Genomic DNA, 57,671 nt, shown 5'->3' with positions numbered 1-57,671 from the left:
CCGCTCCCGCGCAGTCAACTTGCCCTTCGCATGCACCCGCTCCACCGCCGCCTCACCCGAAGGATGCTCCGCACCCGCGAGACGTTTACGAAGATCGGCCAATTTACCCGCAGTGGTATGGATATCGGGTGTTTCGGCCGACCCGGGTGCAGTGGAATCCTGGACGCTGGTCATGGGGCAACACTTTAACTGCGAGTGTGATCTGCGACCCGACCCAGGGTGGTTCGCCGACGGGTTCCGTCTACGCCGAGCCCATATGCTGGTGCTCATGTGGACAAACCTCGATCGCCCGCCGCTCGACGTCCGCGCACTTCGGCGGGCACTGGTGGACGGGCCGCAGGCGTCGTGGTCCCGTCTGGACGTGGTGACCGAAACCGGTTCGACCAATGCGGATCTGGTGGCAGGGGCAGCGAACTGTGCCGACCGGACCGCGCTGATCGCCGAGCATCAGGACAACGGTCGTGGTCGGCACTCGAGATCGTTTTCCGGCGCGCCTCGGTCGCAGATCCTCTTGTCGATGCTGCTGAAGTTCCCGGGCATCGATCCAGCGGTGCTCGGATGGCTGCCGTTGATGACCGGGATCGCATTGGTCGATGCGTTACGGACCGTCGGCGAAGTCGATGCGCGACTGAAGTGGCCCAACGACGTCCTCATCGGAGGTAGGAAAGTCTCAGGGATCCTCGCTGAGGTGGCTGCGCACGGACCGTCGCCGACGGTGGTCATCGGGCTGGGGGTCAACGTGTCGATGACCGCGGACGAGTTGCCGGTGTCCACGGCCACGTCGCTCGCTCTGGAGAAGGCAGCGGTTCTCGATCGCGACACGTTGGTGCGCGCGATTCTGCGGGGGGTGGCAGCCGAAGTGGACTCGTGGCGTGACTCGAACTGGAGTACCGATGCGCTCGCGCACCGGTATCGGGATCGGTGCGGCACCATAGGGCAGCGCGTGCGAGTCGACCTTCCCGGCGGCGAGGAGAAGTTCGGCACTGCCGTCGACGTCGATGAGCACGGCAGAATGGTGATCGAGATGGAGCACCCCGATTCCGGTCGGCTGGCTGTGGCGGCGGGTGACGTCACTCATCTCCGACCCGTCTCGTGAGACCATCACACCTTCAGTCGGATGCCGTAGCGAGTAGTCAGGAGTGCACGTGGGGTATCCACAAGACGCGTTGGCCGACGAGGAAGAGCTACTGCTCCATCATCACCCGCACTGGAAGATGCTGATACTCCCGTCGATCACGTTCGTCCTCGTCACCGGCGTCGCCGGGGTAGCCCTCGGCGTAGCGAGTGCGCGGCTGCAATCCACCGCCGCTGACGTCGCCATGATCGCCGCAGCAGTGGTGTGGGCGGCGATCGTTGGGTGGCGCTGTCTGGTTCCGCTGATCAGTTGGAAGTGCACGCATTTCATCGTCACCGATCGGCGTGTGTTGATTCGCCAGGGCGTGCTGACCCACTCCGGCATAGATATTCCGATGAGTCGAATCAGCAACGTGCAGTTTCGCCACGGCCTGCTCGATCGGATGCTGGGCACCGGAACACTCATCATTGCCTCGGCGTCGGACGATCCACTCGAGTTCGACGACATTCCGCACGTCCAGCGTGTCCATTCCCTGCTCTACCAGCAGGTATTCGACTCGATGGAGTACCGCCGCGAGTCCGTGCACGGCCGAGAGGCTGCATTCGAGCCGATGTCCGACGATTCGCCCCCCGAGTCCAGACCCGGATGGCGCGCTGGAAAACGCAGGTAACACAGGCTGTTCTCATTTTGGAACCGTAGGGTGACCGATGTGACCGACGTGCTGCTTGCCGAAGACGACGAAGCTATCGCTGCGCCCCTGTCCCGCGCTCTCGGGCGTGAGGGGTACACGGTGACCGTCGAACAGACCGGCCCTGCCACCCTCCAACGCGCCTTGGATGGAAAATTCGATCTGCTGATCCTCGACCTGGGGCTCCCGGGTATGGACGGCCTAGAGGTGTGCCGGCAGGTGCGGGCCAACCGATCCGAGCTGGCCGTCCTCATGCTCACCGCGCGAACCGACGAAGTCGATTTCGTTGTCGGCCTCGATGCCGGCGCAGACGACTACGTCGGCAAGCCCTTCCGGCTCGCCGAGCTCATGGCCCGAGTACGTGCCCTGCTCCGCCGCCGCGGAGCGGGGGAGGACTCGCCGATCGAGGTCGGAGCCATTCGCCTCGAACCAGCAGCCCGCCGCGTCCTCGTCGGGGGCACCGAGATCTCGCTCGCGAACAAGGAATACGAGCTGCTGAAGGTCTTGCTCGATCATGCGGGCCAAGTGGTCTCCCGCGATGTGATTCTGCGCGAGGTATGGGGCGACGCCGAGCTGCGCGGATCGAAGACCCTCGACATGCACATGTCCTGGCTGCGTCGCAAGATCGGCGACGAGGGACCCGTTGCCGAGCGTCGTATCGCGACGGTGCGCGGCGTCGGATTCCGCATCAACAGCGACTAGTCGTCGATGCGGCGTCGAATTCTGGTCTCGATTCTCGCTGTCGTCGTCATGACGGCACTGTTGCTCGGTTTGCCTCTGATGTACACGGCGTGGTTGTGGGTCGAGGACTTCACCCGCAACGACCTGCAAGCCCGTCTCGACAGGATGGCGGCGGAGATCATCTCGCAGGAGGGGTCGGCGGGTCTGATCGAAGGCCAACTCGACATCGGTTCGCTTCGATTGGCCATCCCCCAGGGGGGACGGCTGGTGGTCATCTACCCGACCCCCGAGGATGCTGCGTCGCGGGCGGACATCGGCCAGGCGTTCGTGGATCGGCCGCTCGTGGAGTCGTTGTCGATGGGTACCTCGGGTTCACTGCGACTCGAAGTGCCGTCCGACGACATGCGGTCCCTTCAACGACAGGCGCTCGGAGCGGTGACTCTCGTGGTACTCGCCTCCGCGATGGCCGGCACGGTCGTCGCTGTTCTGACTGCCAAGCGCTTGGCCGATCCGCTGCAGGACGTGGCCCGGCGCGCCGCTCGACTTGCCGAGGGTGACTTTCGGCCGGACCCACGACGGCACGGGATCGCTGAGCTCGACCGGGTCTCGGAAGTACTCGATTCGGCCACTGTCGAGATCGCGGGCCGCCTGCAGCGTGAACACACGCTGGTCGCCGATGTCTCCCACCAGCTCCGCAGCCGCTTGACGGCGGTCCGGCTGCGGCTGGACGAAATTTCCACGCACCCGGATCCGGCGGTGGTGGACGAGGCAAACGAGGCGATGGACCAGGTCGACCGGTTGACCCTCGCCATCGACGAGCTCGTTCGGTCCTCCCGCAGTGACGGTGCAGCCGGCGCTCACGAAGTCTCGGTCATCGAGGAATTGACCGGCACCGTCGTCGAATGGCAGCGCAATTTCGAGGACGTAGGCCGCAGCCTGGAGCTCAAGGGCGACATGGACCTCAAGGCGTCGGTGACGGGATCACGCCTGCGGGAGGCGGTGTCGGTGTTGGTCGACAATTCCCTGGTGCACGGCGACGGAACCTGCACAGTCGCCGTCCGGGCGGTCTCGGCGGTCGAGAGCACCGATCGACGGCGGGAACGACTGGTCTGCGTGGAGGTATCCGACGAGGGGCCGGGAGTGAGCAACGAACTTGCGCCACACATCTTCGATCGCGGATTTTCCGGTGCCGGATCCACCGGTGTCGGGTTGGCACTGGCTCGGGCTCTGATCGAAGCGGACGGCGGCAGGCTGGAATTGCAACGTCGCCGACCTGCGCTGTTCTCGGTGTTCATACCGGCGTGGCGTGAACCCTCGCCCGCGATGCCGCGCCGTGAGCCGCGTTGAGAATGGTCAGGGCTGGTCGAGTGCGTCCGCAGCGGCGGTAGGGCCCTCGTTGCGCTCGGCGTCGATCTCGAGAATCGTGCGCGCGTTGTCCTCGGGAAATGCGAAACGCCTCAGCGCCCAGAACCGGAACGCCATCTGAAGAAGATTGCCGATGATGTAGTTCAGTACGAAGTCGATGATGACGACCATCGTCAGGGACTCGTTGGTGTCGCGGATGTCGAAGATGTTGTTCGCGATCCACAGGGGACCGGCTGCGATGAGCACGCCGATGCCGCTGATGCCGAAGAAGAGCAGGGCCTCGTGGTGTCTCTCGCGGCCGCCGCGGTGTTTGAAGGCCCATTCGCGATTGAGAAAGTAGCTCAGCAGCGTGGCAAGCACGCCCGAGATGATCTTCGCGATCACGGGCTTCTGCTCGAGCACCGTCAAGCTCAGCGAATAGAAGATGACGAGGTCGAACACCATCGTCGTGCCACCCACTATGGCGAACTTGATCAGCTCGCTGTGCCGAATCGCAAGATCCCTGATGGGCTTGGGTAAGCGTCGAAGCACGCTGTCGATCGTCGGCACAACGGTGAAGTCTACGAAACGTACGACCGATCCGACGAACCGACGCTCTGATCATCAGGGTTTCCACAGGTCCTCGCCGAGTCGGCCGTCTCGTGTGCGGCTGCCGGTTCGGACCGAAGGCGCACGACATGACACCATGGTGAGCCGTGACAGGTACCGAACCGCGCCCCACAGCTGCGCGCCCGTCGTCGACCGGAATGCCCGTGGTCACGATGATCGGCGGCGGTCAGCTCGCACGAATGACCCACCAATCCGCCATCGAGCTCGGGCAGACGCTCCGGGTCCTGGCCGCGGGCTCGGACGAGCCGGCTGCCCAGGTGAGCCCCGACGTCGTCTTAGGGCATCACGACGACCTCGAGGCGCTGCGCACCGCCGCGACCGGTTCCAACGCGCTCACGTTCGACCACGAGCACGTGCCGACCGAGCACCTGGAGACTCTGGTCGCCGAAGGTGTCAACGTGCAGCCGCCACCGAGCGCGTTGATCTTCGCGCAGGACAAACTGCGGATGCGTCGCAAGCTGGCGGAACTGGGCGCGCCCGGCCCCGCCTACGCGGAGGTCGCATGGGCGCAGGACGCCATCGCGTTCGGAGACGAGCACGGGTGGCCGGTGGTCCTCAAGGCCGTACGCGGCGGATACGACGGACGCGGTGTCTGGATGCCTGCAGATGCCGAAGAAGCAGAGGCGATCGTCACTGCTCAACTCGACCTGGGTGTACCGCTCATGGTGGAGGAGAAGGTCGCCATGCGCCGCGAATTGTCGGCCATGGTCGCACGATCGCCGTTCGGTCAGGGTGCTGCGTGGCCCGTCGTGCAGACCGTACAGCGCAACGGCCAGTGCGCCGTCGTGCTCGCACCTGCTCCCGACCTCGATGAGGACGTGGCCACTTTCGCGGGCCGGCTCGCACTCGACATCGCGGGGGCACTCGGCGTCGTAGGAGATCTGGCGGTCGAGCTGTTCGAGACCACCTCGGGCAAGCTGCTGGTGAACGAGCTGGCGATGAGGCCGCACAATTCCGGTCACTGGACCATGGACGGGTGCCGCACCTCGCAGTTCGAGCAACATCTGCGTGCGGTGTTGGACTATCCACTCGGAGACACCGACCCGCTTGCTCCGCTGACCGTGATGGCCAACATTCTGGGCGCGCCGGAGGCACCGGAAATGACGATGGACGAGCGGCTGCATCACCTGTTCGCCCGCATGCCCGATGCGAAGGTGCACCTGTACGGAAAAGGTGAGCGCAAGGACCGCAAGATCGGCCACGTGAACATCCTTGGCTCGTCGTCCGGTTCACTCGGCGATCCTGCCTACGTGGCCTCGGTGCGCGAGCGGGCCGAACGTGCAGCGCACTGGATGTCGCACGCCGAATGGACCGACGGATGGGATCCGCACGATGACTGACACCTCCACTATCGCTGAGCCCGGACCTGCCGTAGGCCTGATCATGGGCAGCGATTCCGATTGGCCCACGATGGAAGCGGCTGCAGAAGCGTTGGCGGAGTTCGGTATTCGGTTCGAGGTCGGCGTCGTCTCGGCACACCGAACCCCGCAGCGGATGCTGGACTATGCCCGCGAGGCCGCTGGTCGTGGCATCAAGGTGATCATCGCCGGTGCCGGGGGAGCGGCGCATCTGCCCGGCATGGTGGCGTCGGCGACGCCATTGCCGGTCATCGGTGTGCCGGTCCCACTGAAGTACCTCGACGGTATGGATTCGCTGCTTTCGATAGTTCAGATGCCCGCGGGCGTGCCCGTGGCTACGGTGTCCATCGGCGGTGCTCGCAACGCGGGGCTGCTCGCGGTCCGGATTCTGGGTGCGTCCGATCCCGCGCTGCAAGAACGAATGTCCGCGTTCCAGGCGTCACTCGAGGCCGTGGTGTTGGAAAAGGACAAAGCTCTGCGCACCACGTTGCTGGGGTGAGGACGGCTGTGTCTCGGCATGAGCAGATTCGGCGAGCCGGGCGGGGTCGGTGGCAGTCCATGCTCGTGACGCGGCTGGCTTTGTTCTACGCGCGTGTGTGGCGCGGAACAGCGCATTTCGACGACGAGTTCTCGATCTTCGTCTGTACCGGCCTGCGCGGCGGATTCGGGCGCGGCGGAACGACATTCGGTGGCGCTTACCTGACGAAGGGCAACACTGCTCGTCGGGTACTGCGGCACGAGGCCGTGCACGCGGATCAGTGGGCGCATTTCGGGTTGACGTTCCCGTTTCGATACCTCGCCGAGGAAACGCGGCACCGTGGGCCTGCGAACAAATACGAAATCCAGGCGGGTCTCGCCGACGGCGGCTATCGACCGCCCGGATGAGTGCTGCGCTCGTGCGGTGTGTGCCCGAAGTTCAGGTCAGGGTTGCGGTGACTTTCTCGGTCTCGACGCGCCGCTCGGACTTCTCCTCGTCCGCATTGGTCACCTGAACCAGCGAGGCACCTGCGGCGAGCACCGACAGCAGACCCTCGATCACCTCGTCGGGGGTGTTCCAGGATGCAGTCGACAGCACGCGATCGGCGGCTGTGAAGGAACGGGTGTCGGCGGCGGCGCGGGCGGCAGCGAGTACCTCGTCCACCGAACGACCGTCCAGTGCCGCTGTTCCGCTTCCGCCTCCCGAGACCCGGAACTGATCGCCGTGCACCCGCACCGAGGTGGCGTAATCGGTCATTCCGATCGGCAGGTCGGGGACAGCCTTACCGAACGCGTCGAGTGAGAAGGCCAACACCTCGTCGACATCCGGGGCCTCGTCGAGTCGATGTGCCGACACCATGGCCACGTCCGCGGAGTCGTCGACGCCCAAGACCACCTCGCCGCCGGCCCACCACGTCCCCAGCAGGACCGCGGCCGTCTGCCAGTGTGCGGGCAACAGCACACTGACTCTGCCGCCGACCTCGAACGCGAATTCGTCGCGTAACAGGTTGGCGGTCTTGGCGGCCCAATTCGCGAGCGTCACCGCAGACACCTCTACCCGCTCGCCTGTCGCATCGTCGTAGAACGTGATGCGCGGACCGGCCGGGTCGGCGGCAAGAATCGGGTCGAGCAGGGTCTGAGTCAGATTCGAGGCCACACCACGCACCCTAGATGACGACTCGGCGCGCCTGTTCACACGCTGCGTTTTCCGCGCTGTGAGCAGCGCCGACGAAGTCGACGACCATGTCGGTCGACGCCTCTGTCAGTTGACGCACATCGGGCCGGTGGAGCCCGCGTCGATCGGAGCCGCGGGCTCCTCGGGGATGGCTGTACCCGACTCGGGCGCAATGGTTTCGGCTGTTGCCGCCTGCCCGGATCCGGGGCCCGCGTAGTCGTCGGCCAGTACTACCCGAACGGTGTCCGACGCCAGCGCGTCGTCCGCAGTGATCTGCAGTCCGCCGAGCGCGGCCGAGACGGCGCGCGCGGCGTCACTGTCGACGTCGGCAGATTGGATGCGGCTCGCCGAGATGGACGAGCCCTCGTAGTTTCCGATGGTGCCGCCGACGTACCCCAACGCAGTCAGGGAACCGGCAACGCCGTTGGCGAGTCCTTCGATTCCGCTGTCGTTCGCGACGTCCACGGTCACCGTCGACGGATCTACCGCCGGGGCATCGGAGTTCTCGGCATTGGCCTCCGCCGAGTTGCCATCGCCGAGCAAACCCGCGACGTACTTCTTCACCGCGGCAGGATCGACCTGGACGATCGATTCGCCGTAGTCGGTCGTGGCGTTGATGTCGACGGCGGGGATGGTCTCGAACTTGACCTTGCCTCCGGCGAGATCTTGCAGTCGAGTAGCGAATTCCAGTATGTCCCAGTCGGAATCGAGCGTCACGGAACGCTGCACCGCCGTGCTGAGTTGCCCCAGTTTGCTGGGATTGCTCAGTGTCTTGGCGCTCAACACACTCCGAACGAGCGAGGCCATGAACACTTGCTGGCGCACGATGCGGTCCAGGTCTCCACGGGGAAGATCGTGCCGCTGTCGGACGAAGCTCAGAGCCTGTGAACCGGCCAGCTTCTGCTCACCGGCCGGGAAGTTCGCACCCGAGAGTGGTTCTTGCACAGGGTTGTTGAGGCACACTTCGACGCCGCCTACGGCATCGGTCAACAGTACGAAGCCGAGCAAACCGACCTCGGCGTAGTGATCGACGGTGATCCCGGTCAAATTGGCGACCGAATCGATCAGAGCCTCGCGCCCGGCCTCGGTGGCCTGCGACTCCGCGTCGGCGTCCGTGACACCCTGCTCCACCAACTCCAGCCGCTTGTTCTCCTTGGTCGCGCCGTACGCGGCGTTGATCTTCGACATCCCGATGCCCGGTACTTCCACGTACGAATCGCGTGGGATGGAAATAGCAGTGGCCGACGATCCGTCGTTCGGGACGCGAATCAACACGATCGTGTCGGTGTTCGACGCCACCTCTTCACCGGCGTTGAGAGATGCGAGTTCCTCGGGCGACAACGCGTTGCCGTGGGCGTCGGTTCGGCTGTCCGTACCGACCATCAGGATGTCGACTGCACCGTCTGCTGCACCGCCGAGACCGAGACCACCTGCGGTCGCGATGTTCGATCGCAGACTGTCGACACTGCGCCACGCGAAACCGGTCACGAGAAGGACGAGGATCGACAGGACTGCGACAGCCACGTGAGTCGCGGGCCAACGGCGACCGCCACCAGCGGCAGGAGCGCCGCGCTCGGATTCTGGTCGTCCGACGGAACCGCGGGGATCACGCTGCCTCGTCCGGTGCGATCTCCCGGTCGATTCGCCGCGGCTGCGTTCGCGGGACCGGCGTTGACCGCGCTGTTCTTCGTCGGGGTGTCGACGGGCTGAACGCGCATCGAGATCGTCGGGGCGGTACGCACCGCGTGCCTCGGAACCGTCGGATCGCCGGGGAGTGCGCCGCCGCGGCGGGGGAGTGCGCTCACCTCCGGGCGTGCCTGAATCTCGTGGCACCGTTCACGACCCTCTCTCGTTCCGACCGACCTCGGCAGTCGACTGCTTCGTTCTCCCCCCGCCTTTCGAAGGTTACTTGTCGGCAGTCGCTGCCTCGCCCAACCGAACCCGGCGTGCCACACTTGGCAACCGTGAATGCGATCGTGGTAACCGGTGCACACGGCCAGTTGGGCCGCCGAGTGGTGGCTCTCGCTGCAGAGCGAGGTAACGGCGCGGAGGTTCTCGCGTATTCGTCCGCCGACCTGGACATCACCGACCCCGATGCGGTCGCTGCCACGGTGAGTGCGGGAGCAACGGTGATCAACTGTGCTGCTTACACCGCGGTCGACGCTGCCGAGACCGACGAGGCCAGGGCCATGGCCGTCAATGCGGACGGCCCCCGAAATCTTGCGCGCGCCTGCGGGCGTGTCGGTGCTCGCTTGATCCACGTATCCACCGATTATGTGTTCGACGGCACAGCGAACGAACCGTACGAGGTCGACGCGAAGACCGCGCCGCAGTCGGCGTACGGACGCACCAAGCTCGCCGGCGAGCTCGCGGTGCGCGAGGAGTTGCCCGAGGCCGTCATCGTGCGGACCGCGTGGGTGTACGACAACACCGGTAGGAACTTCGTGACCACGATGCGACGGCTCGAAGGCGAGCGCGAGACCCTCTCGGTGGTGAACGATCAGATCGGTTCGCCCACGTTCGCCCTCGACCTGGCGTCGGGCCTGCTCGAGATCGAAGCCGACCCCACCGTGGTGGGACGGACCCTGCACTACACCAACGCTGGGCAGGCCAGCTGGTTCGACCTCGCTCGCGCGGTGTTCACACAGATCGGTGCCGATGCAGAGCGAGTGCAGCCCTGTTCGAGCGCCGAATACGTCGTTCCGGCTCCCCGGCCTGCCTACTCGGTCCTCTCGCCGACCGCCTGGGTCGACGCAGGCCTGACGCCGGCGCGCCCGTGGTCGGCCGCACTGACGGCAGCCTTGACGCAGTCGAGATGAGGCTTTCGCCCGTGCTCGGGCTACTCTTGCCCGCGTGAGTTCCGAGCTGGCCGTAGTGACGGTGACCTATTCGCCCGGCGAATACCTGGATCAATTTCTGACGTCTCTACGTGAGGCCACGACGCGCCCCTATCGGGTGATCATGGCCGACAACGGCTCGGTCGACGGCACCCCCGAGGCAGCCGAGGCAGCATTCGACGAGGCCGAGTTGCTGCGCACCGGCGCGAACATCGGTTACGGAGCAGCGGTCAATCGCGCGGTGGCCGCCGTGGACCCGGCCGTCGAATTCGTCGTCGTGGCCAACCCCGATGTGCGCTGGCATCCCGGTTCACTCGACGGATTGCTCGACGCAGCGGCTCGGTGGCCGCGAGCAGGTTCTCTCGGTCCTCTCATCCGCGAGCCCGACGGCTCTCGTTACCCGTCGGCTCGGTCGGTGCCCGATCTGACGTCGGGTGCGGGCCACGCGATACTGGGCAAGCTCTGGCCGAAGAACCCGTGGACTCAGCGGTATCGCCAGGAGAACGAGACGGTGACCGAGCGACCCGTGGGGTGGCTGTCGGGATCGTGCCTGTTGCTGCGGCGGTCGGCGTTCGATTCGATCGACGGATTCGACTCGCGCTACTTCATGTACATGGAGGACGTCGATCTCGGTGACCGGCTCGGCAGGGCGGGCTGGCACAACGTCTACGTTCCCGATGTCGAGGTAACCCACTCGAAAGGCCATGCAGCAGGGCGGCATCCGGAAGTGATGTTGCCCGCACATCACACCAGTGCGTACCGCTTCCAGGCCGACAGGCACGCGAAGACGTGGCAGGCTCCCTTACGATTGGCTCTGCGCGCCGGTCTCGGTCTTCGCTCGAAGATCGTTGTGACCTCGGCGCTTCGGGCCCGCGCAGTTGAAGGACGACTCACGGACGAGAGAACAGAGGCTGGACATGTCGGATAGTTCCCCATCGGTCGCCGCACGTACCGATGCAGTCATTCTGGTCGGCGGCAAGGGAACTCGGCTCAGGCCGCTGACGCTCTCGGCACCCAAGCCGATGCTCCCCACCGCCGGCCTACCGTTCCTGACCCATCTCTTGGCCCGCATCAAGGCCGCGGGTATCGAGCACGTCGTCCTCGGAACATCGTTCAAAGCCGAAGTGTTCGAGCAGCATTTCGGAGACGGATCCTCGCTCGGCATCGATCTCGAATACGTCTTCGAGACCGAGCCGCTCGGCACCGGCGGAGGCATCAGGAACGTCCTACCGCGACTGCGTGCCGAGAACGTCATGGTCTTCAACGGCGACGTGCTGGGCGGCACCGATCTGACGGCAGTTCTCGATACGCACCGAACCACCGACGCCGATGTCACGTTGCATCTGGTTCGTGTCGGCGACCCGCGCGCGTTCGGTTGTGTGCCCACCGACGAATCCGGCCGCGTGACAGCGTTTCTCGAGAAGACACAGGATCCGCCGACCGACCAGATCAACGCCGGTTGCTACGTTTTCAAGCGCGAGATCATCGAGTCCATCCCGGCCGGCCGGCCGGTGTCGGTGGAGCGAGAGGTGTTTCCTGCCTTGCTCGCCGAGGACAAGAAGGTCTACGGACACGTCGACAGCGCATATTGGCGTGACATGGGTACGCCGGAAGACTTCGTCAAGGGCTCGGCCGATCTGGTCCGCGGCATCGCGCCGTCGCCTGCGCTGCACGGAGATCGAGGTGAATCCTTGGTTCACCCGAGCGCAGGAGTGGCACCCGGCGCACTGTTGATCGGCGGAACCGTCGTCGGCCGGGGGGCCGAGATCGGTGCCGGAGCTCGCCTGGACGGTGCCGTCGTGTTCGACGGTGCGGTTGTCGAGGCGGGGGCCGTCGTCGAGCGGTCCATTCTGGGCTTCGGTTCCCGCATCGGACCTCGCGCCCTGGTGCGAGACGCGGTCATCGGCGACGGTGCGGACATCGGAGCACGTTGTGAGCTGCTCCGCGGCGCACGCGTATGGCCCGGCGTCAAGCTGCCCGACGGCGGAGTGCGCTTCTCCACCGACGTCTGACCCGACCTGCTCGTCGCTACCGGCGGCGTGCAGCGAGTGCGACGAGACGGTCGATCGTCTCGTGCTCGGCGGTGTCCGGCAGAGCGTCCACCGGCCACCATCGAAGATCCGTCGACTCCTCGCTGCGCACCGCTCGGGCACCGTCCGGGGCGCGCACCAGGAACCTCAGGTCGAGGTGCCGGGTCGCCTTACCCAGCGAGCACGTGATCGGGTGCGTGTGCGCCGAAAGCAGTGCCGGATCGATGGCCAGATCAGCGATCCCGGATTCCTCGGTGGCCTCACGCAGGGCCGCGTCGACCACAGTGTGGTCCGTCGGTTCGCAGTGGCCGCCCAGTTGAATCCACCGGCCGACCTTCGGATGAAGAGTCAGCAGCACGTGGCTTCCCGATTCGTTCAGCACCAGCGAGGACGCCGTGAAGTGGCCGGCCTCGTTGGCGCGCAGACATGCATCCGGGTTGCTGTGCAGAAACGCCAGCATCGTGTGCCGGAGCGATTCGTCGCTGGAATCGGACGGTGCCCATCGATCGAGCGATGCTCCGACCGAACTCCACAGAGTCGAATGAGGTGGCGTCGACTCCGACACGTCAGAGCTCCAACAGTGACGAGCCGGGCAGCACCGGATCCCGAACCGTCGACGGCTCGCTGGGGTGCCCGATTGCGATGGCTCCCATGGCTTTCCAATCTGCACGCAGTCCGAGTTCGGCGCGCACGGTATCGGCGGCGAAAATGGTCGAGCCGATCCAGCAGCTGCCCAGCTCCCGCACCGCGAGGGCGACGAGCAGACCTTGTACGGCGGCACCGACCGCCACGGTGAACATCGTGTCCTCCGCGGCTCGACGCCTCTCGTCGGGGTACGAGTGCGCGCCGTCCGGCACACAGAACGGCACGACGATTTCCGGTGCGTCGAACAGAATGTCACCGCGGCTCAGTCGCGCGGCGATCCGTTCCTCGCTGAGGCCGTCTTCGGTCAGGTCGGCGCGCCACTGCTCGCGCATGGTCTCGAGCAGCCGACGCCGCAGCGCCGGGGTTCTGACCCACACGAACCGGACCGGTCGAGTGTGGTGCGGGGCAGGGGCGGTGAGAGCGTCGGCAACCGAAGCCCGAATCAGCTCGGGATCGACCGGGTCGGAGGAGAACGAGCGCACCGACCGTCTCAGGAGCAGAGCCTCCCGACGGCCACGATCGAGTGCTTCGGCGGTTCCGAGCCAGAACAAGTCGTCTTCGCCGCCGCGCAGGAGGGCCGCCGCGGTGGAACCGTCGTCGACCGGTGCCAAGCCGCGTACGACGGCGATCGGGACACCGCCCAGCTTGCCCTTCACCAGATCGCCTGCGGCAGCGAGCTCGTCCGCGATCGCGACCTCGGTGACCACGAGCTCGTTGCCCTGACCGTCTTCGGCTCCGGCGTAGGCGTGCAGAACCGGAAGGCCGGCTGCGCCGATGGCGGCGTCGGTCTGCCCGATCCGCCAGGCGCGCCCCATGGTGTCGGTGACGACCACGGCCACCGTCACCCCCAGCAGTTCGCCGAGAGCTGCGCGCAGTGATGCGGCGCTGGCGTCGGGGTCCTCGGGCAGCAGTGCCAGTTCGCCACCGTCGACGTTGGAGCCGTCGATGCCCGACGCGGCCTGCACGATGCCCAGCCGGTTCTCGGTGATGAGGGTTCGGCCCTTGCGCGCAACGATGCGCACCGCTTCCTGCTCCACCAGCACCCTGCGGGCAGCGTCTCGCTCGTCGGCATCGTGCGGTGCCTGCACCAACCGGCCCTCGACCTTGGAGACGATCTTGCTGGTGACGATCAGGATGTCGCCGTCGCGCAACCACGGCGCTCGCTCGGCGATCGCCGAAGCCAGGTCGTCACCCGGCCTGAATTCCGGGAGCCCGGTGATCGGCAGCATTTCGATCGAACCGCCCGGTGCATGATCGCTCGGTACCGGAGACTTCGAGTCGGTCGCGCGTGGATCGGTCACAGGTCGAGTCCAGCCGCGAGCAGCGCTGTACGCGCCATCACCGCTGTGGTCTCGGGGTCGGTCATCAGCAACGGGACCGACTGCACGTCCACTCCGTCGACGACCGCGGCGTCGGTGGTGTGCACCAGCCACGCGTCGAGAATGCCGGTACCGCTTCGGCTTCCGTAGTGACGGCCTACCGCCTGTGCAGTGGTGTCGACACCGATGACGGACAGGCACTCGTCGGCCATGCCGCGCAACGGTTTACCGTCGACGACGGGGGAGAGGCCGACGACCTTGGCCTCGGTTGTCCTGAGGGCCCCGCGGATACCCGGCACCGCAAGGATCGCGCCGACGCTCACCACCGGGTTGGACGGCGCCAGGACGACCGCGTCGGCTTCGGTGATCGCTTCCACCACTCCCGGTGCCGGAGTTGCTTGTTCGGCACCGATGTTGGCGAAACTGTGGGTCGGAATCTGCGCGCGGTAGCGAACCCACCACTCCTGGAAGTGGATTGCGCGCTGCTGCTCACCGCTCGGATCGTCGGGATCGGTGACCACCACGTGGGTCTCCGAGCGATCGTCGGTGACAGGCAGCAGCCGGACGCCCGGTTGCCACCGGTTGCAGAGAGCTTCGGTGACTGCCGACAGCGGAAATCCGGTGCGCAACATCCGACTGCGGATGAGGTGTGTGGCGATGTCACGGTCACCGAGTCCGAACCAGTCGGGATCGGCACCGTAGGCCGCCAACTCGTCACGAGCGTTCCAGGTCTCGGCGATGCGGCCCCATCCTCGCTCGGTGTCGATTCCGTCACCCAGCGTGTACATGCACGTATCGAGATCCGGGCAGATGCGAAGGCCGTGCATCCACACGTCGTCGCCGACATTGACCACCGCAGTTATCTCGTGCTCGGGGTTGTCGCCGAACAAGGATTTGAGACCCTGAAGGAACCGTGCGCCACCGACGCCACCGACCAGAACAGTAACTTTCACAACGCACGAGCCTAGTGGGGTTGCGGCGGTGCGGGGCGAGCGCCCACCCGGTGCTGCGCCGTACGAGCGGACGGTGTGCGGGTGCGAGAACCGCCGCGACACGCACGGGACGGGCTCCGATTCGGGGAGACAGCCGATTTCGGGCATGGGATGGTATTGGATTTGCGCGATCGGCTTGACCGCGACACACCTGTGCGTGTCTAATCACAGGTATGTCATTCAGTGTTCGCAGCACGAGTTCGATTGCAGCGAACCTGGTTTCGAACACTCGTTCCCTTCCTGTTCGTCGTTGCGTGGACGTCGAGTAGAGGTCGAGAGTTGGACGGACGCTCGTGCGTTCGGGCGCGCCAGTTCGACCGAATACCTGCGCGGGGCAAGGTATTCGAGCACACGAAGACCGAAAGTATCTGCGCTAGCACAGGTGAGGAGGCGGAAGCGATGTATGACGAGCACGTGACACGTGATCAGCGGGGCGGACCCACTGCACACCTCAGCGCTGTCGACGACGCGCCGCAGACCGAGTCCGACAACGGGGCAGATTCGAGCGTCACGATCGACGCGGGTTCTGCGTACGTGACCCGAACGATCGAGACACAGTTCGAGACCGGCGGCGATACCGACAGCGATGTCGACTCCGACGCCGACCTGATGCCGTTCGTTGCCGAGTCGGTTCCGCCGGCCAAACCGTTCCTCAGTCTCGTCGCAGGATTCGACGAAATGTTCGAGGAGATCGAGGATCAGTGGCAGGAGCGCGCGCTGTGCGCCCAGACCGATCCCGAGGCCTTCTTCCCGGAGAAGGGTGGATCGACCCGCGAGGCCAAGCGAATCTGCCTCGGCTGCGAGGTCAAGGACGAATGCCTCGAGTACGCACTCGCCAACGACGAGCGGTTCGGTATCTGGGGCGGGCTGTCCGAGCGGGAACGGCGTCGACTCAAGCGCGGAATCGGCTGAGCGCTCCACCGACTCTCGGTTGCGCTCGGCCCATCACTCTCCGGGCCATCACCCGCCGGACCATCACTGCGCGGCGCTGTTCGGATCCACCTCGTCCGGGTCGATACCGAGATAGGTCGCTACCTGCTCCACCAGAACCTCGAACAACAGGTCTTCCAGATCTTCCGGGTGCTTTGCGCGACGCTCGAGCGGTCGTCGGAACAGCACCACCCTGGCGCGTGTCGTCTCACCGCGCTTGTCTATCCCGGCCGGCACCAATCGTGACAACGGCACGGGACCCTCTGCCACAACTTCGGGTGGCCATGTCACGGACTCCGGATCCAGTGCCCTGATCTTGGGCACGTCGTCGACAGCGATGTCCAGTTTCGAAAGCTTGTCGTGCCATCGATGATCGATTCGCGCGAACGCGTCGAGAACGTACCGGTCGAACTTCTCTGCGCGTGAGCGCCTGGCTGGGACGTCGTCGGGCAGAACCGGTCCGCGGATGCCGCGGCCGTGCCGTGCCACGGACCGAGAGGTGACTCTGCGCGCGGAGGAGAATCGAGGCATGGGGGGAGGTTATCGCGCTCGACCGGTGTGTCGGTCGTTCGGTCGGTTGCACCCACCGGATAGTCTGCACTCGTGAGATCACTGCGTGGCTGCTGCAGGCCTGGTTGCAACCGTTCTGCTGTTGCAACGCTCACATACGTCTACTCCGATTCCACCGCGGTCGTCGGGCCGCTGGCCACCGTGGACGAGCCACATTCGTGGGATCTGTGCGAGATCCACGCGTCGACGACCACCGCGCCGAAGGGCTGGGAGCTCGTACGGTACGAGGGTGGCTACTCGACGTCGACGCCTGACGAGGACGACCTGACAGCACTGGCAGAGGCAGTTCGTGAAGCGGGCCGCGGCGATCGCGTCCGCTCCGAGGACCGTGAGATGGATCGGTCCGCGTCTCGTTCTTCCGACGGTGAACGACGATCCGCCCCGGCCGTCCGAACGGGCAGGCGCGGTCACCTTCGAGTGCTTCCCGACCCCACGTCCTGAGCCGCCGCGCACAGCGGTGTGACGATCGACGTCCGACTGGCCGGTCCGACTGCCGTCTGGCAAGGTTTTCGAGCAGGACCGAAACGGTCTGTGCCCTTCTGCCGATACCGGTGCGGACGCACCGTCACACACGCTCGACGACGCCGATGTTCGGCGTCGCAAGAACGATCACCAGGAGAATCTTCGTGGCCCGAACCGCAGAGTCCGTCAACGCCGTCATCAAGGCCTACGACGTCCGTGGCGTCGTAGGTGAGCAGATCGACGAGGCGTTCGTGCGAGACGTCGGGGCCGCGTTCGCGCGTCTGGTTCGTGACGAGGCGGGGGCAGCGCGGTCGGTCGTGATCGGCCATGACATGCGTGATTCGTCGCCTGCGCTGTCTCGCGCCTTCGCCGACGGCGTCACCGCTCAGGGACTCGACGTGGTCCACATCGGCCTGGCGTCCACCGATCAGCTGTACTTCGCCTCGGGCCTGCTCGAATGCCCGGGGGCGATGTTCACCGCCAGCCACAACCCGGCGAAGTACAACGGGATCAAGCTCTGCCGGGCCGGCGCGAAGCCGGTGGGACAGGACACCGGTCTGGCAACCGTCAAGGCCGAATTGGTGAACGGGGTACCCGAGTTCGACGGCCCGGCCGGCACCGTGACGTCCCGCGACGTCCTCGACGAGTATGCACAGTTCTTGCGAGACCTGGTCGATCTGTCGGGAATCGGTTCCATGAAGATCGCCGTGGACGCAGGCAACGGAATGGGCGGGCACACCGTGCCTGCAGTGTTCGGACCGTTGCCGGTGACGATCGAGCCGTTGTTCTTCGAGCTCGACGGCAGCTTTCCCAACCACGAGGCCAATCCGCTCGATCCGGCGAATCTGGTGGATCTGCAGCGTTTCGTCGTCGAGACCGGCTCCGCTATCGGGCTCGCGTTCGACGGCGACGCCGATCGCTGCTTCGTCGTCGACGAGAAGGGCGACCCGGTTTCGCCCTCTGCCGTCACCTGTCTGGTGGCCGAGCGTGAACTGGCCAAGGAGCCCGGCGCGGTCATCATCCACAACCTCATCACCTCCCGTTCCGTTCCGGAGCTGGTCATCGAGCTCGGTGGCACGCCGGTGCGAACCCGCGTCGGCCATTCCTTCATCAAGCAGCAGATGGCCGACACCGGAGCCATCTTCGGCGGAGAACACTCTGCCCACTACTACTTCCGGGACTTCTGGGGTGCCGACTCCGGCATGCTCGCCGCGCTGCATGTCCTCGCCGCTTTCGGTGCACAGGACCGCCCACTGTCGGAGATGATGGCCGCCTACGAGACCTACAGTGCATCGGGCGAGATCAACTCGACCGTCGACGACGCGGCAACTCGTACCGAGGCCGTGCTCGCTGCGTTCGCCGATCGAACCTCGGGCATCGACCGACTCGACGGCGTGACAGTCGATCTCGCCGACGGTTCCTGGTTCAACCTGAGGGCCTCGAACACCGAACCGCTGCTCCGACTGAACGTGGAAGCGCGTACCGACGCAGATGTGGATGCACTTTCGACCGAGATATTGGGCATCGTTCGCGCCGGACTGGAATAGTGGTTACCGAGGGTTCATGAGTGGGTAAGCGTTCGTTTCCGGTCGGTGACGAAGGGGAGGTGTCGCAGCCATGACCACAGTGTCGTCTCTGGTCGATCTCGACGATGCCGACGCTCTCATCGCGGCCGATCGCGAGGGTGCGTTGCGTAGTGCTGCGCTGGCGGGCGCGCAGGTTCGCGCTGTCGCGGCGGCGGTGGACGAAGCGGTGCTGGTTCGGTTGGCCGATCTACGCCCCAGAAGCGTGGTGATCGTAACCGGTGACGGTCGCAGCAGTCGGGCGGCGTCACTTCTCGTCGCGGCGCTCGGTGACCGACTCGGCGTTCCGCTGGTCCGAAGTACCGGAACTCCGCCGTGGATCGGCCCACTCGATGTGGTGGTGGTGGCCGGCGACGACGCCGGAGATCCGCGCCTCGCCGAGTCGGTGGACGCCGCAGCGCGTCGCGGCGCGGAAGTGGTGGTGGTGGCACCCGAGGAAGGGCCGCTGCGTGCCGTCCGAGGGGCAAGAGTCATGTGGTTGCCGCCGCGAATTGCGGTCCGCGACCACAATGCATTGATGCGCTATCTCGCCGCATTCGTCGCCGTTCTCGGGGCGGTCGCCGGTGGATCGTGGAAGACGTTGCTGCCCAATCTGTCTCGTCTGGCCGACCTGCTCGATGCCGAGGCGGTTCGAAACAGCCCATCGAACGAGGTCTTCCACAACCCGGCCAAGGCTCTCGCCAGCGGAATGAACGGTCGGCGGGTGGTGCTGTCCGGCAGCAGCCCTGCAGCCGTCGAGGTGGCTCGGCACGGCAGTGAGGTACTGCTGCGTGTGGCGGGTGTGCTCGTCGGTGCCGGTGAACTCGGCGATGTCATCGCCGCGTCCGTCCGGGCATCGACGGTCGAATCTGCGGGTAGGGCACAGACATTCGATTCGTTCTTTCACGACGAGCAGCTCGACGGCCCACCACCCGCCCTGCCGATGCGCGTCATCGTCGTCGCATCCGACGTCGATCGCGCGATGACCGAACGACGACTTGCCGGTGTGGCCGAGTCGGAATTGTTGCTCGCCGAGTCGAGTGAGGCATTGTTCGGCGGCGCGAGGTCGGGATCCGAACTCGACATCACCGTCGCGTCAGCCGGTCCGGCTACACTTTCGGTGCTCGACACCATGTCCGTGTTGGCGACGCGGTTGGACACGACCGCCGCGTATCTGTTGTTGATGGGCGGTAGCTAGTGCAGCTCTTGCGTGGTGCGGTTCGGTCCTACGCATGGGGGTCGCGAACCGCTCTGGCCCGTATTCAGGGTCGCCCGGTTCCGTCCGATCATCCCGAGGCCGAGATCTGGCTCGGTGCTCACCCAGCCGATTCGGCGCACGTGGTGCACGAGGGCGGCAGCACCCCACTGCTCACCTTGATCGACGGGGATCCGGCGACGCAGCTGGGAGGCTCGGCTCGGCAGTACGAATCCAGGCTCCCTTACCTGCTGAAACTGCTTGCCGCAGAAGAGCCTTTGTCGTTGCAGGCCCACCCCAGCAGTGCACAGGCCCGTGAAGGCTTCGCACGCGAGAATGCGGCCGGCGTCCCCATCGATTCTCCGGTGCGCAATTATCGGGATCCGAATCACAAGCCGGAACTGATCGTGGCGCTCACCGAGTTCGAGGCACTGGCCGGCTTCCGGAGCCCTACGGAGACCGTGGAACTGCTCGACGCTTTGGCCGTCTCCGCGCTCGGTGGCTACCGCACATTGCTTGCCGCACAGCCCGATGCTTCCGGCCTGCGTACGGTGTTCACCTCGTGGATCACGCTTCCCGGGCAGTCGCTGGACGATATTCTTCCGGCCGTCGCCCAGGGCTGCATCGACTATCTTTCCGGTCCTGCGCGCACGGACGGTGGACGGTTCGCCGCCGAGGCCAGGACTCTGCTCGAACTCGGCGAGTCCTATCCCGGTGACGCCGGTGTGCTTGCAGCACTGCTGCTCAACAGGGTGACCTTGGCTCCCGGCCAGGGCCTGTACCTGGACGCGGGAAACCTGCACGCATACCTGCGTGGTACCGGAGTGGAGATCATGGCGAACTCCGACAACGTGTTACGTGGAGGACTGACTCCCAAGCACGTCGACGTCCCGGAACTGCTGCGCGTATTGGACTTCGAGCCGGCCGATATCACTCCCATCACTCCGGGCGAGGACGATCGGCCCACCTATCTGTACCTCACGCCTGCACCGGAATTCGCGCTGAGTCGGACGGCCGTGGCACCGGGGGAGACTGTCGAAATACGCGGATCCGGTCCCCGAATTCTGTTGTGTACCGACGGAACCGTCGTGGCGAGTACCGGCGGCCGAGAGTCCGGGCTGACGGTGCCGCAGGGCAGCTCGGCGTGGATACCGGCTGCGGATCGATCCGTCACTGTGACTGCCGATTCGGGCGTGGCCGAGGTGTTCGTGGCCTCCGTCGGCCGCCAGTAGATCCCTCCCGGCCGGTCGCATCTGTGCGGAAGTCTTTTCGAACTGCGGAAGTGCGCGACCGACGTACCCGAAGGCAATAGTCTGATGTCACAGTGAACTCTGCGACGGGTGTGATCCGTGGGCAGAGGCGAATACGCGCTACGGAGGCCCGATGAGCAGAGCAGACCGGCCGGCCAAGACCCCGCGCACGACGGGGTGGTTCCGGACCAAATCGATCGAGCAGTCGATCGAGGACACCGACGAGCCGGATACCAAACTCCGGAAAGAACTCGGGTCGTGGGACCTCACCGTGTTCGGCGTCGCCGTTGCCGTCGGTGCGGGCATCTTCACCCTGACCGCGCGAACCGCCGGAAACGTGGCGGGACCGGCCGTGTCGGTGGCGTTCGTGCTCGCAGCGATCGCCTGCGGCCTGGCGGCTCTGTGTTACGCGGAGTTCGCCTCGACGGTTCCCGTCGCCGGCAGCGCGTACACGTTCTCCTACGCCGCGTTCGGTGAGTTCATCGCCTGGATCATCGGCTGGGATCTGATCCTCGAGTTCGGCCTCGCGGCTGCCGTTGTGGCCAAGGCGTGGTCGCTGTACCTGGGAGACCTGCTCGGTACGGCCGCACCGGTACTCCAGATCGGTTCGCTGAACTTCGACTGGGGCGCACTCCTGATCGTGGTGGTGCTGACGGTACTGATCGCGTCGGGCACCAAGTTGTCCTCGCGGGTCTCGCTCGTTATCACCGCTATCAAGGTGATCGTCGTCTTGTTCGTCGTCGTGCTCGGTGCCTTCTACATCAAGGTCTCCAATTACGACCCGTACATTCCTCCGTCGCAGCCCGGCTCCACCGGGGAAGGCCTGCACCAGTCACTGTTCTCGTTCGTCACGGGTGCGGGAGGTAGCACCTTCGGCTGGTACGGACTTCTGGCCGCGGCGTCGCTGGTGTTCTTCGCGTTCATCGGCTTCGACGTGGTCGCGACGACGGCGGAAGAGACCAAGGAGCCGCAGAAGGCACTGCCGCGCGGCATCCTCGGGTCCCTCGCGATCGTGACCGTGCTCTATGTGGCCGTCACCCTGGTGCTGACCGGAATGGTGAAGTACACCGACTTGGCGGGTGACAGTTCCACGCTGGCAACGGCATTCGAGCTCAACGGTCTGACCTGGGCCAAGAACATCATTTCCTTCGGCGCGCTTGCCGGTCTCACCACAGTGGTGATGGTGTTGATGCTGGGCCAGACGCGAGTGCTCTTCGCGATGTCGAGAGACGGATTGGTGCCACGTGGATTGGCCCACACCGGAAAGAAGGGCACGCCGGTTCGGACGACGATTCTGGTGGGCGTCATCGTCGGACTTCTCGCGGCCTTCGTTCCGCTGGGCACGCTAGAGGAGATGGTGAACATCGGAACGCTGTTCGCATTCGTGCTCGTGTCGGCGGGTGTTCTGGTTCTGCGCAAGACTCGACCGGACCTCGAACGCGGCTTCCGAGTGCCGTGGGTTCCTCTGGTGCCGATCCTCGCCGTGCTCGCGTGCCTGTGGTTGATGCTGAACCTGTCGGTGGAGACGTGGCTGCGCTTCCTGGTCTGGATGGCCGCGGGTGTCGTGATCTACGTGCTCTACAGCAGGCGTCATTCGGTGATGGGACAGCGGGAAGCTGCGAAGGCGAATACGGAGAAGTAGCCGGCACACCGTCTTGGTAGCTCGTCCTACGATGCCCGGCCGGATTCGGTCGGCGTCACATCGAACCGCGAGAATGTTATACCCTCGAAAACAGACTTGGAGGACTCCTAAGGTTCGATGAGAGGGTGTTGACACAGTGAATGCGAACGGCCGAATCGCTTCCGCGAAGGATTCGGGTGTCGCTTTCGGGGGGCGGGATTCGAAGGCCGGCGGACGATCGGATCGCTGGCAGGACAGCAAACGATATTTGTGGATGCTGGGGCTGTTGGCCCCGGCATCGGCGCTGCTTCCGTCGCAGTTGGTCTATTGGACCGGCATGGCGGTCTTCTGGTGGAGCGGTGTTCTGGTGTTTTTCGTGATCATTCCGGTGATCGACCTGATCGCCGGTGAGGACGGGCACAACCCGGACGAGTCGACGAGCGAGAAACTGCAGAACGATCGCTACTACCGCTGGTGTACCTACCTTTTCCTTCCCATTCAGTTCGTCGGGCTGATCGTCGCGTGTTGGATGTGGGCGTACGGCGAGCTGACCGTGGTGGACAAGATCGGGCTCGCCGTGACGGTGGGCCTGGTGGCGGGCACCGGTATCAACGCCGCTCACGAGTTGGGTCATCGCATCGAGCAGCACGAGCGATGGCTGGCCAAGATCGCCCTCTCTCAGACGCTGTACGGGCACTTCTTCGTCGAACACAACCGCGGTCATCACGTTCGGGTGGCAACCCCGGACGATCCCGCAAGTGCGCGGCTCGGCGAGAGCGTGTGGACCTTCGTGCCGCGCAGTACTGTCCTGGGGCTCGTCTCCGCGTGGAGGCTCGAGGCGCAGCGTCTGCGGCGCAAGGGGCGCTCGGTCGCGAGCCCGACCAATGCGCTGCTGCACACCTGGCTGATGAGCGCAGGACTGTTCGGCGCGTTGATGGTCGTCTTCGGCCCGGCCATCGCGCCGTATCTTCTGCTACAGGCCGTCGTGGGATTCGTGCTGCTCGAGATGGTGAACTATGTGGAGCACTACGCACTGCTCCGCGAAACCAACGACCGTGGCAAATACGTTCGGTGCTCACCACGCCACAGCTGGAACAGCGACAGAATCTGCACGAACATTTTTCTCTATCACTTGCAACGACACAGTGACCACCACGCCAATCCCGGCAAGCGCTACCAGACCCTGCTCTCCTGCGACGAAGCTCCGCAGCTTCCGGCCGGATACGCGTCGATGGTGATACTCGCCGCAATCCCGCCGCTGTGGCGTCGAGTGATGGACCCGCGGGTACTCACGCACTACCAAGGCGATGTCACCCGTGCCAACATCCTTCCCCGCAAGCGCGCGCGCATTCTGGCGCGAGCCGGACGAAACGGATAGTGCAGACACGTCCCCCCGGGCAGTCGGTACTTCCACCGCGCGGACCCGATAGCCTGGTGGACAGACACTCAGTCAACAGGAGAGGCAAGATGACGACCTCAGTTACGTCAGGATCGGCACTCACCGTGGATCACCGCGGTGGAATCGACTTCAAGGTCGCAGACCTGTCGCTCGCAGAATTCGGCCGCAAAGAGATCAGGCTGGCCGAGCACGAGATGCCCGGTCTGATCGCGCTGCGTCGCGAATACGCGGACGTTCAGCCGCTCAAGGGAGCGCGGGTTTCGGGATCGCTGCACATGACGGTGCAGACCGCCGTCCTGATCGAGACCCTGGTGGCACTCGGGGCAGAGGTTCGCTGGGCGTCGTGCAACATCTTCTCCACGCAGGATCATGCGGCTGCGGCCGTGGTCGTCGGACCGTACGGAACCGTCGAGGATCCCAAGGGCGTCCCGGTGTTCGCCTGGAAGGGTGAAAGCCTCGAAGAGTACTGGTGGGCGGCCGAGCAGATGCTCACGTGGCCAGAACAGCCGGCCAACATGATCCTCGACGACGGTGGCGACGCCACGATGCTGGTACTGCGCGGAGCGCAGTTCGAGAAGGCGGGCGTGGTTCCGCCGACCGACGACGATCACGACTCGGACGAGTACAAGGTGTTCCTCGGTCTCCTCCGCCGTTCGCTCGAAGCGTCGAAGTCCAAGTGGACCGAGGTTGCCGCGTCCGTGCAAGGCGTGACGGAGGAGACCACCACCGGTGTGCTCCGGCTCTACCAGTTCGCGGCTGCAGGGGAACTCACGTTCCCTGCTATCAACGTCAACGACTCGGTGACCAAGAGCAAGTTCGACAACAAGTACGGCACCCGCCACTCGCTGATCGACGGCATCAACCGGGGCACCGACGTCCTCATCGGCGGCAAGGCCGTTCTGGTCTGTGGCTACGGCGACGTGGGCAAGGGCTGTGCCGAGGCGCTCAAGGGCCAGGGTGCACGTGTGACCGTCACCGAGGCCGACCCGATCAACGCGCTGCAGGCGCTCATGGACGGCTTCGACGTCCGCACGGTCGAAGAATTCATCGAGCAGGCCGACATCGTGATCACCTCGACGGGCAACCTGTCGATCATCACCTTCGAGCACATGCGCAAGATGAAGCACCAGGCAATCCTCGGCAACATCGGTCACTTCGACAACGAGATCGACATGGCCGGGCTGGAGAAGGCCCCCGATGTCACGCGCATCAACATCAAGCCGCAGGTCGACGAGTACCAGTTCAAGGACGGACATTCGATCATCGTGCTGTCCGAGGGCCGCTTGCTGAACCTCGGCAACGCGACGGGTCACCCGTCGTTCGTCATGAGCAACAGTTTCTCCAACCAGGTCATTGCACAGATCGAACTGTGGACCAAGCCGGACGAGTACGACAACGAGGTCTACCGCCTGCCCAAGCACCTGGACGAGAAGGTCGCGCGCATTCACGTCGAAGCACTCGGCGGCTCGATCACCAAGCTCACCAAGGAGCAGGCCGAGTACATCGGCGTCGACGTCGAGGGCCCGTACAAGCCCGAGCACTACCGCTACTGACCTACGGTGGGACGGCTTTTCGTCATCGAAGGAGTCGACGGTGCGGGCAAGAACACGCTCGCCCGTCGGCTCGTTTCGGCATGGGAACGTGACGGCCTCGACGTTGTGCGGGTCGGGTTCCCTCGTTACGACAGGTCGATTCACGCCGATCTCGCAGCCGAGGCCCTGCACGGCGAACACGGGGATACCTCGGGCAGCGTGCACGCGATGGCGCTCTTGTTCGCGCTGGACCGCAAGGACGCAGCAGGTGAGATCCGAGACCTGTTGTCTTGCAACGACATTGTATTGCTGGATAGGTATGTGGCTTCGAATGCCGCCTACACTGCTGCGCGGTTGGAACAGTCCGCAGACGGCGAGGCCGTCGAGTGGATCAGGGCACTCGAATTCGAGCGATTCGGTGTGCCGGTTCCGGACGTCCAGATGCTCCTCGACGTACCTGTGGCACTCGCCGCCGAGCGGGCAGCGGCGCGCGAGAGTGCGGACGCCGCCCGAACCCGGGATGCCTACGAGCGGGACGGCTCGCTGCAGAGCCGAACCTCGGCCGTGTACGGCGCTCTCGCGGCGTCGAGTTGGATGTCGCCGTGGCAGGTCGTCACCGCCGAGGTCGATCCTGATCGACTCGCCGCCGAGTTGGCCAATCAGCCATCAGGCGAGCTGAAAGTGACACCATAGGACCATGAAGCCTCGGATTCTGGTTGTGGACGACGATTCGGCTCTGGCGGAGATGCTCACCATCGTGCTGCGCGGTGAGGGGTTCGAGCCTTTCGTGGTCGGTGACGGCACCCAAGCGTTGGCGGCCGTGCGCGAGAACCGCCCGGATCTGGTGTTGCTGGACTTGATGCTTCCCGGCATGAACGGCATCGACGTCTGCCGCGTACTGCGGGCCGATTCGGGCGTTCCGATCGTGATGCTCACGGCCAAGACCGACACCGTCGACGTCGTGTTGGGCCTCGAGTCCGGCGCGGACGACTACATCATGAAGCCCTTCAAGCCCAAGGAACTGGTCGCGCGCGTTCGAGCGCGGCTGCGCAGAACCGAGGACGAACCCGCCGAATTGCTGTCCATCGCGGACATCGTGATCGACGTGCCCGCGCACAAGGTCAGCCGCGGCGAGGAACTGGTGTCGCTGACACCACTCGAATTCGATCTTCTGGTGGCGTTGGCGCGTAAGCCGCGTCAGGTGTTCACCCGAGAGGTGTTGCTCGAACAGGTGTGGGGTTACCGTCATGCGGCCGACACCAGACTGGTCAACGTGCACGTGCAGCGCCTGCGTGCCAAGGTCGAGAAGGACCCGGAGAACCCCGAGGTGGTGTTGACCGTGAGGGGGGTCGGCTACAAGGCCGGACCGCCGTGATCGGTTTCTCCCATTCTCGGCGGCGAATCAACGGCAAATTCTCCCCTCTGTTGCGGTGGTTTCGCTCGCTGAGTACGTCGCTGGGCCATGCCTGGCGACGGTCGTTGCAGCTCCGCGTCGTCGTGTCGACGTTGACGCTGTCCCTGGTGGTCATCCTCATCCTCGGCGTGGTGTTGACCTCTCAGATCACCGATCGGCTGCTCGAAGCCAAGTTGTCGGCGGCCACCGAGGAGCTCGACAGGTCGCGAACCACCGTCGAGGGCAACCTCGCCGGTGCCGATGATTCGAGCGGGCTCGCGACACGCCTCGAACGAGCGCGGGCAGCACTGACCAATCAGGACCTGGACGCGGCGTCGACCACCGGGTCGGCGGGATCGTTCGATCCGGTGTTGATCGTCGAGGGTGACGCGACCCGGGCAGAGGCGTCGGTCGGGCCGGTCGATCAGATCCCCAGCAGCCTGCGAGACTTCGTCAAGAAGGGCCTGATCAGTTCGCAGTACGCGACCGTCACCGACAGTGACGGCGGATATTCCGGATCGGCGCTCATCATGGGATCGCCGACCGGATCCGATATCTCGGCGCTACAGCTCTACCTGATCTTCCCATTGGCCAGCGAGGATCGAACACTTTCGCTCGTCCGCGGAACGTTGTTCGTCGGCGCAGTGGTACTTCTGGTCCTGCTCGCGGCGATCGCGATGCTGGTCGCGCGTCAGGTCGTCCTTCCCATTCGGTCCGCGTCGAGGATTGCGGTGCGCTTCGCCGACGGCAGGCTCAAGGAGCGAATGCCGGTTCGGGGTGAGGACGACATGGCCAGACTCGCGATGTCGTTCAACGAGATGGCCGAAAGTCTGTCCAAGCAGATCACCCAGCTCGAGGAATTCGGCAACTTGCAGCGCCGATTCACTTCCGACGTGAGCCACGAGTTGCGGACTCCACTCACCACCGTGCGCATGGCCGCGGATCTCATCCACGATGCCAGCGACGATCTGGAGCCCGCACTCAAGAGATCGTCGGAGCTGCTGGTCAACGAGCTCGATCGTTTCGAGACCTTGCTCGGCGACCTCCTCGAGATCAGTCGACACGACGCGGGTGTGGCCGAACTGGCTGCCGAACAGCTCGACCTGCGGATGTGCGCGCGCGCAGCGGTGTCCACCGTTCGGCACCTGGCGCGCGAGACCGGCACCGAAGTGATCGTCGACATGCCCGAGACCGCGGTCGTCGCCGAGGTGGACCCCCGGCGAGTGGAACGGATTCTGCGCAACCTACTGGCCAACGCACTCGATCACGGTGAAGGCAAGCCGGTGCTGCTGCGGCTGCGCTCGGACGCCGACGCGGCAGCCTTCGTGGTGCGCGACCAGGGAATCGGTCTGCGCCCCGGCGAAGAGAAGCTGGTGTTCAACCGGTTCTGGCGCTCGGATCCCTCTCGCGTCCGTCGCTCCGGCGGCACCGGACTCGGGCTGGCGATCAGCGTCGAGGACGCCCGACTGCACGACGGTAAGCTCGAAGCGTGGGGTGCAGTGGGAGAAGGCGCGTGCTTCCGGCTCACGTTGCCACTCGTGCGCGGGCACAAGGTGATCGGATCGCCGCTGCCCCTCAAACCCAGCACCAAGAAGTACGCGCAGGGGCAACCGATTCCGGCCATCACCGCACAGAAGACGTCGGCACCGGAGTCGGTGACGTGATTCGGTCGGCTCGTCGCGGTAGTCGGGTACTGGCGATCTGCGCACTTACGATCGCGCTGGTCGGTGGCTGCGCCAGCCTGCCCGAGTCCTCCAGCCCGCAGGCAATCGGAACCCTGACCGATGGTGCCGTGCCGACGAGTGCCCCGGCCCCCGAGCCCGGACGCGAGCCCGATCGCTTGCTGGACGATTTCTTCGAGGCCAGCGCCATCTCCGGCAACAGACATCAGGCCGCTCGGCAATTCCTCACCGAGGAGGCGTCGGGAACCTGGGACGACGGGGCGCGAACCGTCGTCGCAGACCGGATCGACACCCTGTCCGGACCACGTACCGCCGATGCCGCGCAGTTCACGATTCGTTCGACGACGGCCGGGATGCTGGCCTCGGGCGGGGAGTATCAGGCGGGTTCGGACACCTTCGACGTTGCGATCGACATGACGCGGGTGGACGGTCAATGGCGCATCTCCAAGCTTCCGCCCGGTGTCGTCATCGATCGGTCCGCATTTCTGAACACGTATCAGCAGCGATCGCTCTACTTCGTCGATCCTCTCGGCGGCGTGCTCGTGCCGGATGTGCGTTGGACGAGCGGATCGCAGGACCAGCTGGCCAATCAACTCGTGCAGCTGCTCATCGACGGTCCCAAGTCGGCTCTGTCGGCGGCAGTGAGCAACGAACTGTCCGACGACGTGAGCATTCGCGGTCCCATCACCAAGGCCGACGGTCAGACCTCTCAGGTGGGGGTGGGGCTCGGCGGCATCAAGATCGACTTCGGCGGCCTTCAGAACAAGAGTGACCGCGATCGCGAACTCCTTGCCGCTCAGGTGATCTGGACCCTGGCGTCGGCCGAGGTGGCCGGCCCGTACGTGCTGCTGGCCGACGGTCAACCGATCGATACGACCAAGCCCGACGGGTGGACGACCGCAGGCGTCGACTCCTTCGATCCACTCGGCGGCGCCGACGCCGGCATCGGGCTGCACGCCCTCGCGTCCGGCGGATTGCTCCGGGTCGACGAAGCCGAGACCACCCCCGCCCCCGGGTACTTCGGACAGGCCCGCAATCTGCGTTCGGTGGCGTTGTCGAACGACGGCACTCTGGTGGCAGGTGTCGCCGACACCGGGCGTCCTGCGCCTGCCCCGTCGAGCACGCTCATGGTGGGCAGCTACGACGGTGGCGCGTTCCCGGTGGCCGAAGGGCAGTCGATCACGCGGCCCACCTGGGGGGCGGACGACAATGCGGCATGGGCGGTCATCGACGGCACCAATGTCATCCGAGCCGCTCGTGATCCCTCCACCGGTCAGGTCTCGGTGATACCCGTCGACGCCACCGCCGTCACGACCCTGGGCACCCGAATCACCGAACTGCGATTGGCCCGCGACGGCGTACGAGCAGCGCTCATCGTCGACGGCGTCGTGTACGTGGCGACGGTGGTGCGTGATCCCACGGGCGTGTACTCGTTGACCTCGCCCCGCGCGGTGGCCATCGGACTCGGCAGTGACGCCACCAGTTTGGACTGGTCCACCGGAGACACCATCGTGATTGCGAGAGTCGCCACGGACACGCCGGTGGTGCAGGTGACGGTCGATGGATCCAGGATGGACGCCCTTCCCTCGCGCAACCTGACCACTCCGGTGCTGGCGGTCGACGCGTCGCCGGAAACGGAGTACGTGGCCGATGCGCGTGCGGTGTTCGCGCTCAACAACGCCGATCCGGTCGGCGACCGTTACTGGCGCGAGGTCACCGGCCTGGCAGGCGTGAAAGCAGTGCCGATTCTGCCCGGCTGATGTCGGCCGGTGGCGTGTCGGTGGGTGCGGGCAGACTCGGCGCTCATGCGAACACTCCTCGATCTGGTTCTCCCGCTCGAGTGCGCCGGTTGTGGGGTGCCGGGGGAGAACTGGTGCAGGGCGTGTGGCGAGGCGCTGTTCGTACCACCCACCCCCGTTCGTCCGCGTGTCGATCCCGGTGTGCCGTGTTGGGCTCTCGGCACGTACAGCGGACCGCGTCGCAGCGCCGTCATCGCCCTGAAGGAACGTGGTCGCCGTTCGGTGGCCCGGCCGCTCGGACGAGCATTGGCAGCGGCCGTCGGACATCTGCGCGAGGCGGGTGAGATCGATCCTCCAGAGCTGGGCTCGTTGATTCTGGTCAGCGCCCCCTCTCGGGCCCACGCGGCCCGGGCGCGCGGGGGTGATCCTGTTCTACGATGCGCTCGGATCGCCGCCGAGGAATTGGCACCGGAGCGAGTTCTCGTCCCCGAGTTGCTGCGCATGTCCGGTGGAGCCAGAGATTCGGTCGGGTTGTCGGCCGGACAACGTCAGCACAACGTGGCGGGTCGGATCGAGGCCGTCGGGGTGCGTCGGCCAGTGTTCGGCGGAGGTGCGTCGCAGCCCGCGGCCTTCACTGTTCTTTTGATCGACGACGTCGTTACCACCGGTGCCACACTGGCCGAATCAGCAAGAGTCTTAAGCGATTTCGGAGTACCCATCGCCGGTGCACTCGTGGTGGCGAGTGCCTGAGTACTCCTGAGGAAGACACGCCGACAACCAATTCGTGGTGAACGGTGGCACACCAGTCGATGACCGACTAACGTCGCGGACACGCACCCAATCGACAAGATGCGAGGTGATGCCCCGGACTCTGATGCCGGAAGGTTCCCCATTCGGCATGCACACTTGCCACGTCCAACAGTGGGCGTGGCCGATATCGGGAGGTACGCGTGACGACCCCTTCACAAGCCTCGGTTTTCTTCGACGAGAAGCCTTCGGAAGAACCCGCCAAGAGCAACGCGGATGTTGTGGTCAAGGGCCGCAACGTCGAGATACCGGATCATTTCCGGATATACGTCTCCGAAAAATTGGCTCGCCTCGAGCGCTTCGATCCCTCCATCTACTTGTTCGACGTCGAACTGCAGCACGAACGAAATCGCCGTCAGGCCAAAGCATGTCAACGCGTGGAGATCACCGCGAAGGGCAAGGGTCCGGTTGTTCGTGCCGAAGCGTGCGCCGACAGTTTCTATGCCGCTCTCGAAGCGGTGACGTCGAAACTCGAGAGCAGACTCAGGCGAACCAAGGACCGGCGCAAGGTCCACTACGGCGAGAAACGGCCCGTCTCCGTTGCCGAGGCCACCGCCGAACTCGCCGAGGACGACACGCTGGCACTCGACCCGGACACGAAGCTCGATTCCTTCGAGGACGATCAGAGCGGCCCGGGGCACATCGTGCGCACCAAGATTCACTCGGCCGCTCCCATGAGCGTCGACGATGCACTGTACGAAATGGAGCTCGTCGGTCACGATTTCTTCCTGTTCCACGACAGCGCCACCGACCGACCGTCGGTCGTGTATCGACGGCACGCCTTCGATTACGGCTTGATCAGACTTACCTGACCCACCCGTTCGCGGTGGCAGAGTTCGTTCGCCGTCCGTGAAATCCCATCACCGCTGCAGGCTCGATGCCGGAGGACTCGATCCCCACGTCGAGCCTGCAGTGCTGTGTCGATGCCGTGTCGGTGTTGTCCGGATGGCGAACCCGGGATGTCCGACGACCGACACTCGGTTTGCCGCGCCCACAGCGGCACCGCCTACCATGGACGCGTTCGGGTCACCCGCCGCGCAGATGCCGTGGTGATGTACCCGTGAGCTCGTACAGTGATGCAGTGTTGTTCGCAATGCAGTGTTGTTCGTGATGCAGTTGTTCGTGTCAGTACCCGTGAACCGAGGATCGAGGACGAGAAAGCCCGTGCCGTCGCTGTCGTTTTCCAAGCTGCTCCGTGTTGGTGAAGGTCGCATGGTCAAGCGGCTCAAGAACATCGCTGACCACGTCTCGACCCTGTCTCCCGACGTCGAGAGCCTTTCCGACGACGAACTGCGCGGCAAGACCGCGGAGTTCAGGGAGAGGTACTCCGCAGGGGAGAGCCTGGACCAGCTGTTGCCCGAGGCCTTCTCGGTTGCTCGTGAAGCGTCGTGGCGTGTTCTCTCGCAGAAGCACTTCGATGTTCAGGTCATGGGCGGTGCCGCTCTGCACTTCGGCAATATCGCCGAGATGAAGACCGGTGAGGGCAAGACACTGACCTGTGTTCTTCCCGCTTACCTCAACGCCATCTCGGGCGACGGTGTGCACGTGGTGACGGTCAACGACTATCTGGCCAAGCGTGACTCGGAGTGGATGGGCCGCGTTCACCGCTTCCTCGGTCTGTCGGTCGACGTGATCCTCTCCGGTATGACTCCGGTGGAACGCCGCGCCGCGTACGCCGCCGACATCACCTACGGCACCAACAACGAGTTCGGGTTCGACTACCTGCGCGACAACATGACGCACTCGCTCGACGACCTCGTGCAACGTGGGCACAACTTCGCCGTAGTCGACGAGGTCGACTCGATCCTCATCGACGAAGCTCGAACGCCGCTGATCATCTCGGGGCCGGCCGACGCGTCGAGCAAGTGGTACGGCGAGTTCGCCCGTATCGCGCCGATGTTGAAGGTGGACACCCACTACGAGGTCGATATTCGTAAGCGGACCATCGGCGTGCACGAGGCAGGCGTCGAATTGGTCGAGGATCAGCTCGGCATCGACAACCTGTACGAGGCCGCCAACTCGCCGCTGGTGAACTACCTGAACAACGCGATCAAGGCCAAGGAGCTCTACACCAAGGACAAGGATTACATCGTCCGCGACGGCGAGGTCATCATCGTCGACGAGTTCACCGGTCGCATCCTGGTGGGACGCCGCTACAACGAAGGTATGCACCAGGCGATCGAGGCCAAGGAAAAGGTGGAGATCAAGGCCGAGAACCAGACTCTGGCCACGATCACCCTGCAGAATTACTTCCGCCTCTACGACAAGCTCTCGGGCATGACCGGTACCGCCGAGACCGAGGCCGCAGAGCTGCATCAGATCTACGGTCTCGGCGTCATTCCGATTCCGACGAACCGTCCGATGGTCCGCGTGGACAACGGAGACCTGATCTACAAGACCGAAGAGGCCAAGTTCGACGCTGTCGTCGACGATGTGGTCGAGCGGCACGAGAAGGGTCAGCCGGTGCTCATCGGTACCACCAGCGTCGAGCGCTCGGAGTACCTGTCGAAGCAGTTCACCAAGCGGGGCGTGGCCCACAACGTGCTGAACGCGAAGTTCCACGAGCAGGAAGCAACCATCATCGCCGAGGCCGGTCGGCAGGGCGCGGTGACGGTGGCGACCAACATGGCAGGCCGCGGTACCGACGTCGTGCTCGGCGGTAACCCGGACATCCTCGCCGATCTGCAGCTGCGCAAGCAGGGTCTGGACCCGGTCGAGACCCCCGAGGAGTACGAGGCTGCCTGGGAGCCTGCTCTGGAGGAGGTCAAGGCGCAGGTCAAGGCCGACGCGGATACTGTGCGCGAGGCCGGTGGCCTGTACGTCCTCGGCACCGAGCGGCACGATTCGCGTCGCATCGACAACCAGCTCCGAGGCCGCTCCGGGCGTCAGGGTGACCCGGGAGAATCGCGTTTCTACCTCTCGCTCGGCGACGAGTTGATGCGTCGTTTCAACGGCGGCGCACTCGAGTCGATCATGACCCGGCTCAACCTGCCCGACGATGTGCCGATCGAAGCAAAGATGGTGTCCAAGGCCATCAAGAGTGCACAGACCCAGGTCGAGCAGCAGAACTTCGAGATCCGCAAGAACGTCCTCAAGTACGACGAGGTGATGAACCAGCAGCGCACCGTCATCTACGAGGAGCGGCGGCGCATCCTCGAGGGTGCCGACATGGAGGGTCAGGTCGAGGGGATGATCACCGACGTGATCACCGCCTATGTCGACGGTGCCACCGCCGAGGGATATGTGGAGGACTGGGATCTCGAGCAGCTGTGGACCGCGCTCAAGACCCTGTACCCGGTCGGCCTGGACCACAAAGTTCTGGCAGGGGAGAACGAGGACGGCGAGAAGGGCGACCTCAGCCGCGACGAACTACGTGAGGCGCTGCTCGAGGATGCACGGTCGGCTTACGCCAACCGTGAAGCCGAGATCGACGGTATCGCCGGCGAGAACGGGATGCGCGAACTCGAACGGCGCGTGTTGCTGTCCGTGCTCGACCGCAAGTGGCGTGAGCACCTCTACGAGATGGATTACCTCAAGGAGGGCATCGGCCTACGTGCGATGGCGCAGCGCGACCCGCTGGTCGAGTACCAGCGCGAGGGCTACGACATGTTCCAGGGCATGCTCGACGGACTGAAAGAGGAGTCGGTCGGCTTCCTGTTCAACCTGCAGGTCGAGGCGACGCCGGCTCCGACAGGGCCTGCGGCCTCGGCTGGTCTGGCCGTGGCTCCGGGACTGGCCTCTCCGGTGGGCTCCGGCCGCCCGGCACCGACTCCCGCCGCAGCACCCGCACCGACGGCTCCGGTACCCACGGCTCCGGCGCCTACTGCTCCAGCGCCCACCGCTCCTGCAGTGCCCTCGGCTCTGCGGGCGAAGGGGCTCGACGAGCAGGAAGAGCAGAGATTGACCTTCTCCGGTCCGGCCGAAGGTGGCGGCACCGATGTTCGCCGATCGGGTGCGGCGGCCGGCGGCAGTGATTCCGCCGCCGATGGCACTCGGCGGGAGCGTCGCGAAGCGGCGAGGGCGCAGAGCAAGGCCCCGAAAAAGGCAGCTCGCTCCAAGCGCAAGAAGTAGGGGATCAGGGTCGCCTCACCGCGAGGCGACCCTCACCCCACTCGCAACGACGTGACGGTCCACCCGGGACGGCGTGGATCGACTGCCAGTTCGATCCGCCCGGCGAAGGCGAACACTCGTGGGCCCCGGGTGTACGAGCCGAATATTTCCGCGGAGACATCGGTCTGGTAGACGACGTGCACTCGGTGTACGGCGGCGAATCCGAGCCGCCTCCCCGGCGGTGGGTTACGCACGATGGTTCGTACCAGGTCGATCATCGGGGTGGTGAACAACACAGTGAGTTGATCCGCACTGCGGCGGCGGTCGATCACTTCGATCAGCATGCGCACCGCGCGGTCGGCCGACGACCGCGCGTCGGCGGGCACGACCGGCCGACCGGCCGGCTCGGCGCGTCGTCGAGAACGGTTGCTGCGCACGGACGTTCGGTGTACTACCGGCCTCGGCTCGGCGGCTGCCGTGAGATCCCACCTATGGACGGTCGTGGACGAGAGCGGCGGCTCGAAGGGAGCGGCCCGTGAGAGGAAGCAGTGCGGTTCGGCGTGTAGTCGGGGGTTCGGCCCGGGAATGCTCGGGGTGTCCGGTGGTTCGTTCGATTCCATGACGCTCACACCGACATTGACGGTCCATGGCGGCGATCGGTTCCCCGCCGAACCAGGTCGATTCCCGCGACACGAGTCCTCGAACGACCCCGCGACCGGCGCTCGTCCGCCACGTACTCTAGGTTCGAGCCACACCGCGCGCTCGACCTACTCGAACGGGTGCGAACTCCACGCAAGGACGGAGACTGGAACACGCGATGGCGACCAGGCTGACAGCGCAGGATGCGTCGTTCTACTTTCTCGAGGCCAGTAGCAGTCCTATGCACCTCGGCTCGCTCGCGATCTTTCGAACCCCGCGCAGCGGTTTCAGTTACGAGCGTCTGCTGTCGTTGGTCGAACAGCGATTGGCTCTGGTTCCCCGGTATCGGCAGAAAGTTCGCGAAGTCGCCTTCGGTCTGGCCAGACCGGTTTGGGTCGACGACGCGGATTTCGACATCACCTACCACATCCGGCGCTCGGCGCTCCCGAAGCCGGGTTCGGACGACCAGTTGCACGATCTGATCGCACGGCTGACCTCGCGACCTCTCGACCGCACTCGGCCTCTGTGGGAGATGTACCTGGTCGAGGGACTGTCGAAGAACCGATTTGCCATCTTCACCAAGTCCCACTCGGCGCTCGTCGACGGCGAGCACGCACTCGACATCGGTCAGGTGATCCTCGACGCGAGCAAGAATCCACCGCCGGTTGCCGAGGAACTGTGGATGCCCGCTCGCGAGCCCAAGGATTCTGCACTCGTCATAGACGCGCTGACCGAGTTGGTCGTCCGGCCGGGGGAGAGTCTCGAAGCTCTGCGGGGCGCAGTGAACGGTATGGCCGGTGTCGCGGGTGACGCAGTGCGCGCTGCAGGAAAGGTTGCGGCTTTGCTGCGCACCGCAACCCAGAGTGCGCCGTCGAGTCCGCTCAACGCTCCGATTTCGCGAAACCGCAGATTCGCGGTGGCCAAGACCGAGCTGTCGGACTATCGCAGAATCCACAATCGCTTCGGTTGCTCGATCAACGACGTGGTGCTCGCAGTCGTCACCGGCGCGCTGCGAAACTGGTTGCTTTCGCGCGGCGAACCCGTGACCGCGTCGTCGACTGTCCGGGCCATGGTGCCGATGTCGGTGTACGTCTCCGCCGATCGCGTCGGTTTCGGCGATGTGGGTGACAGGCCTGCCGAGCCGACCGAGGACGATCGCAGCGAGATCTCGTCCTTCCTGGTCGACCTGCCCGTCGGTGAATCGAACGCGGTGGTTCGGCTCTCGCACATCGCGCACGCCACCGAGGCGCATGCCAATCAGAGTCGCGGCGTCACCGCGCAGACGCTGATGCGCATCACTGGATTCGCGCCTGCGAGTCTGCACGCCATGGGCGCGCGGGCAGGCAGCCGACTGTCTCAGCGGGTGTTCAATCTGATCGTCACCAACGCTCCCGGACCGCAATTTCCCCTCTACGTCGGCGGCGCACGCATGCTCGAGATGTATCCGGTTTCGCCGTTGTTCGAGAACCAGGCGATGAGTGTCGGCTTGACGTCGTACGACGGTTTCGTTTTCTTCGGGCTCAATGCCGATCGAGGTGCCATGCCCGACGTGGACGTGGTGACGGCGTTACTGCACGAGGCGCTGGAAGAATTGGTCGACGCGAGTAACGATTCGAGAGTATGAGGTCTTCTGCAATGCGTGTCTACGTTCCAGCGACGCTGGAGTTCTTGAGAGTGTTGTCGGCGGACGGTGAATTCAGCCCGGTCTCGCGGACGGCGTTCGCGGTGACGCCGACTCTGCGTGAGGCATATTCCTCCGGCGAAGACGAGGAGCTGGCGGAGGTGGCGATGGGGGAGGCTGCTCGGGCCTCGCTGCGCCTGATCGCCGCAGCCGTCGACGACGAAGCCGACACCGGCACGGTCGCCGAGGGTGTGGTGTACAGGCGAGCGGTGATCGCAGCCGATGTGGAGGACCCCACCCTGCGACCCGATCTCGACGATGCCGTCGTCCGGTTGAAAGAGCCCTTACGGATGGATCAGGTCGCGTCGGTGCACGTCGATCTCGAAGGTGCCGAATCGGCAGTTGCCAAGGCGGCGGCGGCCGTCGATGCTGCCGACATGGGTGATGCCGACGCGGAGTTCGTGCTCGGAGACGCCGAGGATCACACGTTGGCGTGGTACGCCCCGCAGGAGTTGTCGTTTCTCCTCGAACTGCTGTGATTAGGCTGTGATCGTCCCCGCACCCTCGCGGCGAAGGTGACCCTGACCCCGAACCTACGGTAGCGTAACCTCGATGGCCGGATGCGGCTCGGAGTCTCGATCGAGGGGATGGAACACCCGATGGATCTGAAGAAATGGCTGGAAGCTCCTGCGGCCGGCGTCTCGGCCCCCAAGCGTCCCAGACTGAACATGGTGCGCGGTGCTTTCACCCGCATCACCACTCCCTTGTTGCCGGACGACTACCTGCATCTGGCGAATCCACTGTGGTCGGCGCGCGAGTTGCGAGGCCGCATCGTGCGAGTGGAGCAGGAGACCGCGACTGCGGTGACGCTGGTGATCAGGCCTGGATGGGGCTTCAATTTCGACTATCAGCCGGGTCAGTACATCGGCATCGGCTTGCACCTCGGCGGACGGTGGCACTGGCGGTCGTACTCGTTGACCTCGCCGCCGAACTGGGAAGACAAACTCATTTCCATCACGGTCAAGGCGATGCCCGAGGGTTTCCTGTCCTCGCACCTCGTCGGCGGCGTGCCGCAGGGAACAATCGTTCGCCTGGCCGCTCCGAAGGGAAATTTCGCGCTTCCGGTTCCGCCGCCGAACAAGATCCTGTTCGTCACAGCGGGTAGCGGCATCACTCCGATCATCTCGATGCTGCGGGCACTGGATCGACACGGGGACATGCCCGACACGGTGCACATCCACTCGGCTCCCACCGAGGACGAGGTGATGTTCGCCGCGGAGCTCGCCGCGTTGGAGAAGTCCCATCCCAACTTCACTTCCCATGTGCAGTTGACGCGATCCGACGGCAAGTTCGCGCTGGCCTCGCTCGACGAGCTGTACCCCGATTGGCGGACGCGCGACACCTGGGCCTGTGGCCCCGCGGCCCTCCTCGAAGAGATCGAGAAGACCTGGAAGCGTGAGGGCATCGAGGACAGGCTTCACCTCGAGCGGTTCGAGATCTCCAGAGCCGACACTTCGGGTGCCGGAGGCACCGTGACGTTCTCCAAATCGGACAAGAACGTTGCTGTCGACGGGGCCACGAGCCTTCTCGAAGCCGGTGAGAGTCTCGGAGTTCAGATGCCGTTCGGCTGCCGGATGGGTATCTGCCAGACGTGTGTGGTCCCGTTGACCGCAGGGCACGTCATCGACCTTCGTTCCGGCAAGGAGCACAGCGAAGGCGATCGTGTGCAAACGTGTATTTCCGCTGCTGCGGGCGACTGCACATTGGAACTGTAGGTCTGTTTTTCGCACACTGACTTCTCAGGCTGTTCGGTTACGCTTACGTAGGTTGCCCATGCCGAACCACGATATTTCGGGCACTGCACTCAACTGTTGGAGGACCCGGTGGCCATCACCGATATCAAAGAATTCGCGCATCTGAGCGAAGAAGACATGGAAGCGTTCGGGCGTGAACTGGACGCGATCCGACGCGACGTCGAGGACAGCCGCGGCGAGCGCGATGCCGCCTACATTCGCCGAACGATCAGACTGCAGCGACTACTGGAACTCGGTGGGCGCGCGGTGTTGCTCGGTAGCAAATACCGACCGGCCTGGCTTGCCGGGACAGCGATGCTCAGCGTCGCGAAGATCATCGAGAACATGGAACTCGGCCACAACGTCATGCACGGCCAGTGGGACTGGATGAACGATCCGGAAATTCACTCCACCTCGTGGGAGTGGGATCAGACCGGACCGTCGGAGCAGTGGAAACGCGCCCACAACTACTCGCACCACACGTACACCAACATCGTCGGCATGGATGACGACATCGGTTTCGGCATCTTGCGCATGACCCGCGACGAGCCGTGGAAGCCGATCAACCTCGTTCAGCCGCTCGCCAACATCGTGCTGGCCACCACCTTCGAGTGGGGCATCGCACTGCACGATTACGACGCTCAGAAGCAGTTGGACGGCGAGGGCGAACAAGGTCTGTTGAAGTCTCCGGCGAGCCGCGCGTTCGCGCGCAAGATCGCCAAGCAGGTGGGTAAGGATTTCGTCCTGTTTCCGGCACTGTCCGGCCCGGCGTGGAAGTCCACGTTGACCGCCAACGCCACCGCCAATCTGGTCCGGAATCTGTGGGCGTACGCGGTTATCTTCTGTGGCCACTTTCCGGACGGCGCGGAGAAGTTCACGATCGGCCAGTTCGAGACGGAGACGCGTCCCGAGTGGTACTTGCGTCAGATGCTGGGAAGCGCCAACTTCGAGGCCGGTCCTGTGATGGCCTTCATGAGTGGCAACCTCTGCTACCAGATCGAGCACCATATGTTCCCGGACCTGCCGAGCAACCGGTACTCGGAGATCGCGGAGAAGGTGCACGCCCTGTGCGAGAAGTACGACTTGCCTTACACCACAGGGTCGCTCGGCAAGCAGTACCTGCTGGCGCTGCGGACCATCCACAAGCTGTCGCTGCCCGACTCGTGGTTGCGCGCCACGTCCGACAACGCTCCCGAGACGTCGTCCGAACGACGATGGCGGGTAGGGGAGTCGCCCGCCGTTCATGCGCTCCGGATCGATCCGCTCACCGGACAGCGTCGAGGCCTACGTTCGGCCATGCAAGAGGCGCGCGTGAGCTTGCGCAACGCGAAGAAGGAAGCCAAGCGTCAGGCCAAGGCTCTTCGACGTTCGGGCGACCGCGTTTCATTGTGAATCGTCACACAGATTTCCGCCGCTAACCTACGGAACCGTAAGTTACGATACGGTAGGTGACGGAATTGCACATAGCGCATACATGCGTGCTGTGTGTTCACGACTGCCAGGAGGTTGTTCGCCATGGCGATTACGGACGTCAAAGAATACGCGCATCTGACCGATGCCGACATCGAAACGTTGGGCCACGAACTCGACGCAATTCGGCGGGACATCGAGGCGTCTCGCGGTGAACGCGACGCCCGGTACGTCAAAAACACGATCCGCTTGCAGCGCTCCCTCGATATCGGTGGCAGAGCCGTGTTGTTCGCCAGCCGCCGTCGTCCGGCGTGGTTGGTCGGAACTGCCATGCTCGGGGTCGCCAAGATCATCGAGAACATGGAACTCGGCCACAACGTCATGCACGGCCAGTGGGACTGGATGAACGATCCCGAGATCCATTCCACCTCGTGGGAGTGGGACAACACGGGTCCGTCGGCGCACTGGAAGCAGACGCACAACTACATCCACCACAAGTACACGAATATCCTGGGCATGGACGACGATGTGGGTTACGGCCTGCTTCGGGTCACCCGAGACCAGCGATGGAAGCCGTTCAACCTCGGCAACCCCGTCTACAACCTGCTGCTGCAGTTGTTCTTCGAGTACGGAGTGGCGCTTCAGCACCTCGAACTGGGCAAGGTGGCCAAGGGCCGAGTGCCGCGCGAAGAGTTCGAGCAGAAGCGGCGCGAAGTACTGCAAAAGGTCGGCAAGCAGATCGGCAAGGACTACGTCCTCCATCCGTTGCTGACCGGTCCCGCATGGAAGAGCACGTTGACGGCGAACATCGTCGCCAACATGATGCGCAACGTGTGGACCAACACCGTCATCTTCTGCGGCCACTTCCCGGACGGTGCGGAGAAGTTCACCAAGTCCGACATGGAAGGCGAGACGCAGGGGCAGTGGTACCTGCGTCAGATGCTCGGCAGCGCGAACTTCAATGCCGGTCCCGTCATGGAGTTCATGAGCGGCAACCTGTGCTACCAGATCGAGCACCACCTGTTCCCGGACCTCCCCAGTAATCGACTGCGGGAGATCAAGGTTCGGGTTCTCGAGCTCGCCGAGAAGTACGATCTGCCGTACACGACCGGTTCGATCGTCCACCAGTACTTCCTGTCGTGGCGCACGATTGCGAAGCTGTCGCTGCCCAACAAGTACCTGAAGGCAACGAGCGACGACGCCCCCGAGACCGCGTCGGAGCGCAAGTGGGCCGATGCACCCGCCGGCCTGTTCACCGTCGACCCGGAGACCGGTAAGCGTCGCGGTCTACGTACCGCAATCGCAGAAACCAAGAAGCGCAAGGGAATTCGCAAGCTGGTCGGTTCCGCCGCGTAAGCACTCTCGGTCGCGAGCAAGCCTGGTCGCAGTCGACTCCTTCAATGAGTCGGTTGCTACCAGGCTTCGTTCGTTCGAACGGCTTCGAGAAGTAGCCGAACGGCGGCGACGCGTCGTGCTGCATCCCCGGTGAGGGAGTCGAGAGCACATTCGGGATCGGCCGGAGGGCCGAGGTGGGTACACCCACGTGGGCAATCTTCGATCGTGTCGGCCAGATCGGAGAACGCGGCGACGACGTTCTCGGGAGAGATGTGCGCCAGTCCGAACGACCGGATACCCGGAGTGTCGACAACCCAGCCGCCGCCCGGCAGCGGAAGTGCCACCGACTGCGTCGAGGTGTGACGGCCCTTTCCGACGCCCGAGACCACCCCGGTGGCCCGGTAGGCATCGGGCACCAATCGGTTGACGAGCGTGGACTTTCCGACGCCTGAGTGCCCGATGAGGGCGGTCACCTCGTTGGTCAGCATCGCGGTCAATTCGGTGAGGTCCTCGGACTGACCTGCCAACACAACGGGGACATCGAGATCGGCGAATGCCGCGGTGAATTCCTCGGGGGCGGCCAAGTCGCTCTTCGTCAGGCACAGCACGGGTTCGAGGCCGCCGACGTAGGCGGCGACCAGCGCTCGTTCGACGAAACCGGTGCGCGGCGGCGGGTCTGCGAGTGCAGCAACGATGAGCAACCTGTCTGCATTGGCCACCACGACGCGCTCGAACGGGTCGGTATCGTCCGCGGTGCGCCGCAGGACCGTGCGGCGTTCGGCCACGCGCACGATACGAGCCAGGGTGTCGACCTTGCCCGACAGGTCTCCCACTATGTCGACTTCGTCGCCCACCACGATCGGGGTCCGGCCCAGCTCGCGTGCGCGCATCGTCACGACCGGTCGGGTCGGGTCGCCGCCGAGCACACAGCCCCATCGGCCTCGGTCGACCGAGACGACCATTCCTGCTTCGGCGTCGTTGTGTTCGGGTCGAGTCTTGGTGCGCGGGCGAGAACTCTTACCCGGTCGAATGCGGACGTCGGATTCGTCGTATCGACGGGCGGTCAGGAGCCGACCTCGCTCGTTATGGAGGTGGACAGCATCGCGTCCCAGAGCTTCTCGAAGCCCGGAAGGGTCTTGGCGGTGGTGCCGATGTCGTCGACCTCGACGCCGGGGACTCGTAACCCGACGATGGCACCCGCCGTGGCCATTCTGTGGTCGGCGTAGGCGCGCCAGGTGCCGCTGCGCAGGGGTGCCGGATCGATCCTGATGCCGTCGTCGGTTTCCACTGCACGCCCACCGAGCCGGACGATTTCGGTGGTGAGCGCCGCGAGTCGGTCGGTCTCGTGACCACGCAGATGGGCGATGCCACGGAGAATCGACGGTCCTTCGGCGAGCGCTGCGAGCGCTGCGACAGTCGGTGTCAGCTCGCCGACATCATGGAGATCGAAGTCTATGCCGCGCAACGTATCCGGACCCTCGACCGTCAGGATACCCGCAGTCAGATCGACCCGAGCGCCCATCAGCGCGAGGATCTCGCGGATCACATCACCGGGCTGGGTGGTCGACTGCGGCCAATTCGGAACGCGCACTCTGCCTCTCGTGACCGCTGCTGCGGCAAGGAACGGGGTGGCATTGGACAGATCCGGCTCGATGATCCACTCGGTAGGTGTGATCGGACCCGGGTACACACGCCAGGTGTTCGCGTCGCCACCGGTCTCGGGGGTGTCCACGCGCACGCCTGCACGCCGCAGCATCTCCACGGTCATGTCGATGTGCGGCATGGACGGGACGGGCTTACCGACGTGATGGACAGCGATTCCCTCGTCGAAAGCCGCCGCCGAGAGCATCAGACCGGAGACGAACTGCGAGGATCCCGAGGCGTCGATCTCGACGGATCCGCCGCGCAGCGACCCCGTACCGCGCATCGTGAACGGAAGCGCGCTGCCCGCGATCTCGGCACCCACGGCGCGTAGTGCGTCGAGGATCGTGTCGAGAGGGCGGATGCGTGCTTGCTCGTCGCCGTCGAACGACACGTCGCCGTCGGCGAGTGCTGCGAGAGGCGGTACGAAGCGCATGACGGTACCCGCCAGCCCGCAGTCCACCGAACCGCCGTGCAGCGGTGCCGGAGTGACTCGCAGTGTCGTCCTGTCGTCGTCTGCAGCGGTGATCTCGATTCCCAGAGTCGTGAGAGCGTCGATCATGAGGTCGGTGTCACGGCTGCGAAGGGCACCGACGATCGTCGACGGGCCGGATGCGAGGGAGGCGATGATCAGTGCGCGATTGGTGATCGATTTCGATCCGGGCAGAGTGACTGTCGCATCGACGGGTGCGGCTGCGGCGGGTGCTGTCCAATTGCTCACGCGTCCATCTTCGCTCATTCGCGATCAGCGCGCGGCGATGGGCGCGGTTGTGGCGCGGGTGAGCCGGACGAGGTCGGCCGGGGCGAGTTCGATTTCCAGGCCACGGCGGCCTGCACTGCACAGAATCGTCTCGAAGTTCAGAGCCGAGTCGTCGATGGCTGTGGGGAGGGACTTGCGTTGGCCGAGAGGTGAAATGCCACCGAAGACGTAGCCGGTGGAACGCTCGGCGGCGGCCCTGTCGGCCATTGCAATTTTTCTGGTGGCCAGAGCGGTCGCCGCGGACTTGAGCGACAGCATCGTCGTGACAGGAACGATCGCGACGGCGAGCGACCGGTCTGTTCGTTCGACGATCAGGGTCTTGAAGACTTGTTCCGGTCGAACCCCGAGGCGCTCGACGAGTACCTGTGCCGCCTCCTCGCCGTAGGACTGCGCGTGCGGATCGTGCTCGTAGGAATGCACGGTGTGCGCCACCTTTCGCGCGGTGAGCAGCGCAAGAGCGGGGGTGGACGCGGTCATTCGCTGAACTCTAGTTCCGGCGCGGGAACACGGCGGTGCCGACCTGTGTTGTGTAACCACAGATACGGATGCAGGCGGAAGGAATGACGAATGGCAGTGCTGACCGCGGGACGTCCCCTGGCATTGAAGGGGGTGATCTCTTCGCAGAAGTCGACTTCGGGCGCGGTAGCCTGGGCGGTGGAAGCTATCGAAGGGATCAGCGTGACAGAAGCCAGCAATCCCGTCGCTCCAGTAGACGACGAGAAGGCGATCGCGGAGCAGAGGGCAGCCGAGACCGGTGTGCAGTTGACCGAGCGCTTCGAGCGCGACGCGCTGCCGATGCTCGATCAGCTCTACGGCGCGGCGTTGCGGATGACGCGGAACCCTGCCGACGCCGAGGACCTGGTTCAGGAGACGTTCGTGAAGGCCTACTCGGCTTTCCGGTCGTTCCGTGAGGGTACGAACCTGAAGGCCTGGCTGTACCGGATCCTCACCAATACCTACATCAACTCCTACCGCAAGAAGCAGCGCCAGCCCGCTCAGTACCCCACCGACGAGATCAGCGACTGGCAGCTCGCTGCGACCGCCGAGCACACGTCGACAGGACTGCGCTCCGCCGAGGTGGAGGCGCTGGACGCGTTGCCGGACGACGACATCAAAGCGGCATTGCAGTCCCTTCCCGAAGAGTTTCGGATGGCCGTCTACTACGCCGACGTCGAAGGCTTTCCGTACAAGGAGATCGCCGAGATCATGGGAACTCCCATCGGAACGGTGATGTCGCGGCTGCATCGCGGACGGAAACAACTTCGAGGACTGCTGGCCGATGTGGCACGTGAGCGCGGATTCAACCGGGACGGCGCAGTCGACCGGCACGAGCAGGAGGTAGTCCAGTGACGGGCACCGGAAACACCGACGGAGACGAGCAGTTCGAGCGACTCGACTGCTCGGCGGTCATCGCGGATGTGTGGATCATGCTCGACAACGAGTGCGACGAGGCCAGCCGGACGCGCCTGCAGAAGCACATCGACGAGTGCGGGTCGTGCTTCGAGGCCTATGGAATCGAAGAAAAGGTCAAGAGACTGATCTCGCGCAAATGTGGAGGAGACCAGGCACCGGCCGGTCTCCGCGAACGACTGAGCGTCGAGATCCGCCGGACTGTTCTCACTCGGCAGACCGACTCCGAGTAGCCGAAGGCAGGGCGAACAACGGCCCACCTAGCGACGGACCCACCCGACGACGAGGGGCCGAGAAGCATCTGCTTCTCGGCCCCTCGCGGCTTGTGGCAAACCGTCAGCTGTTCGGACGTTTGCCGTGGTTGGCCTTGTTGCCCTTACGAGCACGCTTCTTACGTCCACGCTTTCCCATGATGGGCTCCTCTCGTTTGTTCACTACAGTCTCCCACGTGTGATTGGCTTACTGTGACGGGCCTGGTCTCCGGTGGGTGTCCAGCGCGGTTCGTGGTGACGTGAGAGAGGGGTTCGCCGATGTCCGAGGACGTTCGCGCGGAGATGGTGTCCACGGTGTTTCAGGTGGTCGTGGCCCGAGGCGACGCAGTCGAGGTGGGTGACACTCTGGTCATCCTGGAGTCGATGAAGATGGAAATTCCGGTGCTGGCCGAGACGGCGGGCACGGTCACGTCCGTGGACGTGGCAGTCGGAGACGTCATTCAACAGGGCGACCTCATCGCCGTCGTGTCCTGAGCCACGGCCGACCGAGTACTCGTGTCGACCCTCAGTGACCTGCTGGCCGAACACACCGACCTCCCCGGCGTTGCAGTCGACCACCTGCAACGTGTCGTGGGGGAGTGGCAGCTGTTGGCCGATCTCTCGTTCGCGGACGTGTTGTTGTGGGTCGGTACGGACGACGTGTCCAGCGGAACCGCCGACGTGCTGTGTGTTGCTCAGTGCCGGCCCACGACCGCGCCGACGGTGTTCACGCACGACATCGTGGGTACGGCGATCTCGGAGTCCGAGCATCCGGATGTGATGATTGCGCTGCAGCAGCAGGAGATCGTGCAGGGAGGCGTCCTGACGCGAAGCGAGAGCATTCCGGTGCGCTGCGGCGAGCACGTGATCGCGGTGCTCACGCGCGACACCAGCCCCGCCCAGCTTCGACCGCCCAGTGCGCTCGAGGTTGCCTACCGCGAGTGCGCCGACGACCTGTGTCTGATGATCAGCGAGGGGACGTTTCCCACACCGGAGGAGCGCACCGACGTGAACTCGTCTCCCCGAGCAGGCGACGGCTTCATTCGCGTGGACACCGAGGGACGGGTGGACTATGCGAGCCCCAACGCGCTTTCGGCCTACCACCGGATGGGACTGACGACGGAATTGTCCGGTCGAGACCTTGCGTCGGTCACTCGATCGCTGGTCACCGACCCGTTCGACTCACAGGAGGTTGCCGACCACATTCGGTCGTCCCTCAGTGGCAATGTGGGCCATCGTATGGAGGTCGATGCCCGCGGTGCCACCGTCCTCGTGCGCACTCTGGCGCTTCAGCCCCGTGGGCGGTCGGCAGGTGCTGCGGTGCTCGTCCGTGATGTCACCGAGGTGAAGCGACGCGATCGTGCGCTGCTCAGCAAGGACGCGACCATTCGGGAGATCCATCATCGGGTGAAGAACAACCTGCAGACCGTCGCGGCCCTGCTCCGGCTGCAGTCTCGCCGACTGGAGAACGAGGAAGCACGTACAGCGCTGGCAGAATCGGTCCGTCGGGTGACGTCCATCGCCGTGGTGCACGAAATGTTGTCCATGTCGGTGGACGAGGAGGTCGACCTCGACGAGATCGTCGACCGCTTGGTGCCGATAATGCTCGACATCGCGACCGTCAATCCGCGGGTCCGGGTGGCACGCGAAGGCAAGCTCGGGGTCTTCTCGGCAGAGCGAGCAACACCGCTGGTGATGGTGCTGACCGAATTGGTACAGAACGCGATGGAGCACGGTTTCGACGCCGGATCTGCCGGGGTGGTGAGAATCAGCGCCGACCGCTCCGCGAAATGGCTGGATGTGGTCATCCACGACGACGGGCGTGGGCTGCCGAGCGGGTTCTCGCTCGAGCGCTCGGACGGGCTCGGTCTACAGATCGTCCGCACTTTGGTGTCGGTGGAGCTGAACGGATCGCTCGGCCTTCATCCCGCAGCGAGCGGGGGGACGGACGCGATGCTCAGGGTTCCATTGGGACGACGCATTCCGAGACCATGATGGAAGGCTCGATGAACAGTGCGTTACGTTGTCCGGATCCCACAGGACACAGAAAAGCCCGGTGATCGCGTGAGCGAGTACCGGGCTTTTCCGCGTTGTCGTGTAGTGCGTCCTAGACGGAGCTACGTGCGCGCGTACGTGCGTTGCGTCGCTTGAGTGCACGGCGCTCGTCTTCACTCATTGCGCCCCATACTCCTGCATCCTGGCCGGATTCGAGTGCCCAGGACAGGCATTCAGCGGTGACGGGGCACCGAGTACAGACGACTTTGGCATCGGCGATCTGCGCGAGCGCCGGACCACTGTTTCCCACCGGGAAAAATAGTTCCGGATCTTCATCGCGACAAATTGCCTTGTGGCGCCAGTCCATCCTCTGCTCCTTACCGGGCGCCGAAGCGCCGTTTCGTTTCTCTTCTGTTCACGAGTGGGTAACCAATGTTTCCGCACTGTTGCTTGTGAATGCTTTCACGAACTCAGGTGAAGTCAAGGGATACGCGCGTGACCGTGGTCAAGCTCACTCTGTTAGGCTCGCTTTAGCCTTCTGCGCTCCTTTGTACCCCGAGCGGCCGGATTTCGCTCGTCTTTTCGCAGGAAACTGCCCTTCGGGCATCCCTGTGTACGAGGAACGACCGCGAATCACCTGGTCGGAGCGACTACTTCCAGCGCATCGGGTGTGGCGAAGAACTCGGCCTCCGTGCGCTCGCCCAGGTAGTCCCCATCCATTTGCAAGCCGACGGGCTCCGTGGAGGAAATGCGGACACTCGGAACGTCGTCGATCCGAATCAGCTTGCGCGACTTGGGTTCTGCTCCCTTGGCCAACAACTGCCGCGACACCCGAAGCGTGGGGAACAGGGCGGTCGAACGCATCGCGAACACACCGAGACCCGAATCGAAACCCGTGCCGGGATTGGTGTGCACAGGCCGCTCGTTCAAATAGGTCCACGGACTCGAATTCGACACGAATGCGTAGTGCACCCCGTCGAAGGAATTCTGCCCGGGAACCTCCACCGTCAACCGAGCCGGCCGACGCTTGTGCTTGAAGAACTCCTGTACCGCCGACCGCAGATACCGCGTCGCGGACACCGGCTTACCGTCCTTACGGCCGGCATCGATCGCCCGGCACACATCGGCATCCAAACCCATGCCCGCATTGAACGTGAACCAGCGATTGTCACAGTGGCCCAACCCGATCGTTCGCCGAGCTCGAGCATCGAGCAGGTCGATCAACTGATTCGTCGCCGCCACCGGATCTGCCGCGATACCGAGTGATCGCGCGAACACGTTTGCACTGCCGCCGGGAACGACGGCGATAGGCGGAATGGCCCCGATCGTCACCGCCTGCATCGACGTCGGTAACGGCACCCCGAGCAAACCGTTGATCACCTCGTTGACCGTCCCGTCACCACCGTGAACGATCACCAGACCCATGCCGTCCTCACGGGCACTGCGCGCGAGTTCCGACGCATGGTCGCGATGAGTCGTCTGCGCGACAGTGACACGAACACGACTCGCCAACGCATGGGCCAGCAGATCCCGAGCCGCAGCCGTCGTAGAAGTCGCATTGGGGTTCACGATCAACAGCGCACGCACGAGAACCAACACTATCGGGGTCGTTCCGCAGGCCTCGCTCCCGCCTCGCCTGGGTCGTTCCGCAGGCTTCACTCCCGCCTCGCCTGGGTCGTTCCGCAGGCTCCACTCCCGGGTCCTAGGCTGGTCGCGTGCCCACATCGACACCCGAGAACCTCAGTCCGCCGGCCACCTTTCGATCTGCCGGGGTCCTCGTCGCAGCACAAGGTGCGGCCTCGTTGATTGCCGCGTTCGTTCTACTCGTTCGGGCGGTCTCCGGCGAAGGAGACAACGCTGTCGCCAACGGGTACGGCACCGCCGGGTGGTTCGGCGTGCTGGGTGTCGGAGTCGGGGCTGCGGGCGTCGCACTCATCCTCGGCAAACGCTGGGGCAGGGCCATCGCCACCGTCGTGCAGCTGCTGCTGCTGCCCGTCGTCTGGTCGTTGTTGACCGGATCGCACCAGACCGTCTACGGCGTCGTTCTCGGCATCGTGGTGATCGGCGTACTCGTTCTGCTGTTCAGCCCGCCCTCATCGCGGTGGATGGCTGCCGAATACAGCGACGTCGACGACGAGCTCGGCTGAACCCGAACCGTCACCGCGCCGTCGCGGCCAACTCGGCCAACGCATCCGCGGTCAACCGGAACGTGGTCCACTCGTCCTGCGGCTGCGCACCCAAAGATCGGTAGAAGCCGATCGACGGGGTGTTCCAGTCCAGAACCGACCAGGTCAACCGCGTGTAATCGTGGGCGACGCACTCGGCAGCCAACGCGGCGAGCAAACCTCTTCCGAAGCCTCCTCCCCGTGCGGCGGGCTGTACGTAGAGGTCCTCCAGGTAGATACCGTTGACGCCGTCCCACGTGGAGAAGTTCAGGAACCAGAGTGCGCACCCCACCACGACGCCATCGTGCTCGGCGACGTGCGCGAACACCGACGGCCGTTCGCCGAACAGCGCAGAACGAAGGTGCTCGTCACGAACGGTGCACAGAGACGACGACTTCTCGTACGCAGCGAGCTCGTGGACCAAACCGGTGATAGCGGGAACATCGGCCTCGGTGGCGCGGCGGATCATCGACTGCCTTCCTTCCGAGCGGACGCTGCGGTCAGGATCGAAGGGTGCACGTTGTGGGCGACGAGCTGGCGGAACGAATGCTCGAAGCCGAGCAGCGAATACGCAGCAGGTGAGAGCGCAAACCGCTTGCCCTCGGTGATCGGAGCCTCGGTCCAGCCGGCGATGAGTGCGCGGGAGAAGTGGCCGTGACCGACCAACACGACGTCACGGTCACTCAGCAGCGGTAGGACGACCGAGAGCACCAGCTCCACCCGCACGGCGATGTCACCGATCGACTCTCCACCGGGACAGGGATGCGTCCACACGGTCCAATGCGGAACCGTCTCGTGGATCTGCGTCGACGTGATGCCCTCGTACTCCCCGTAGTCCCACTCCGACAACGCATCCCACGTTCGGTCGACATGCAGGCCTGCTAGGTCGGCGGTTCTACGGGCGCGCTCCCTCGGGCTCGAGATCACCATTGGATCGCGCAATTTCAGCAGTTGCAGCAGTGAGCCGGCGTCGACAGCCTGTTGTTCACCGACGCTCGTGAGAGGGACGTCGGTGCTTCCTGTGTGTTTACCGGCCAAGGCCCATTCGGTCTCCCCGTGCCGTAGGAGGACAACTCTGCCGGCCTCGACGCCGCCGTGTGTGGTCATGGACACGATCATGCCCGTAGCCGTGATGTGGCCTTTGTCATAGGCACCCTGGATATGTGTCCGAAAATTCCATTGAGTACAGACCTACCGGCCGGTTACCCTCACTTGAATCTTTGCCGCCGTGCGCCTGCGTTCCGACCCCTTCGCGCGGCCTCGGCACGCCTCGTAGCTTTCGATCACCGATCTGGAGAACAATGACCGACCTGAGCAAGCCCGCGGCGACCGATGCACCGCAGAAGCTCGACGGAGCGCTGTTGAAAATCGCCGGCGTCGTGGTACTCGGCGCGATCATGTCCATCCTCGACGTCACTGTCGTCAGCGTGGCTCTCCGGACATTCACCGACGTGTTCGACACGACGTACGCCAACGCCGCGTGGACGATGACGGGCTACACGCTCGCGCTGGCAACCGTCATACCCCTGACCGGGTGGGCCGCCGATCGTTTCGGAACCAAACGCCTCTACATCACCGCGCTCGTGCTGTTCGTGCTCGGTTCGGTGCTGTGCAGCTTCGCCTGGGACATCACCTCGCTCATCGTGTTCCGGGTGCTGCAGGGACTCGGCGGCGGCATGTTGATGCCACTGGGCATGACGATCATGACCCGCGCTGCCGGTCCCGAGCGCATCGGGCGGGTGATGGCCGTGCTGGGTGTTCCGATGCTCATCGGTCCCATCGCAGGACCCATCCTCGGCGGCTGGTTGATCGAGGCAGCGAGCTGGCACTGGATCTTCCTGATCAATCTGCCGATCGGCATCGTTGCGCTGGTTGCTGCCGTGGCTATCTTCCCCAAGGACAACCCGACTCCGTCCGAATCCTTCGACTTCCGCGGCATGCTGATGCTTTCGCCGGGTCTGGCACTGTTCCTCTACGGCGCGTCCTCGGTCGTCGAGACCGAAACCGTGCTTGCTGTGAAGGTGCTGGCTCCGGTCCTCGTCGGCCTGGTGTTGATCGTCCTGTTCGTCTTCCACGCACTCCGTGTGGAGCACCCGCTGATCGATTTGCGATTGTTCGGGAACCGATCGCTGTCCGTAGCCGTGATCACCACGACGCTGTTCATGGTGGCCTTCATGGGCGCGGGTCTGCTGTTCCCGAGTTACTTCCTGTTGCGCGGCGAATCGACTCTGTCCGCTGGGCTCCTGCTCGCCCCGCAGGGCATCGGTGCGATGATCGCGATGCCGATAGCGGGTGTGATCGCCGACAAGACCGGCCCCGGCAGAATCGTGCTCGTGGGCATGGTGCTCATCACCGCGGGCATGGCAGTGTTCACTCAGGTGGGTACGAGCACGTCCTACACGTTGCTGATCGGTGCTCTGTTCGTCATGGGCCTCGGCCTCGGTTCGACGATGATGCCGATCATGACGGCGGCCTTGCAGACACTGACCGACGAAACCGTCGCTCGCGGCTCCACCTTGATGAACATCGTTCAGCAGGCCGCCGGCTCGATCGGTACCGCCCTGATGTCGGTGGTGCTGACCGCTCAGCAGAAGCCCGCACTGACCGCAACCAACCAGGCCGATGCGTTCGACATCTCGGCCAGAGCTTTCGGTACCACCTTCATGGTTGCCTTGGTTCTGATCGTCGCCACGTTCGTTCCCGCATTCTTCCTGCCCCGAACCAAGCACGTGAGCGAGGGGGCACCGGCACCGATCGTCCTGCACTGACGCGCCCGAGAGGTGCCGAACTCTCGCTCATCCGCAAAATGTAGGCAAGGATCAAAGCCGTGACGACAATTCTTGCGGTAGCGAATCAGAAGGGCGGCGTGGCCAAGACCACCACGGTCGCCTCGCTCGCAGCAGCGCTGCACGCGCTCGATCGACGCGTCCTGGTGGTCGACCTCGACCCGCAAGGCTGCCTGACGTTCTCTCTCGGGCACAACCCCGACAAGCTCGATTCCTCCGTACACGAGGTGTTGACCGGGGACGCCAAGGTGGAGGACGTGCTGATCGAGACAGCGGAAGGAATCGTCTTGTTGCCGGCCACGATCGATCTCGCCGGTGCCGAAGCGCTACTGCTGATGCGGGCGGGTCGCGAATTCGCACTCAAGCGCGCGCTCGCTCCCATACTCGACGACTTCGATGTCGTCGTCATCGATTGCCCGCCGTCGCTGGGGGTGCTGACCCTCAACGGGCTCACCGCCGCGCAGTCGGTGTTGGTGCCTCTGCAGTGCGAAACCCTTGCCCATCGGGGAGTGGGGCAGCTGTTGCGCACGGTGTCCGAGGTGCAGCAGATCACCAACCCCGACCTGACGCTGCTCGGTGCGCTCCCCACATTGTTCGATGCTCGCACCACCCACAGCAGGGACGTACTCGGCGATGTCTCCGACCGATATTCGCTTCCGGTCCTCGCGCCGCCGATCCCGCGGACCGTTCGCTTCGCCGAGGCCAGCGCATCGGGCGCGACGGTACTGTCGGGGCGAAAGAACAAGGGCGCGCAGGCGTATCGAGAACTGGCCGAGAATCTGCTGGCGCACTGGAACGACGGAGCCGAGCTGAAGACCTACGATCCGGCTGTGTAGCGCCGGGCGAACGACGGCCTGATCAGCCCAGAGCGACCACGTCGTCACCGCGCTGCTCGACGATCACGTCGCCGATGACCGACGTCTGTACCGGACCGACGTAGTCGCCTCGGTCGACGGGTATGTCGTCGATCGATATGCCGGTGGCGAGATCGACCACCGCGATACCGTCGGCCACGGGGACGAGCAGTCGGCCGGCCATGACCGCTCCGCTTCCGAGGGCTCCAGGGATGGACCACACGGGAGACAAGCCGGTCGAATCGAGCGCCTGGACACCGGCACCGGTGAACCAGGTGAACAACGAACCTGCCTTCGTCGCAGGCGAATTCGGTGAGTTCTGCTCGGGGGAGAGGTTGGAAGCCAGGTTGTATTCGGATATCCGCGAAGCCGTGTCGTCGTAGAGTCCGATTCGATCGGGCGCGCCGTTCTCGGCGGGAAGGTACAGCGCGACAACGTTTCCGGTGACGGCAACGATACGCCCGGCAGTGGGGGAGTCCGGCCCGACAACGAGTTCGGGGACCACCGTCGACCCGTACTCCTCGGGTTCGCTCGCGTCCTTGGGTGCAGGGTTGATCAGCGACAAGCGCGCAGCCGCTTCACCCGGGCACTGCTCCAGCACGGCTGTCCGCGAGTTCGTCGAGGCCGAGGACAGCAGGGTGCATCCGGTTCTCGGCTGACTACCCGGATTGACCGGGGCGTCCACTCGGCCGTACTCGAGGGTGCGGACCATGTCCGAGCGCCACAACTCCATGCGGGTGTCGCCCCTCGACGTCACGTAGGTGCCGTCCGACGACAGGCGAACCGCTTCGTCGGCGTCGGAGGTGCGTTGCGCCTTGCGCTGCCCGGTGGATCCGTCGAGTTCGGTCACCTGGGAGCAACCGCGATCGTCGCGGTAGACGGCGACTGCCGTGTTCCACGCCGAGACCACCGAGCACAGCGGGAGATCGCGTGTGTACGACCAGGACTGCTCACCCGACCGCGGATCGCGGCCGAGGACGGAGCCACCGTCGGCAGTCACCACAGTGGATCCGGCGACGACGGGAGCCGGAGTACGCGTCGAATCCGTTGCTGCGCTCGGCGCGCGCCACAATTCGGTGAGGGCTGTGGGCACCGATGCTGCCGGCTCGGGCTGAGGCAGCGGCTCCGCGGCCGAAATCGACGTGGTACCGCGGGCATCGCCGGTCAACCAGGCGATGCTCGCGGCCACGACCACCACAACTGCGATGACGGCGGCGACGACGAGGTCGGTTCTCGTTCGACGTTCTGGAGCCAACACGAAGGGAGACTACTCCGAAGCGCTCGCAGTCGACGGTCCGGCATCGGCCGAGGATCCACTGGAGCGGCGGCGCCTGCGGCGGCGCGGGGCAGTCTTGGTGGCGGTGTCGGTGGATGCCGTATCGGTCGTATCCGATTGTCCGACAACCGAAGTCGCAGCAGATGGGGAATCGTTCGACGTCGCGTCGGAGCCTGCGGTGTTGTCGCCGCCCTGCCCTCCACGAGTGCGACGGCGACTGCGTGAGCGGCGGGGCTTGGTCGCCGCCGACGCCGCGTCGGCGGCAGGCGCTGCCGTGTTCGTCTCGCTGTCCTCCTCTGCCTTCTCCGGAGCACGCGAGGGTGCTTTGCGCACAGTGCCGGTGGCGTCCGTAGCGATACCGAGGTCGGTGAACAGGTGCGGCGAGCTCGAATAGGTCTCGACCGGATCCGGCATGCCGAGATCGAGTGCTTTGTCGATCAGCTGCCAGCGGGGGATGTCGTCCCAGTCGACCAGGGTGACTGCGATGCCGGTGCGTCCGGCACGGCCGGTGCGACCGATGCGGTGCACGTAGGTCTTCTCGTCCTCGGGGCACTGGTAGTTGATGACGTGGGTGACGTCGTCGATGTCGATACCGCGTGCAGCGACGTCGGTGGCCACCAGGACGTCGATCTTGCCGGTGCGGAACGCTTTGAGCGCTTTCTCGCGTTGGACCTGACCGAGGTCACCGTGAACGGCACCGACCGAGTAGCCGCGCTCGGCCAGCTCGTCTGCGACCTTCTGAGCGGTGCGCTTGGTGCGAGTGAACACCATCGTCGCGCCGCGGCCCTCGGCCTTGAGGACCTTGGCGACCATCTCGACCTTGTCGAGTGCGTGTGCCCGGTAGACGTGCTGGGCGGTGCGGTCGTGGACGGCGGAGGACTCCGCTTCTTCGGCCCGGATGTGCGTCGGCTGCGTCAGGAACGTGCGCGCCAGTGTGATGATCGGGCCGGGCATCGTGGCAGAGAACAGCATCGTCTGACGCTTGTCGGGCACCATGCCGAGGATGCGTTCGATGTCGGGAAGGAACCCGAGGTCGAGCATCTCGTCGGCTTCGTCGAGAACCAACACGCCGACTTTGCCGAGAATCAGGTGGTTCTGCTTGGCGAGATCGAGCAGACGGCCGGGGGTTCCGACGACGACGTCGACCCCGTTCTGCAGTGCACTGATCTGAGCCTCGTACGGGCGGCCACCGTAGATGGAGAGCACCTTGACGGGTCCATTGGCACCGCTGAGGTACTTGGAGGCGTTCTCGAGATCGGAGCTGACCTGGACACACAGTTCGCGGGTCGGAACGATGATCAAGGCACGCGGAGTGCCGTCGAGCGGGGTGGTGCCGGAGTTGTCCGTGGCGAGCCGGTGCAGAAGTGGAACACCGAAGCCGAACGTCTTGCCCATGCCGGTACGTGCCTGACCGATGAGGTCGTCGCCCGCGATGGCGAGTGGCAGTGTCAGCTCCTGGATGGCGAAGGTGCGCTCGATTCCCATCTCGGAGAGAGCACGAACGATGGCCGCGTCGACGTTCAGTTCCGCGAACGTAGGAGGTACATGGGTGTCGTCCAGTTGAGCCGACAACGTCGTGTCGCCGGTCTCGGATTCTTGGTCGATGACTATCTTGCTCAGGGGACTGGCCTTCCTCGTGTTCGAACGCGCGCACAGGAAGGGCACAGGCCTATTGCCGGCCGAAGTCGATGCCCTCAATCCGATGTGATGTCGCCGTCAGCCTCAGCGCGGCCACGGACTGCGATGTCCGCTGCGGCGAAGCTGTCGAGGCGACCCGGATCAGGTGCGCGCACATTATCGATGACCATCACGTGTTCTTCGGTCCGTTCCATCGGTCCGCGAGCGACGATCGAGCACCATGGTAGCTTGCCGAGCCGAATTCACCATCGTCGGCCGGTCACGGCAGGTACGACGCGCTCCGCGGCGGGGCGTCTCGCACGGGACTACGATTGCCATCCATGGGAGCCCACTCGCCGGAGTCGTCGTCGTCCATAGATGCATCCACCACGCTCGTCGAGTCGGACGAGCCGGCCATCGCGCACGATCACCCGGGAGTCCCGGACTTGTTCGCGGTCCTCGCCTACGGCGAGATCTCGGCCTTCTATCGCCTGGCCGAGGATGCGCGAATGGCTCCGTCGATGGAGGGGCGCGTGGCCCTGGCCAGCATGGCGGCGGCGGAGATGAGTCACTTCGAGACGCTGCAGCGAGCGTTGTCCGTTCGGGGTCTCGACGTGTATGCCTCGATGGCTCCGTTCGTGCGTGCTCTGGACGAGTACCACGCATCGACCACTCC

General features: G+C 64.7%; 58 protein-coding genes (2 of these 58 cut by a window edge). 39 read left to right on the top strand and 19 right to left on the bottom strand.

Translation table 11 applies throughout. The features are described from left to right. Positions 1-174: the 5' end (the start) of an acyl-CoA carboxylase subunit beta gene (locus tag O4220_RS09925; RefSeq protein WP_269603523.1), read on the bottom strand. Its footprint begins 1,467 nt before the window's first position; 174 of the gene's 1,641 nt are visible here — the first part of the coding sequence; its start codon is at positions 172-174; the stop codon falls past the left edge of the window. A 94-nt stretch (positions 175-268) separates the two neighbouring features. On the opposite strand from O4220_RS09925, the gene O4220_RS09920 reads away from it, so the two are divergent. Genes O4220_RS09920 through O4220_RS09905 form a run of 4 tightly spaced genes read left to right on the top strand, consistent with a single transcriptional unit; the run spans position 269 to position 3,791 of the window. Continuing rightward, positions 269-1,096 carry a biotin--[acetyl-CoA-carboxylase] ligase gene (locus O4220_RS09920; RefSeq protein ID WP_269603521.1) on the top strand — a complete coding sequence of 276 codons (828 nt, stop codon included), beginning with the start codon at positions 269-271 and terminating at the stop codon, positions 1,094-1,096. A 49-nt stretch (positions 1,097-1,145) separates the two neighbouring features. Then, positions 1,146-1,745 (top strand): PH domain-containing protein, encoded by a 600-nt coding sequence (locus O4220_RS09915; protein ID WP_269603519.1) that lies wholly within the window; start codon positions 1,146-1,148, stop codon positions 1,743-1,745. A 39-nt stretch (positions 1,746-1,784) separates the two neighbouring features. Continuing rightward, positions 1,785-2,465, top strand: coding sequence for a response regulator transcription factor (locus O4220_RS09910; protein WP_032378125.1), 681 nt, complete (start codon positions 1,785-1,787; stop codon positions 2,463-2,465). A 6-nt stretch (positions 2,466-2,471) separates the two neighbouring features. Continuing rightward, a complete protein-coding gene (locus O4220_RS09905; protein ID WP_269603517.1) occupies positions 2,472-3,791 on the top strand; it encodes a sensor histidine kinase in 1,320 nt (439 codons plus the stop codon). A gap of 6 nt (positions 3,792-3,797) precedes the next feature. Here O4220_RS09905 and O4220_RS09900 read toward each other — a convergent pair whose 3' ends face one another. Further along, positions 3,798-4,358 carry a GtrA family protein gene (locus O4220_RS09900; protein ID WP_269603515.1) on the bottom strand — a complete coding sequence of 187 codons (561 nt, stop codon included), beginning with the start codon at positions 4,356-4,358 and terminating at the stop codon, positions 3,798-3,800. A gap of 146 nt (positions 4,359-4,504) precedes the next feature. On the opposite strand from O4220_RS09900, the gene O4220_RS09895 reads away from it, so the two are divergent. The 3 genes from O4220_RS09895 to O4220_RS09885 are packed head-to-tail and all read left to right on the top strand — an operon-like array spanning position 4,505 to position 6,661. Next, positions 4,505-5,758, top strand: a complete 1,254-nt coding sequence (locus tag O4220_RS09895; protein ID WP_269603513.1) for a 5-(carboxyamino)imidazole ribonucleotide synthase — start codon at positions 4,505-4,507, stop codon at positions 5,756-5,758. Continuing rightward, complete coding sequence (purE, locus tag O4220_RS09890) at positions 5,751-6,275, top strand: 5-(carboxyamino)imidazole ribonucleotide mutase (protein WP_269603512.1); 525 nt, start codon at positions 5,751-5,753, stop codon at positions 6,273-6,275. Before O4220_RS09895 ends, purE begins: the two co-directional genes overlap by 8 nt. Before the next feature lie 59 nt (positions 6,276-6,334). Then, complete coding sequence (locus O4220_RS09885) at positions 6,335-6,661, top strand: hypothetical protein (RefSeq protein WP_269603511.1); 327 nt, start codon at positions 6,335-6,337, stop codon at positions 6,659-6,661. A 31-nt stretch (positions 6,662-6,692) separates the two neighbouring features. Here the strand turns inward: O4220_RS09885 and O4220_RS09880 are convergent, their stop codons facing one another. Next, complete coding sequence (locus O4220_RS09880) at positions 6,693-7,418, bottom strand: TIGR03089 family protein (RefSeq protein ID WP_420030357.1); 726 nt, start codon at positions 7,416-7,418, stop codon at positions 6,693-6,695. 96 nt (positions 7,419-7,514) lie between these two features. After that, positions 7,515-8,951, bottom strand: a complete 1,437-nt coding sequence (locus tag O4220_RS09875) for an LCP family protein (protein ID WP_269603508.1) — start codon at positions 8,949-8,951, stop codon at positions 7,515-7,517. Here O4220_RS09875 and O4220_RS09870 point away from each other — a divergent pair, their 5' ends adjacent. From O4220_RS09870 to O4220_RS09855, 4 genes are all read left to right on the top strand, one after another. After that, positions 8,952-9,137 carry a hypothetical protein gene (locus O4220_RS09870; protein ID WP_269603507.1) on the top strand — a complete coding sequence of 62 codons (186 nt, stop codon included), beginning with the start codon at positions 8,952-8,954 and terminating at the stop codon, positions 9,135-9,137. A 254-nt stretch (positions 9,138-9,391) separates the two neighbouring features. After that, positions 9,392-10,246 carry a dTDP-4-dehydrorhamnose reductase gene (rfbD, locus tag O4220_RS09865; protein WP_269603506.1) on the top strand — a complete coding sequence of 285 codons (855 nt, stop codon included), beginning with the start codon at positions 9,392-9,394 and terminating at the stop codon, positions 10,244-10,246. A gap of 34 nt (positions 10,247-10,280) precedes the next feature. Further along, the gene (locus tag O4220_RS09860; RefSeq protein WP_269603504.1) at positions 10,281-11,192 is read left to right on the top strand and encodes a glycosyltransferase family 2 protein; all 912 of its coding nucleotides are present in this window, start codon (positions 10,281-10,283) and stop codon (positions 11,190-11,192) included. Next, complete coding sequence (locus tag O4220_RS09855; RefSeq protein WP_032376891.1) at positions 11,182-12,276, top strand: sugar phosphate nucleotidyltransferase; 1,095 nt, start codon at positions 11,182-11,184, stop codon at positions 12,274-12,276. Before O4220_RS09860 ends, O4220_RS09855 begins: the two co-directional genes overlap by 11 nt. Before the next feature lie 16 nt (positions 12,277-12,292). Here the strand turns inward: O4220_RS09855 and O4220_RS09850 are convergent, their stop codons facing one another. The 3 genes from O4220_RS09850 to cofD all read right to left on the bottom strand — a co-directional run bounded on the left by O4220_RS09850 (position 12,293) and on the right by cofD (position 15,211). After that, positions 12,293-12,754, bottom strand: coding sequence for an NUDIX hydrolase (locus O4220_RS09850; RefSeq protein ID WP_269603671.1), 462 nt, complete (start codon positions 12,752-12,754; stop codon positions 12,293-12,295). Between the two features lie 106 nt (positions 12,755-12,860). Beyond that, the gene (locus tag O4220_RS09845) at positions 12,861-14,240 is read right to left on the bottom strand and encodes a coenzyme F420-0:L-glutamate ligase (RefSeq protein WP_269603501.1); all 1,380 of its coding nucleotides are present in this window, start codon (positions 14,238-14,240) and stop codon (positions 12,861-12,863) included. Beyond that, positions 14,237-15,211: a 2-phospho-L-lactate transferase gene (gene cofD / locus O4220_RS09840; RefSeq protein ID WP_269603498.1), complete on the bottom strand. Its 975-nt coding sequence runs from the start codon at positions 15,209-15,211 to the stop codon at positions 14,237-14,239. The genes O4220_RS09845 and cofD overlap by 4 nt, the downstream gene beginning before the upstream one ends. Positions 15,212-15,928: 717 nt before the next feature. Between cofD and O4220_RS09835 the strand changes: the two genes are divergently transcribed. Beyond that, positions 15,929-16,162 carry a WhiB family transcriptional regulator gene (locus tag O4220_RS09835; RefSeq protein ID WP_027496498.1) on the top strand — a complete coding sequence of 78 codons (234 nt, stop codon included), beginning with the start codon at positions 15,929-15,931 and terminating at the stop codon, positions 16,160-16,162. Between the two features lie 63 nt (positions 16,163-16,225). Here O4220_RS09835 and O4220_RS09830 read toward each other — a convergent pair whose 3' ends face one another. After that, a complete protein-coding gene (locus O4220_RS09830) occupies positions 16,226-16,711 on the bottom strand; it encodes a metallopeptidase family protein (protein WP_269603496.1) in 486 nt (161 codons plus the stop codon). Positions 16,712-16,783: 72 nt separating this feature from the next. On the opposite strand from O4220_RS09830, the gene O4220_RS09825 reads away from it, so the two are divergent. From O4220_RS09825 to secA, 14 genes are all read left to right on the top strand, one after another. Beyond that, positions 16,784-17,191 (top strand): DUF3499 domain-containing protein, encoded by a 408-nt coding sequence (locus O4220_RS09825; protein WP_269603493.1) that lies wholly within the window; start codon positions 16,784-16,786, stop codon positions 17,189-17,191. Positions 17,192-17,376: 185 nt separating this feature from the next. Next, positions 17,377-18,759, top strand: coding sequence for a phosphomannomutase/phosphoglucomutase (locus O4220_RS09820; protein ID WP_269603491.1), 1,383 nt, complete (start codon positions 17,377-17,379; stop codon positions 18,757-18,759). A gap of 70 nt (positions 18,760-18,829) precedes the next feature. Continuing rightward, positions 18,830-19,972 carry a tobH protein gene (locus tag O4220_RS09815; protein WP_269603488.1) on the top strand — a complete coding sequence of 381 codons (1,143 nt, stop codon included), beginning with the start codon at positions 18,830-18,832 and terminating at the stop codon, positions 19,970-19,972. Further along, a complete protein-coding gene (gene manA, locus O4220_RS09810; protein ID WP_269603486.1) occupies positions 19,972-21,201 on the top strand; it encodes a mannose-6-phosphate isomerase, class I in 1,230 nt (409 codons plus the stop codon). Before O4220_RS09815 ends, manA begins: the two co-directional genes overlap by 1 nt. 151 nt (positions 21,202-21,352) lie before the next feature. Further along, positions 21,353-22,861 (top strand): amino acid permease, encoded by a 1,509-nt coding sequence (locus O4220_RS09805; RefSeq protein WP_269603484.1) that lies wholly within the window; start codon positions 21,353-21,355, stop codon positions 22,859-22,861. Between the two features lie 253 nt (positions 22,862-23,114). Next, on the top strand, positions 23,115-24,218 hold the full coding sequence (locus tag O4220_RS09800; protein WP_269603482.1) for an alkane 1-monooxygenase: 1,104 nt from the start codon (positions 23,115-23,117) through the stop codon (positions 24,216-24,218). Positions 24,219-24,307: 89 nt separating this feature from the next. After that, positions 24,308-25,792: an adenosylhomocysteinase gene (ahcY, locus tag O4220_RS09795; RefSeq protein WP_269603479.1), complete on the top strand. Its 1,485-nt coding sequence runs from the start codon at positions 24,308-24,310 to the stop codon at positions 25,790-25,792. Positions 25,793-25,798: 6 nt separating this feature from the next. Further along, positions 25,799-26,464 (top strand): dTMP kinase, encoded by a 666-nt coding sequence (locus O4220_RS09790; RefSeq protein ID WP_269603477.1) that lies wholly within the window; start codon positions 25,799-25,801, stop codon positions 26,462-26,464. Positions 26,465-26,468: 4 nt separating this feature from the next. Next, positions 26,469-27,146 (top strand): MtrAB system response regulator MtrA, encoded by a 678-nt coding sequence (gene mtrA, locus O4220_RS09785; RefSeq protein ID WP_072806710.1) that lies wholly within the window; start codon positions 26,469-26,471, stop codon positions 27,144-27,146. Beyond that, a complete protein-coding gene (gene mtrB / locus O4220_RS09780; protein ID WP_269603474.1) occupies positions 27,143-28,828 on the top strand; it encodes an MtrAB system histidine kinase MtrB in 1,686 nt (561 codons plus the stop codon). The genes mtrA and mtrB overlap by 4 nt, the downstream gene beginning before the upstream one ends. Continuing rightward, on the top strand, positions 28,828-30,606 hold the full coding sequence (gene lpqB, locus O4220_RS09775; protein ID WP_269603669.1) for an MtrAB system accessory lipoprotein LpqB: 1,779 nt from the start codon (positions 28,828-28,830) through the stop codon (positions 30,604-30,606). Before mtrB ends, lpqB begins: the two co-directional genes overlap by 1 nt. A 45-nt stretch (positions 30,607-30,651) precedes the next feature. Further along, positions 30,652-31,335 carry a ComF family protein gene (locus O4220_RS09770; protein ID WP_269603472.1) on the top strand — a complete coding sequence of 228 codons (684 nt, stop codon included), beginning with the start codon at positions 30,652-30,654 and terminating at the stop codon, positions 31,333-31,335. Between the two features lie 200 nt (positions 31,336-31,535). Continuing rightward, positions 31,536-32,204 carry a ribosome hibernation-promoting factor, HPF/YfiA family gene (gene hpf / locus O4220_RS09765; RefSeq protein WP_032376902.1) on the top strand — a complete coding sequence of 223 codons (669 nt, stop codon included), beginning with the start codon at positions 31,536-31,538 and terminating at the stop codon, positions 32,202-32,204. A gap of 352 nt (positions 32,205-32,556) precedes the next feature. Beyond that, on the top strand, positions 32,557-35,463 hold the full coding sequence (gene secA / locus O4220_RS09760) for a preprotein translocase subunit SecA (RefSeq protein ID WP_269603469.1): 2,907 nt from the start codon (positions 32,557-32,559) through the stop codon (positions 35,461-35,463). 32 nt (positions 35,464-35,495) lie between these two features. Here secA and O4220_RS09755 read toward each other — a convergent pair whose 3' ends face one another. Beyond that, positions 35,496-36,062 (bottom strand): Rv3235 family protein, encoded by a 567-nt coding sequence (locus tag O4220_RS09755; protein WP_269603467.1) that lies wholly within the window; start codon positions 36,060-36,062, stop codon positions 35,496-35,498. Positions 36,063-36,259: 197 nt separating this feature from the next. On the opposite strand from O4220_RS09755, the gene O4220_RS09750 reads away from it, so the two are divergent. The 5 genes from O4220_RS09750 (at position 36,260) to O4220_RS09730 (ending at position 42,261) form a co-directional block, all read left to right on the top strand. Then, on the top strand, positions 36,260-37,705 hold the full coding sequence (locus tag O4220_RS09750; protein ID WP_269603466.1) for a WS/DGAT/MGAT family O-acyltransferase: 1,446 nt from the start codon (positions 36,260-36,262) through the stop codon (positions 37,703-37,705). 11 nt (positions 37,706-37,716) lie between these two features. Further along, positions 37,717-38,241, top strand: a complete 525-nt coding sequence (locus O4220_RS09745) for a DUF6912 family protein (RefSeq protein ID WP_269603667.1) — start codon at positions 37,717-37,719, stop codon at positions 38,239-38,241. Positions 38,242-38,361: 120 nt separating this feature from the next. Then, positions 38,362-39,477: a ferredoxin reductase gene (locus O4220_RS09740; RefSeq protein ID WP_269603464.1), complete on the top strand. Its 1,116-nt coding sequence runs from the start codon at positions 38,362-38,364 to the stop codon at positions 39,475-39,477. A 108-nt stretch (positions 39,478-39,585) separates the two neighbouring features. Further along, positions 39,586-40,887, top strand: coding sequence for a fatty acid desaturase family protein (locus O4220_RS09735; protein ID WP_269603462.1), 1,302 nt, complete (start codon positions 39,586-39,588; stop codon positions 40,885-40,887). Positions 40,888-41,010: 123 nt separating this feature from the next. Next, positions 41,011-42,261 carry a fatty acid desaturase family protein gene (locus O4220_RS09730; RefSeq protein ID WP_269603460.1) on the top strand — a complete coding sequence of 417 codons (1,251 nt, stop codon included), beginning with the start codon at positions 41,011-41,013 and terminating at the stop codon, positions 42,259-42,261. 56 nt (positions 42,262-42,317) lie between these two features. Here O4220_RS09730 and rsgA read toward each other — a convergent pair whose 3' ends face one another. The 3 genes from rsgA to ybaK are packed head-to-tail and all read right to left on the bottom strand — an operon-like array spanning position 42,318 to position 45,118. Next, on the bottom strand, positions 42,318-43,352 hold the full coding sequence (gene rsgA / locus O4220_RS09725; RefSeq protein WP_269603665.1) for a ribosome small subunit-dependent GTPase A: 1,035 nt from the start codon (positions 43,350-43,352) through the stop codon (positions 42,318-42,320). Next, positions 43,304-44,620, bottom strand: a complete 1,317-nt coding sequence (gene aroA, locus O4220_RS09720; protein ID WP_269603458.1) for a 3-phosphoshikimate 1-carboxyvinyltransferase — start codon at positions 44,618-44,620, stop codon at positions 43,304-43,306. The genes rsgA and aroA overlap by 49 nt, the downstream gene beginning before the upstream one ends. A gap of 6 nt (positions 44,621-44,626) precedes the next feature. After that, positions 44,627-45,118: a Cys-tRNA(Pro) deacylase gene (gene ybaK, locus O4220_RS09715; RefSeq protein WP_269603455.1), complete on the bottom strand. Its 492-nt coding sequence runs from the start codon at positions 45,116-45,118 to the stop codon at positions 44,627-44,629. 90 nt (positions 45,119-45,208) lie between these two features. Here ybaK and O4220_RS09710 point away from each other — a divergent pair, with 90 nt between their 5' ends. After that, positions 45,209-45,991: a sigma-70 family RNA polymerase sigma factor gene (locus O4220_RS09710; RefSeq protein ID WP_269603453.1), complete on the top strand. Its 783-nt coding sequence runs from the start codon at positions 45,209-45,211 to the stop codon at positions 45,989-45,991. Next, on the top strand, positions 45,988-46,284 hold the full coding sequence (gene rsrA / locus O4220_RS09705) for a mycothiol system anti-sigma-R factor (protein ID WP_269603451.1): 297 nt from the start codon (positions 45,988-45,990) through the stop codon (positions 46,282-46,284). Before O4220_RS09710 ends, rsrA begins: the two co-directional genes overlap by 4 nt. A 103-nt stretch (positions 46,285-46,387) precedes the next feature. Here the strand turns inward: rsrA and O4220_RS27900 are convergent, their stop codons facing one another. Then, positions 46,388-46,462: a 50S ribosomal protein bL37 gene (locus O4220_RS27900; protein WP_370878772.1), complete on the bottom strand. Its 75-nt coding sequence runs from the start codon at positions 46,460-46,462 to the stop codon at positions 46,388-46,390. Positions 46,463-46,581: 119 nt separating this feature from the next. Between O4220_RS27900 and O4220_RS09700 the strand changes: the two genes are divergently transcribed. Continuing rightward, positions 46,582-46,797, top strand: a complete 216-nt coding sequence (locus tag O4220_RS09700; RefSeq protein ID WP_008717734.1) for a biotin/lipoyl-binding carrier protein — start codon at positions 46,582-46,584, stop codon at positions 46,795-46,797. Between the two features lie 21 nt (positions 46,798-46,818). Further along, the gene (locus tag O4220_RS09695; RefSeq protein ID WP_269603449.1) at positions 46,819-48,297 is read left to right on the top strand and encodes a sensor histidine kinase; all 1,479 of its coding nucleotides are present in this window, start codon (positions 46,819-46,821) and stop codon (positions 48,295-48,297) included. Positions 48,298-48,409: 112 nt separating this feature from the next. Here O4220_RS09695 and O4220_RS09690 read toward each other — a convergent pair whose 3' ends face one another. Further along, positions 48,410-48,664 carry a WhiB family transcriptional regulator gene (locus O4220_RS09690; protein ID WP_032366305.1) on the bottom strand — a complete coding sequence of 85 codons (255 nt, stop codon included), beginning with the start codon at positions 48,662-48,664 and terminating at the stop codon, positions 48,410-48,412. A gap of 266 nt (positions 48,665-48,930) precedes the next feature. Continuing rightward, positions 48,931-49,884: a diacylglycerol/lipid kinase family protein gene (locus tag O4220_RS09685; protein ID WP_269603447.1), complete on the bottom strand. Its 954-nt coding sequence runs from the start codon at positions 49,882-49,884 to the stop codon at positions 48,931-48,933. Positions 49,885-50,012: 128 nt separating this feature from the next. Between O4220_RS09685 and O4220_RS09680 the strand changes: the two genes are divergently transcribed. After that, positions 50,013-50,444: a hypothetical protein gene (locus O4220_RS09680; protein ID WP_269603445.1), complete on the top strand. Its 432-nt coding sequence runs from the start codon at positions 50,013-50,015 to the stop codon at positions 50,442-50,444. A 10-nt stretch (positions 50,445-50,454) separates the two neighbouring features. Here the strand turns inward: O4220_RS09680 and O4220_RS09675 are convergent, their stop codons facing one another. Beyond that, positions 50,455-50,931, bottom strand: coding sequence for a GNAT family N-acetyltransferase (locus tag O4220_RS09675; protein WP_269603442.1), 477 nt, complete (start codon positions 50,929-50,931; stop codon positions 50,455-50,457). Beyond that, positions 50,928-51,569: an acid phosphatase gene (locus tag O4220_RS09670; RefSeq protein ID WP_269603440.1), complete on the bottom strand. Its 642-nt coding sequence runs from the start codon at positions 51,567-51,569 to the stop codon at positions 50,928-50,930. The genes O4220_RS09675 and O4220_RS09670 overlap by 4 nt, the downstream gene beginning before the upstream one ends. A gap of 194 nt (positions 51,570-51,763) precedes the next feature. Between O4220_RS09670 and O4220_RS09665 the strand changes: the two genes are divergently transcribed. Together O4220_RS09665 and O4220_RS09660 are read left to right on the top strand one after the other, a co-directional pair. Next, positions 51,764-53,230, top strand: a complete 1,467-nt coding sequence (locus O4220_RS09665; RefSeq protein WP_269603437.1) for a DHA2 family efflux MFS transporter permease subunit — start codon at positions 51,764-51,766, stop codon at positions 53,228-53,230. A gap of 59 nt (positions 53,231-53,289) precedes the next feature. Continuing rightward, positions 53,290-54,084, top strand: a complete 795-nt coding sequence (locus tag O4220_RS09660) for a ParA family protein (RefSeq protein WP_032376913.1) — start codon at positions 53,290-53,292, stop codon at positions 54,082-54,084. A 22-nt stretch (positions 54,085-54,106) separates the two neighbouring features. Here the strand turns inward: O4220_RS09660 and O4220_RS09655 are convergent, their stop codons facing one another. Together O4220_RS09655 and O4220_RS09650 are read right to left on the bottom strand one after the other, a co-directional pair. Then, entirely contained in the window at positions 54,107-55,360 is a 1,254-nt protein-coding gene (locus tag O4220_RS09655) for a hypothetical protein (RefSeq protein ID WP_269603433.1), read from the bottom strand. 9 nt (positions 55,361-55,369) lie between these two features. Beyond that, on the bottom strand, positions 55,370-57,043 hold the full coding sequence (locus O4220_RS09650) for a DEAD/DEAH box helicase (RefSeq protein ID WP_269603431.1): 1,674 nt from the start codon (positions 57,041-57,043) through the stop codon (positions 55,370-55,372). 293 nt (positions 57,044-57,336) lie between these two features. Here O4220_RS09650 and O4220_RS09645 point away from each other — a divergent pair, with 293 nt between their 5' ends. Next, positions 57,337-57,671 carry the start of a ferritin-like fold-containing protein gene (locus tag O4220_RS09645; RefSeq protein WP_269603429.1) on the top strand. 385 nt of this gene lie beyond the right edge of the window, so 335 of the gene's 720 nt are visible here — the first part of the coding sequence; the start codon lies at positions 57,337-57,339; its stop codon lies beyond the right edge, outside the window.

Origin of the sequence: Rhodococcus ruber, assembly GCF_027270735.1 — a bacterium.
Lineage (GTDB): Bacteria > Actinomycetota > Actinomycetes > Mycobacteriales > Mycobacteriaceae > Rhodococcoides > Rhodococcoides rubrum_A.
This window is presented reverse-complemented; position numbering and strand designations above follow the sequence as displayed.

Bases quoted from the DNA above. Each gene is read 5' to 3' on its own strand.
- O4220_RS09700 (WP_008717734.1), top strand. From the start codon at position 46,582: ATGTCCGAGGACGTTCGCGCGGAGATGGTGTCCACGGTGTTTCAGGTG.
- O4220_RS09730 (WP_269603460.1), top strand. From the start codon at position 41,011: ATGGCGATTACGGACGTCAAAGAATACGCGCATCTGACCGATGCCGAC.
- ybaK (WP_269603455.1), bottom strand. From the start codon at position 45,118: ATGACCGCGTCCACCCCCGCTCTTGCGCTGCTCACCGCGCGAAAGGTG.
- O4220_RS09690 (WP_032366305.1), bottom strand. From the start codon at position 48,664: ATGGACTGGCGCCACAAGGCAATTTGTCGCGATGAAGATCCGGAACTA.
- O4220_RS09885 (WP_269603511.1), top strand. From the start codon at position 6,335: ATGCTCGTGACGCGGCTGGCTTTGTTCTACGCGCGTGTGTGGCGCGGA.
- O4220_RS09745 (WP_269603667.1), top strand. From the start codon at position 37,717: ATGCGTGTCTACGTTCCAGCGACGCTGGAGTTCTTGAGAGTGTTGTCG.
- mtrA (WP_072806710.1), top strand. From the start codon at position 26,469: ATGAAGCCTCGGATTCTGGTTGTGGACGACGATTCGGCTCTGGCGGAG.
- O4220_RS09905 (WP_269603517.1), top strand. From the start codon at position 2,472: ATGCGGCGTCGAATTCTGGTCTCGATTCTCGCTGTCGTCGTCATGACG.
- aroA (WP_269603458.1), bottom strand. From the start codon at position 44,620: ATGAGCGAAGATGGACGCGTGAGCAATTGGACAGCACCCGCCGCAGCC.
- O4220_RS09835 (WP_027496498.1), top strand. From the start codon at position 15,929: ATGTTCGAGGAGATCGAGGATCAGTGGCAGGAGCGCGCGCTGTGCGCC.
- O4220_RS09665 (WP_269603437.1), top strand. From the start codon at position 51,764: ATGACCGACCTGAGCAAGCCCGCGGCGACCGATGCACCGCAGAAGCTC.
- O4220_RS09670 (WP_269603440.1), bottom strand. From the start codon at position 51,569: ATGACCACACACGGCGGCGTCGAGGCCGGCAGAGTTGTCCTCCTACGG.
- O4220_RS09850 (WP_269603671.1), bottom strand. From the start codon at position 12,754: ATGCTGGCGTTTCTGCACAGCAACCCGGATGCATGTCTGCGCGCCAAC.
- O4220_RS09815 (WP_269603488.1), top strand. From the start codon at position 18,830: ATGACCACAGTGTCGTCTCTGGTCGATCTCGACGATGCCGACGCTCTC.
- ahcY (WP_269603479.1), top strand. From the start codon at position 24,308: ATGACGACCTCAGTTACGTCAGGATCGGCACTCACCGTGGATCACCGC.
- O4220_RS09920 (WP_269603521.1), top strand. From the start codon at position 269: ATGTGGACAAACCTCGATCGCCCGCCGCTCGACGTCCGCGCACTTCGG.
- O4220_RS09675 (WP_269603442.1), bottom strand. From the start codon at position 50,931: ATGATCCGCCGCGCCACCGAGGCCGATGTTCCCGCTATCACCGGTTTG.
- O4220_RS09855 (WP_032376891.1), top strand. From the start codon at position 11,182: ATGTCGGATAGTTCCCCATCGGTCGCCGCACGTACCGATGCAGTCATT.
- O4220_RS09755 (WP_269603467.1), bottom strand. From the start codon at position 36,062: ATGGAATCGAACGAACCACCGGACACCCCGAGCATTCCCGGGCCGAAC.
- O4220_RS09805 (WP_269603484.1), top strand. From the start codon at position 21,353: ATGAGCAGAGCAGACCGGCCGGCCAAGACCCCGCGCACGACGGGGTGG.
- O4220_RS09800 (WP_269603482.1), top strand. From the start codon at position 23,115: ATGCTGGGGCTGTTGGCCCCGGCATCGGCGCTGCTTCCGTCGCAGTTG.
- O4220_RS09770 (WP_269603472.1), top strand. From the start codon at position 30,652: ATGCGAACACTCCTCGATCTGGTTCTCCCGCTCGAGTGCGCCGGTTGT.
- O4220_RS09830 (WP_269603496.1), bottom strand. From the start codon at position 16,711: ATGCCTCGATTCTCCTCCGCGCGCAGAGTCACCTCTCGGTCCGTGGCA.
- O4220_RS09740 (WP_269603464.1), top strand. From the start codon at position 38,362: ATGGATCTGAAGAAATGGCTGGAAGCTCCTGCGGCCGGCGTCTCGGCC.
- O4220_RS09750 (WP_269603466.1), top strand. From the start codon at position 36,260: ATGGCGACCAGGCTGACAGCGCAGGATGCGTCGTTCTACTTTCTCGAG.
- O4220_RS09710 (WP_269603453.1), top strand. From the start codon at position 45,209: ATGGCAGTGCTGACCGCGGGACGTCCCCTGGCATTGAAGGGGGTGATC.
- purE (WP_269603512.1), top strand. From the start codon at position 5,751: ATGACTGACACCTCCACTATCGCTGAGCCCGGACCTGCCGTAGGCCTG.